Origin of the sequence: Neorhizobium sp. T6_25 (assembly GCF_002968555.1) — a bacterium.
Lineage (GTDB): Bacteria > Pseudomonadota > Alphaproteobacteria > Rhizobiales > Rhizobiaceae > Neorhizobium.
Genome location: NZ_PVBL01000029.1, coordinates 1 through 54679, shown reverse-complemented (window position 1 = coordinate 54679; position 54679 = coordinate 1). Strand labels below are relative to the sequence as shown.

Here is a 54679-nt window from a genome sequence, read left to right as displayed (position 1 = left end):
TTTCGAAGCTCGTCACGGTGGCCATCAGCACCACATCCTTTTTACGCATGGCCTGGGGCCTTTCAAGGTCTCGAAACTCATTCGTCACTGGCAAACTCGCAATCAACGCAAAACAAATCCGGAGTGCCGAACGCCGGTCAGGTGTGCCGGAAAAGCTCGCCTGGCGTTCTCATCGTACCTTGCCTGGGAAACTCCCGGTGGCGCGCCGTCCGCTCACGCAGCTGTGACAACATCTGCAGAATGGGGTCGCCTTGGTTTAACCGGATGCTAACTCTTGGAGGGTTAACGGTCTGTAAAAATGGTTCGTTTCGATACGCCGGTAATTTCTTGCAGTGCCGCTGTTTTGCCAGGAAATCGCAGGTCCGATCGACGCCTTCAAAGGCTGTGAACCAAACCCACGCTTCTGCGTTTTGGGGTCGGACAACAGACATGCACCGGTAGCAAGTGCTATATTAGCAGTAATACATTGTTAACGGTGGTCTGGCTGAATCCAGGGGTAACCGGCGTGTATTTGCCGCGTTTCAAATGCCGGATGGCCCCGCGTCCCTGGGACCTTCCCGATAACGGCCGGTTCAGGCGGAACCGGCCGTTCATATCGAAATGTCGTTGCGCTTTCGAACAAGGCGCACAGGCGAGAAAGGCGCGGATGCCCGGACTTCTGTCTCGGGAAGCGTCAGGCCCTTGGAGAGGGCAGGGTGAGATCGGTCCGTCTTCATCCGTCTCGAATTCCTTAAACGGAGACGAGCATGGCAGAGATCGTAGTATTGAACAGATGGCGCAGCGACAATCAGCGTCGGCCGCAGATCAGGATCGGCGAAAGCGAGAACGCCGGACAGGTTCTGCTGTTTACCGGCGTGCGATACGAACGTTTCGAGGATTTTGGCGACCGCAAGGCTGAAAACCACGCGGTGCGTGCCGAATAGTCGGCAAACGAAGATCAGAACCGGCTTCGGGAGCGCCATTCGAACGGCGCGCATGTGGCCTGGTTCAGGAATTGCGACACGATACCCGCAAAGCTCGGTTGCGGGACGAGACTTCTCAAGACCACATATCCCTCCTCCGCCCGTGCTTCCACCAGGATCGACTGCGAAACCGCCTGCGGCAGCGCCTTGCGCAATGCCGTCAGCTGCATCGGCGACGCGATCACCACATCCAGCACGCCGCCGGCCGACGTCCGGTCATTGATGCTGAACACCTCGTTGGACGACTGGTCGTAGACGCCGAGCGACCAGAAGGGCACGCCGCCATTGGCGGCCGTCAGCCTCACCGGCCCCTCCGAAATATCGAAGGCGCAGACCGTCGCATCGACGAACGGATCGTCCTTGGAAAGCCCGGCCCGGTCCGGCTTCTCCCCCAGCCGGTAGAAACGATAAATCTCGCCTTCCGCCAGCACCCGCGTATAGGCGTCGCGCTCGCTGAAATCCGGCAGCGCCAGCACGATGATCAGGTGCAGCAGCGCAGCGCCGACAAGCCCGGTGATCACCGCCAGCAGAACCTTCAGCGCAAAACCCCGGGAATCGGCCTTCCGGGACGCGAAGTCCCTGGACCCCGATCCCAAACCTCTCGCGCGCAGACTTCCAAACCCCAGGCGTCTAAACCCGAGCCGTCTAAATCGCGGACTTCCGAACCCAAGACTTCTAGACATTGCCGCACCCGGTCTTCTCGATGCGCGGCATGGTGAGGTCGATCAGCCCGGAGCTGCCGGCCGTCGGTGTGTCGAACAGCGTCAGCGTCAGCCGGAACACGCCGGGCGTCGAGACCGCCAGCCAGTTGCCCGGCTTGGCGGTTGCGGAAATCGCGATGTCGAAACCGCCGTCGCTGCTGCTGTTGCGCAGCACGATGCGGGAATTGAGTGCGGTCGGCAGGTCCGATTGCGCCGAGGGCGGGGCGGCGCCGGGGGCTGCGGCAAACAGCGTCCAGAAACGCGCCGGCGGCGTGTGGCCGGTGAGGCGATAGGAGCAGTTTCCGGTCAGCCGCTCCCCCGCCTGATCGACCGAGGCGATGAAGGTGAGGCCCTCGGCGCTGGCGTAGATGAGCTTGCCGGCGCTCGCCCGGTGCGATTTCGCATAAGGGTCCGCCTGCGCGGTCTGCGCGTCAGGAAAGGCTTCCCACGAGCCGAGCTTGATCGCACCGAAACCGATCGTGGCATCCAGTGCCACGAGAGTGGACCATATCCCGCCGCCGAAGGCGATGGTGAGCGCGATCGCGATGAGGAAGGGAACACGGAACACGGGTTTGCTTTGGCCCTCGGACAGCTGTGCCAGAGGGTTAGCATTGATTCTATTGCGAAGGAATGGGCCTGCCGGCGAAACCCGGGCCCGTTGCACGCTATAACGCATTGCGTTATAGTCTTCACATGATCAGGGATTTTGCGGATCGCGAAGCCGAACGGATTTGGTCCGGCAGCAAAAGCCGGAAATTGCCCGCGGATATGCAGCCGGTTGCCCTGAGAAAGCTGCGTCTTCTCAATCAGGCACGCGCGTTATCGGACTTGCGCATTCCGCCCGGAAACCGCCTTGAGGCCTTGAAAGGCAACCGTTCCGGGCAGTTCTCGATCCGCATCAACGATCAATGGCGTATTTGTTTCATCTGGACCGAAGGAGGGCCTGCCCATGTCGAAATCGTCGATTACCATGGTTGAGACCGAATGGCTCCCGAACCCGCATCCGGGAGAAATCCTGCTGGAGGACTTCCTGAAACCCATGGGGCTCAGCCAGAACGGACTGGCGCGTGCCATTGGCGTGCCGCCGCGCCGGATCAACGAGATCGTGCTCGCCAAGCGGTCGATCTCCGCCGATACCGATCTCAGGCTGGCTCGTTATTTTGGCATGTCAGAGGGCTTTTTCCTCGGCCTCCAGGCGGACTACGACCTGATGCAGCGGCGCCGCGAACTGGGTGATGCCTTGAACAGCATCGAGCCGCGCGCAGCCTGATCCCTCAAGGCCAGCATCGATTCACTTAAGCAACGGGTGGGCGTGTCTTTTCGGCACGCTCGTCCCCATGACTTCGGCACGGGGCCGAATCACTCCCTATAAATCCGCCGTAAGACGCCGGCCGCCCTTCCTCCCAACCCCGCTGGATCGACGGCGAGAAGCTCGCTGCCTGTGCCGGGATCGGTCATCCAGGGCCTTTGCGTGCCATTCTCAAACAGGAATGATCTGAGGGTTAACCCTTTGATAAGGTTATTCCGAGCGGTTCCTGTGACTAAAAACCGCCTGTTACCTTGCCCGGCTCATTCCTTGGCTACCGTGTCTGCGACGACGTTCCGGAGCAGAGACGATGAGAACATGGATGATGGCGACCGGTGCATTGATAGCCGTGGCTGCCGGATTTTCGGGTGCCTATTTCCACCTGAAACCGGTGCCGGGTCCTTCGACCCCGAAGGACATTTCCCTCGACTTCATGACGCTGACCGAAAGCCAGCCGACGGAGGCGCGCCGCGCCATCGTCGACGGCATCGAGATCTGCCTTCCCCAGCCGGCGCGGGAGGGCTGGACGAGCCCGCCGGTCAAGAACCTCGCGGTCGACAGCTATATCCGCTTTTTCGACCTGATGGGGCAGGAGGTGGGGCAGGCCGAACGCAGCGCGGAATTCCGTGGCTGGCTTTCGCAGGCCAGCGGCAACCTTTCGCAGCGCGACCGGATCGCCTTCGGCAAGCTGACCGAGGGCGGCCTGCACGAAGGCGTGACCGCGCTCTGCGTCGCCGCGACCATGCGCGGCAAACTCGGAAGCCTTGGGTTCAGGGGGTTATGGAACTGACGGCCGTCGCCTCGGCGAGCGATCCCGTCGCGGTCTTGTCGGCCACCTTGGCGGTGGCGGGTCCGAGCCGCCCGGCCTCTTTCAGCTTTCCGGCGATCTGCCGCAGCAGCCGGGTGGATTCGGCCGACAGGGAACGCGGGCGGATGAGCGCCTGCAATCCGGTATCGATGGTGCCGTCCTTCTTCTTGGCGACGGCGTTGCCCTTGTGGTCGCCGGTCGGCAGCGGGTTGTCGATGCCGGGAATGGCACGCAGCTCGATGCCCTGGTGGGCATAGTCCATCACCGTCTTGAAGGTCGCGGCCGGCAGCGAACCGCCCGTCATGTTGTCCATCGAGGTGAAGTCGTCGTTGCCGAACCAGACCGCGGTCGTGTAATTGCCGGTAAACCCGATGAACCAGGCGTCGCGATAGCTCTGCGAGGTGCCGGTCTTGCCGGCCGTGACGATGCCGCCGTCGAGCGCCGCCCTGCGGGCCGTGCCGATCACCGGGATCTGCGACAGGATGCGGTTCATCGACGATGTCGCCTGCTCGGAGAGCACGCGCTTGGCCGGTCGTTCGTCGCGGTTGAAGTCGTAGAGCACGTCGCCGCCGTAGCCGAGTACCTGCTCGATGCCGTGGCGACGCGATTCCATGCCGCCGGCCGGCATCACGGCATAACCCGTCGCCTGGTCGAGCACCGTCATTTCCGAGGTGCCGAGCGGGATGGTCTTGTCCTTCCTGAGCGGCGTTTCGACACCGAAGGCCTTGGCGGTCTTCACGATCACGTCGGTGCCCAGATAGTCCTTGGCGAGCCGGACCGGCACGGTATTGAGCGACTGCGCCATGGCCGACAGCAGCGTCACCTTGCCCTTGTAGGAGCGCGCGTAGTTCTGTGGCGACCAGCCGTTCCAGGTGATCGGCGCGTCGGAAATCGTCGATTCCGGTTTGAAGCCGTTCTCCATCGCCGCCGAGTACGTATAGAGCTTGAAGGACGAGCCCGGCTGGCGCAGCGCCTTGGCGGCGCGGTTGAACTGGCTTTCGCCGTAGTCGCGGCCGCCGACCATGGCGCGCACGGCCCCGCCGTTCTCGATCATCACCAGGGCGCCCTGCTTCACCTTGAAGCTCTCGCCATATTCGCGCAGGCTCGATTCCACCGCCGATTCCGAGGCCTGCTGCAGGCCCATGTCGATCGTCGTGCGCACCACGACCGAATGTTCGTGGAACTTGCCGGCGGAGGCCAGCCGCTGCACTTCGTCGAAGGCCCAGTCGAGGAAATAGTCCGGCGCCTTGACGTCGGCGCGATCGACGACGGTCGCCGGGCCGCGGCGGGCGGCGATCACCTGGCCTTCGGTCATCAGCCCGCTCTGCACGAGGTTGGAAAGCACTTCGTTGGCGCGGGCGCGGGCAGCCGGCAGATTGACATGCGGCGCATATTTGGCGGGCGCCTTGAACAGGCCGGCGAGCATGGCGCTCTCGGCAAGGTTCACTTCCGTGATGTTCTTGCCGAAATAGAATTGTGCCGCGGCCGCTGCCCCGAACGTGCCGCCGCCCATATAGGCGCGGTCGAGATAGAGCGACAGGATCTCCTTCTTGGAGAGGTTGGCTTCCAGCCACAGCGACAGGAAGGCTTCCTTGATCTTGCGTTCGATCGACCGTTCGTTGGTGAGGAACAGGTTCTTGGCAAGCTGCTGGGTGAGCGTCGAGCCGCCCTGCACGACGCCGCCGGCCTTGGCGTTTTCGCTCATGGCGCGGGCAAGGCCGAAGAAGTCGATGCCGAAATGGTCGAAGAAGCGGCGGTCCTCGGTCGCCAGCACCGCCTTGATCAGGTGGTCCGGCAATTCGTCGATCGGCACGGAGTCTTCATGAATGATGCCGCGATGGCCGATGATGTTGCCGTAGCGGTCGAGGAAGGTGACGGCGAAATCGCCGCGGTTGCGCCAGTCCTCGTGGGTTTCCTCGAAAGCGGGCTGGGCGAGCGCCAGGAGCACCACGAAGCCCGCGGTGCCCAGGGTCATCGCCTCGCCGGCGAGTTCGAAGCCGAGGCGTTTCCAGCCGCGCACACGAAACCGGCGGAAGAAGATGGTGATCTCCTCCCAGATTTCGCCGAGCCGGAAACCGAGATTCCAGACGGTGGAATCGATCCAGGAATCGATGCGCAGCAGCAGGTGGCGCTTGCCGCGCGGCCGGTCGCCTGATGACTTTGGCTCGTCCTGCACCTTCGGAATTCCCCGCCCTTTCGATGAGTTGTGCTTGACGCGGTCCCTTCAAGGGATCAAGAGCTCTAGCCTCTCACCGTTAATCAGCTTTAGCTGACAAATGGTTGATGCGCGATATCAAAATCGCAACAGGTAAAATGCAGATGCGCGGATTTGTTCCGCCCTGCCGCAAATGTGATATCCACGATGACCGACGAACCTTTCTGGAAGACCAAGCGGCTCGACCAGCTGAGCCAAAATGAATGGGAAAGCCTGTGCGACGGTTGCGGGCTCTGTTGTCTCAACAAGCTCGAGGACTGGGACTCGGGCGATGTCGTCTTCACCTCGGTCGCTTGCCGTCTGCTCGATGGCGAGACCTGCCGCTGCAAGGATTATCAGCACCGCCAGGCGACCGTGCCGGACTGCATCCAGCTCACCCCGACGACGGTCAACGAGATCGCCTGGCTGCCGCCGACCTGCGGTTATCGCCTCGTCCGCGACGGCGAGGACCTCTACTGGTGGCATCCGCTGGTCTCGGGCGATCCGAACACCGTGCACCAGGCCGGCATCTCCGCCCGCGGCCGCACGGTCAGCGAAAACGAGGTCGATGTGGAGGATTTCGAGGACTACGTGGTCGACTGGCCGCTGACGGTGGGCGAGGAACGCTAGGGACGCGGCGTCACTTCACTGCGATGACGACCTTGCCCTTGGCGCGACCCGTTTCGACATAGTCCAGCGCCTCGTTCGTCTTGTCGAACGGGAAGACCCGGTCCATCACCGGGCGGATGTGGCCCGCCTCGATCAGCGAGGTGATCTGTGCGAGCTGGCCGCCGTTCGCCGTCATGAAGAGGAACGAATAGCCGATCTTCCGGCGTCCCGCTTTTCTCCTGATGCCGAAGCTCAGCAGGCGCATGACCTGTTGAAGCAGCCAGCCGGAGCCGTTCTGCCGGGCGAAGTCCGGATCGGGCGGGCCGGAAATCGAGATCAGCTCGCCGCCGGGCTTCAATACATTCAAGGATTTCTCGAGCGTATCCTTGCCCAGGCTGTTCAGCACGACGTCGTAGCCCTGCAGCACCTTCTCGAAGTCGTCTTTCTTGTAATCGACGACGACGTCCGCCCCGAGGCTTTTCGCAAGGGCGACATTGGCCGTGCTCGTGGTCGTTGCCACATGGGCGCCTAGATGCTTGGCGAGCTGGATCGCGACGGTGCCGACGCCGCCGGAGCCGGCGTGGATCAGGACCTTCTGCCCCTTCTGCAGGTTGGCCCGCTCGACAAGGACCTGCCATGCCGTCAGCGCGACAAGCGGAATGGATGCGGCCTCCACCATGGTGAGATTGCCGGGTTTTCTCGCCACATCGGCCTCGTCCATGGCGATATATTCGGCAAACGTGCCGATGCGATCCTGGGCCGGACGTGCATAGACCTCGTCTCCCGGCTTGAACTTCCGGACATTCGCCCCGACCCGGACGACGACGCCCGCAACGTCATTGCCCAGCACCAGCGGAAGGCGATAGGGCAGGATAAGCTTGAATTCGCCGTCCCTGATCTTGTTGTCCAGAGCGTTCACGCCGGCGGCATGAACCTCCACCATGACGTCGTTGTCGCGCAATGCCGGCTCGGGTATTTCGCCGAACCGCAGGGCGCCGCCCTTGCGATAGCGATCGATCAGGAATGATTTCATCGGACTGACTTCCGTTTCCGTGGTGGCCGGCATCGCCGGCGGGCCTGCGATGAATGCTCAGACGGGAAGCCCGTTGAACTTCCGAAGGTTCTTGTCGACGATGGTTTCGGGCAGGAAGCGACGTATGAAGCGGACCTGTCCTGCCATTTTTCCGGCGGTGTAGCGCCGTTTGGGCAATGCCGCATTGGCGGCCTTTACGACGGCCTCGGCGACCACTTCCGGTGCATCTCCCTTCGCGACGGATTCGCGCATCAGCCGCTCCGCGTTAGCGCGAACCGTATCATAGACGGAAAGCGGGCGGTCCGCGCGGGTCAGGTTCTCCTCGAAGGCGGTGCGGGTCAAACCGGGCTCGACAAGCACGACGCGGATGCCCTGGGTCCGCACTTCATGGTCGAGAGACTCCGAATACCCTTCGACGGCGTGCTTGGTGGATGCATAGAGGGCGTTGAAAGGAGCCGGGATCAGCCCGAGTATCGAACTCAGGTTGACGATGCGGCCCTTCTGCTGGCCCCTCATCACGGGCAGGACGGCATTCGTCATCCGGATGGTGCCGAACACGTTCACCTCGAACAGGGCCTTCGCCTGTTCCGTGGTGGATTCCTCGGCACCGCCAAGCAGGCCGACCCCGGCATTGTTGACGAGAAGATCGATCCGCCCTGCGCGACGCAGAACCTCGTCCACGGCATTTTTGACGGATGCGTCGTCGGTCACGTCGCAGACCAGCATCGTCACCCCGTCCGCCGTGTCCGGCATCGGCTTCCGGCTGGTGCCGAAGACCTGATAGCCATCCCGCCGCAGCGCCTGCGCCGTCACCAGTCCTATTCCTGAGGAGGCACCCGTCACCAGGGCAACGCCACGTTTTTTCTTGCTCATCGGTTCCGCTTTCATTTTGTGATGGAACATCGTTGAGCGATCAGTTACTATCAAATCCGTATCAAGTCACTACTAAAAAGATATCGACATGAAGAATCTTTCCGACCAACCCTGCCTGATCGCCCGGAGCCTGGCGCTTGTGGGGGACGCGTGGAGCATGCTGATCATGCGCGACGCCCATGCGGGGCTGACCCGCTTCGACGAGTTTCGCAAGAGCCTCGGCATTGCGCCGACCATGCTGACCGGACGGCTTTCAGGCCTGACGGAGGAGGGGCTTTTGGAGAAACGGCGCTATTCCGACCGTCCGCCACGGGACGAATATCTGCTGACCGAAGCCGGCCGCGACTTTCTGCCGGTCCTGTTTGCGATCGGCGCATGGGGACGCAAGCATCGCGGCGGCGGCAAGGTCACCCGGTTCTTCGACACCGAGACCGGAACGGAGATCGATCCGGTCACCATCGACCGCGCCACCGGCGCTCCGGTCGGAACTCGCCCGATCCGGATCGCCGCGCCCGAATGAGCCGCAACACCGACTGAAAGCCGGGTCCTGCGTCCTGTTGCCGGCGATTGTCCGTTCCTTGCCCGATGCCGGATCGATAGCCCTCGGGGCTAAACCGGCGAGCGAGGAAGGCGCAGGAACCCGCACGAAGCACAGGTTTATTACGTGTCAATGACATAAGTTAAGGTGGGCAAGACAGGTTTTTCAGGTAATTCTACCAGTATGCCCGGGCGTGCAGAAACGCTAAGACTACGGTGACAGTCAAGATTCATTCCGAATTCATTCGATGGCACCTAGATGAATGCAGAAGGCACGCTGGCAGACCGCCTCTACGAGGCAGCCCTGGTTCCTGAGCTTTGGACGGAAACTTGCGAGAGGATAGCATTGGAGGCAGGGTCCAGCACCGCCTCGATCTTCACCATCGACGGCAGCGGCAATCATCGTTACGTCACCACCCCCAATATCGCCGACGCCTTTGCCGAGTTCGTCAAGAGCGACACCCGGCTGGACAATGTTCGCCCCGTTCGGGCCATGGAGCGTTCGCCCTTTTCGTTTGTCCGCGTAACCGATCTCCTGAGCGCGGAGGAATTTGCCAATGATGCGATCCAGCGCGACATCATCGAGCCGCACGGCATGCAGTGGGAGGCGGGCTGGGCTTTCCAGGAACCGACCGGGCACGTCATCGTCATCACCCTGATGCGCGCCAAGGGCCTGACGCATTTCTCCGACGAACAGCTGGCGCGCCTTAATCTCCTGAAGCCGGATCTCGCTCGGGCCGCCTATATGGCGTCGCGGCTTGCCTTCAACGAGGCGCGTTCGATGACCGAGACGCTGTCGCTGCTCGGATTGCCGGCGGCGGTCATCGGCGACAGCGGCCGGGCAATTGCAATGAACCCGGAGATGGAGGCCTTGAGCCCGCGCATCCGCACCGGCGCCGGCGATCGGCTGGTGCTGGAAGGGACAGGTGCCGGTGCTCTCCTCGACGGGGCGATAGAGCACTACAAGGCGCAGGCCACGCCGACCGTGCAGTCGCTGCCGATGGCGGGCCGCGATGGGGCGCCGCCGCTGATCCTGCATCTTCTGCCGATCCGCCGCGCCGCCCGCGACATCTTCTCCCGTTCGATGGCGGTGCTGGCCGTCACCCAGGTGGGGCAGGTCGGCCCGCCGGACATGCGGGTGCTCTGCGGCCTCTTCGACCTCACCCCCGCCGAAGCCCGCGTGGCACGCGGCATCGCCATGGCCCAGACGCCGGAAATGGCCGCCGCCGCGCTCGGCATCTCGCTCGAAACCGCCCGCTCGCACCTGAAGAAGATCATGCTGAAAACCGGCACCACCCGCCAGGCGGAACTGGTGCTGCTGCTTTCGGGCCTGAACGCGCCGAGCTTCGGCGGTGGCGGTCGGCCGGAGCCGTGAACGCCTCGCAAAACGCGCTCGGGTTAAATTGGCCACATTCCTTTGCTGGATGATGTGCACGCATGTGCGAAGTCGCAATTGGCTCAGGCATGAGCGAGTGCAATCGATCGATGCACTCGCTGTCGTGAATTGATGCCGCATTGGGTTGTAGAATGAAATACAGACCGGAAATCGACGGCTTGCGAGCCGTCGCTGTGGTTCCTGTCCTTATATTCCACGGTGGTCTGGGTTTCCGCGGCGGATTTGTCGGCGTCGACGTCTTCTTCGTCATCAGCGGTTATCTGATAACCTCGATCATATATCGCGAGGTTGAGGAGCGGAAATTCAGTCTCGTCCGCTTCTACGAGCGGCGCCTGCGACGCATCGCTCCGGCGCTTCTTTGCGTCTGCCTGGCTTGCCTGCCGTTTGCATGGGCATGGATGCTTCCCTATGAGCTGCGCGACTTCGGCCGCAGCCTCTATCAGGTGAATCTGTTCGTTTCGAACTTCTATTTTTGGACCAAAACCGGCTATTTCGATGCAAGCAACGACCTGAAGCCGCTTTTGCATACGTGGTCCCTCGGCGTAGAAGAACAGTTCTACATCCTATTTCCTGTTGTTCTGATGGCCTTGCGCCGGTTTCGCCGCCAGTTCGTTCTGGCCGCCATTCTCCTGTTGAGCGCAACGAGTTTCCTTGCCACCCAGCTCGTGCCGCTGTTTGATCCTGCGGCGAATTTCTACCTTCTGCCCACCCGCTTCTGGGAGCTTGGCGTCGGCGCCAGCATCAGTATGGCGAATGTCGGTGGAGAAAAAGCCCGCTACGGCGGTTTGGCGGCGGCTTGCGGCCTCGCGATGATCGTCCTGTCCTGCTTCTTGGTTGAAGGCGGACCGTCTTATCCGGGCTGGCAGACGCTGCCGGTGGTGGCCGGAACCGCGCTGGTTCTTCTATTTTCATCCTCGGAGAATCTCGCTGGACGGCTTCTTTCCGCAAGAGCCTTGGTCTTTGTAGGTCTGATCAGTTACAGCCTCTATCTCTGGCATCAGCCTGTCCTCGCCTTCGCGCGCTTGCGGCTGTTCACCAATGACTTGAGCGCTTCAACATCCGCACTACTGCTTTGCCTCACCGTGCTGCTTGCGGTCGCGAGCTACTATCTCGTCGAGCGGCCGTTCCGCGACAGGAACCGCGTTGGGACGAAGGGCTTCTTTACCCTGGCCGGGGTTGCGGCAGCGGCCAGCATCGCTTCCGGCTTCATGTTCGAAATGACTGATGGCGCTGCGTTCAGGTCGCCGGGTCTCTACGAGATGACCGAGGTGAGCAAAGGTCTGAGCGAAAACTGTAACGGCGAGATGGCGCCCGAATGCTCCACGTCCGATAATCCGGAGATCGCGGTGTGGGGAGATTCCTTCGGCGCCCATCTCGTGGAAGGTATCCTGGCGTCGGCCCCCGATGTCAAACTCGTGCAGTTCACCAAAAGCCTTTGCGGACCGTTCACCGACATTACCTACCCGGTTACCAGCGACGGTCGCAGGTCGCCCGAAGGCTGCCTGTCCTGGAACAGGGACGTCCTCGACGCCATGGCGGCAACCAGGACGCTTCGATACGTCGCGATAGGCGTCAATCTCGATATCTATGCGGAAACTGAAACGTTCGTTCGGAAGGACGGGCAGAGTGTACCGGCAGGCCGGGCGCTGCTTCTGGACAGCTTTTTAGCGTCCTTGTCCGGCCTGCGGCAAATGGGGTTGAGTCCGGTGGTTTTCGCGCAGCCTCCGCAGACGGGCACCGATGTCGGCGGTTGTGTTGCCCGTTCACGATTACTGGGCATCGCGGCAGACCACTGCGATCTGTCTGCTGACGACGTGAACCGGCGAGGTCGCGTTGCGATGGAGATCACGAATGTCGTGGCGCGGGACTATCCGGTGATCGATCTGGGCACCGGCCGGTGCAACGGCACGATCTGCCGGGTTTCCGAGGATGGCGTCTCCCTTTATGCGGATGCGGGCCACTATTCCCAGGGTGGAATACGGCTGCTGGGAAAGAAGTACCATCTGTACGATCTTATCGTGAAAGCGGCGACTGAGGGCTGCGGTGATGGCTCTGCCCCCGCTGCCCGACCCGCCGGTTTCTGCCGCCCTTGAGAATATCCACAAGCACCCCTTGACCTTCCCATCATGGGAAGCTCCACATAGGGCGGGACAGTGAGACATCCCGACAAAAAAAGGGGAGATTGCGCCCGTGAACCAGACCGTCAAGCCGATCCACAAGGCTGAGCCTTTTACCGTGCCCGTCGAGGGCATGACCTGCGCCTCCTGCGTGCGCCGCGTCGAAAACGCTGCCGCGAAAGTGCCGGGCATCGACAGGAGCGCCGTCAACTTCGCGACCAAGAAACTGACGGTGGAATCGGCAGAAGGCTTTTCGCCGGAGGAACTGACGAAGGCGATCAGGAAGATCGGTTACGAAATCCCGCCCGGCGCCATCGACCATGCGATGCGCGAGGCGGGCATGATGCCGCCTGTGACGCAGACGGCGCATGCCGGGCACGAGCACCACCACGGGCATTCCGCACCGGAAGCCCACATGGACCACGCCGCCATGGGGCACGATCAGGCGGGCCATGCCGGCGGGCATGACCATATGCAGATGCACCAGGGCGAGGAGGGCGTGCTGAAGCGCGACCTAGCGATCGCCTTCGTGCTGACCCTGCCGCTCTTCGTGCTGGAAATGGCAGGCCATGTCTATGAGCCGTTTCATCACTGGCTGATGGGTGTGATCGAGACGCAGAACCTTTATTATCTCTATTTCGCACTGGCGACGGTGGTCGTCTTCGGCCCGGGCTTCCGCTTCCTGAAGCTCGGCCTGCCGGCGCTGTTGCGCGGTGCGCCGGAGATGAATTCGCTGGTCGCGGTCGGCGTGCTGGCCGCCTATGGTTATTCGCTGGTGACGACATTTGCTCCGGACCTGCTGCCGGAGAGCGCAAGGTTCGTTTATTACGAGGCCGCGACGGTGATCGTCACGCTGATCCTGTTCGGCCGGCTGCTCGAGGCCCGTGCCACGGGCCGCACCGGCGAGGCGATCGAGAAGCTCAGCCGGCTGCAGGCGAAGACCGCCCGCGTCGAGCGCGACGGCAAGCTGCTGGACATCCCCGCCGAACAGGTGGTCGCCGGCGACGTGCTGGTGATCCGGCCGGGCGAGCGTATTCCGGTCGACGGCACGGTGATCGACGGCTCCTCGAATGTCGACGAATCGATGATTTCGGGAGAGCCGCTGCCGGTCGAAAAGGCGGCCGGCGCGACCGTGGTCGGCGGCACGATCAACAAGACCGGCGCCTTTCGTTTCCGGGCCGACAAGGTCGGCCGCGATACGATGCTGGCCCAGATCATCCGCATGGTCGAACAGGCTCAAGGGTCGAAACTGCCGATCCAGGGGCTGGTCGATCGGGTGACGGCCTGGTTCGTGCCGGCGGTGATCGCGCTGGCTGTTCTCACCTTCGCCGTCTGGTTATTCGTCGGCCCCGAACCGGCGCTCGCCCATGCGCTGGCCAATGCGGTCGCCGTGCTGATCATCGCCTGCCCCTGCGCCATGGGGCTTGCCGTGCCCACCTCGATCGTCGTCGGCGGTGGCCGGGCGGCCGAGCTCGGCGTGCTGTTCCGCAAGGGCGAGGCGCTGCAGGAACTGCGCAATGTCCAGCTGGTCGTGTTCGACAAGACCGGCACCGTCACCAAGGGCCGGCCGGAACTGACCGACCTGGTGACCGCGCAAGGTTTTGCCGGGGACGAGGTGCTGGCATTGGTCGCGAGCGTCGAGGCGCAGTCCGAACACCCGATCGCCGAGGCGATCGTCAAGGCGGCCGAGGCCAAGGGCCTGACGGTGCCGAAGGCGGAACGCTTCGCGTCGGTCACCGGTTACGGCATCGAGGCGGAAGCGGGCGGTCGCAGGATCTCGGTCGGCGCCGACCGGTTCATGGAAAAGCTGGGGCTTTCGGTCGAGGTGTTTGCGCAAGCCGCCGCCCGGCTTGGCGACGAAGGCAAGACGCCGCTTTATGCCGCCGTCGACGGCAAGCTGGCCGCCGTGATCGCGGTTGCCGATCCGCTGAAACCCTCAAGCCGCGACGCGATCAAGGCGTTGCAGGCGATGGGCATCGAAACGGTGATGGTGACCGGCGACAACCGCCGCACCGCGGAGGCGATCGCAAGACAGGTCGGCATAGACAAGGTCGTGGCCGAGGTCCTGCCGGAAGGCAAGGTGAAGGCGATCCACGAGATGCGGGCCGGCGGGAAAAAGCTTGCCTTCGTCGGCGACGGCATCAACGACGCGCCGGCGCTCGCCGAAGCCGATATCGGCATCGCCATCGGCACCGGCACGGACGTGGCGATCGAAAGCGCCGACGTGGTCCTGGTCGGCGGCGATCTGTCGGGTGCGGTTTCGGCCATCGCCATGAGCCGCGCGACCATGACCAACATCAAGCAGAACCTGTTCTGGGCCTTCGGTTACAACGTGGCGCTGGTGCCGGTCGCGGCCGGGGTGCTCTACCCCGCCTTCGGCTGGCTGCTGTCGCCGATGATCGCCGCCGGCGCCATGGCGCTGTCGAGCGTCTTCGTGCTCGGCAATGCGCTGCGGCTGAAGGCGGTGAAAGTGGGAGAGACGAGATGAATATCGGCGAAGCCTCCAGCGCGTCCGGCGTTTCGGCCAAGATGATCCGCTATTACGAGGAGATCGGGCTGATCCGGCCGATGGGCCGCACCGGTAACAATTACAGGGTCTATGGCGATGAGGAAGTGCATATCCTGCGCTTCATCAAGCGCGCCCGCAATCTCGGCTTTTCGCTCGAAGAGACCGAGACGCTGCTGAAACTCTGGCAGGACAAGAGCCGCGAAAGCGCTGCCGTCAAGGACGTCGCGACCGCCCATATCGGCGATCTCGAACGACGCATCGCCGAGATGCAGGGCATGCTGAAGACGTTGAAACACCTTGCCAACTGCTGCGGCGGCGACAACCGCCCCAACTGCCCGATCCTCGATGACCTGGCGGGGGATGGGGCGGCCGATGCACCCGTTCCGGCGGGTAGGAAAAAGACGAGGCAGGATGCCTGATGCCCGCACTCGGATGAGGCAGGACCTCGCCTCCTTCGATCTCCCCCCTTGAGGGGGAGCCGATCTTTCAGGGACGTGAGGCGGTGCGGCATCCTTAACCCTCCCCCTTGTGGGGAGGGTGGCCGGCAGGCGGGAGGGGTTTTAAATGCGGAAGGAAAGCCCCTCCCCAACCCCTCCCCACAAGGGGGAGGGGCTCCACGCACCGCCGCACGCCCTTGAAGGGAAGCATGCCGCACCGGCTCCATTCCTCTAATGTACTTGACCTTCCCTCCATGGGAAGCGGCACAACACACCTATCGAACAAGGAGATTCCGATGACTGCGATTTTCACCGTGCCGGACATGACCTGCGGCCATTGCGAAAAGACCGTGCGCGGCGCGCTGGCGGAAGCCCTGCCGGGCGCGGCGGTAGCGATCGACCTGACGGCCAAGACGGTGGCGATCGAAGGCGACGCGGCGAAGGCCGAAGAGGCGATCCGCGAGGCGGGGTATTCGCCGGAGCGGGCAGCGGTCTGAGGGGAAATTGTCTGGCCGATCGCGCCCATCGCGTTGAAAACCTTCGCGCAACCATCGCAGATCAGCTTCGCAAGGACCTCAATTTAGCACCTGCAGGAGAAGTAATGGTAAGCTAAGGAACATGCCGGCGACAAGGCCGACAAATCCAAGCGCGAGCGCGCCGTCAAGTCCGTGGTTCTGCCAGCCGAAATAGGCCCCAACGGCGGTCGCCATGGACATGATCGAAACAGTCCAGACGATCTCCAAGAGCCAGAGCAGCCTTCCGGCAAGTCTTCGTTTTTCCTGCGCCATGGCCAAGATCAACTTTCGCGAGTACCTTCTTTCCCCGATGTAAGATCGGGCTTCTCCTTTCGCCAGGGATAGTGTCGGGTCCTGACCGCAACTAAGGAGAATTGATGTGAGCAGAGCCATTCTATCGCTGCTGATCTTCGTTGCCGTGAGCACGCTTGGCCAGGCTCAGATGCAGGAAAGCCGTAAGCATAGCGACTATCCGTTCCAGTGTGGAGCAATCTTTGTGATCTTAGCCGAGGCATACGGCCAATCGGGCGAAACAGCCCAGGCTGTCGGGTATAAATCGAAATTCGATGATCTGTCGCGACGAGCCGAATCCGAGTTTGAGAAGCTCGGCCGAACGAAGGAGGAGGCCCGTGGCTACATGCAGGAGCATGTCGCCAGGCTGTCTCTTCTGGCCGAAAAGGATGCGAGCCCCGTCGCCAATTTCGCTCGGCGCTGCAACGCGCTTTTTCCGAGCTAAGCCTCGCCGGGCAGGTCCTTCGTTTCCGACAACAATTTCTCGAAGGAACAGAAGACGCAGTTCATCGCCTTCAAGGTGCTGGCACGTCCCTGATAAAGCCCGCCGCCCCTCGCGATCTTGCTCCACCTTGTCGCAAGGTGGAGCATTGAACGTATCCCGAAGCCGCGGCTTAGAACTTGACGCCGATGCCGACGTTGATCACGTGCTGGCTGAAGTCGAAATCGGCGCCTGCGAGGCTGCCGTTGCCGAAGTCGTTGTAGCGGTATTCGAGGCGGCCGAAGATATTGTCGGTGAAGGCGTAATCGACGCCGGCGCCGACCGTCCAGCCGTTGAGCATGTCGTCGTCGTCAAAACCGCCGCCGTCGATATGGGCGGTGGTGGCCGTCCAGCCGGCTGCCGCGAAGATCAGCGCCCGGTCCATGGCGTAACCGACACGGCCGCGAACCGAACCGGAGAACCCGGTGTCGACGTCGATGCCGCCGGCATAGCTGTTTTCGTTCCAGTCGTAGTTGACGTCGCCTTCGATACCGGCCACGAAACCGCTGGAGAACTGCCAGTTATAACCGACGAAGCCGCCAAGCCTCCAGCTGTCGAAATCGTCCGAACCGCCGCCGGGGGCATCACCGTCGCCCCAGGCATATCCCGTGTGGGCACCGATATAGGGGCCGTTCCAGGAGAATACGACGGGCGTTTCGACGGCTTGCGGCGCTTGCGGGATTTGTTCGACGGCGTCGGCTGCGTAAGCAACGGAAGAGGCGGTCATGGCGGCCGACGCTGCGAGAATGAAAAGAGCCTTCATGGATATTCCCTCCGATTGGTTGGCAAAAACGCAAATAGAGCGGTTTGCTTGGAAAGCTGTAGCTAAAATACAACATCGGAAAAAATCTGCAATTACGCCTTAAGATACTGAAAATGCGTAATTTTAATTTTCGGCTCATCCCTTGACCTCAATCATGGTTGAGGTTGTAGCGTCCCCGGGACTGAAAAAACGGATAAGAGGCAGGGCGTGTTGCAGGATATCAATGTGGGCTGGTCGAGGCTTCTCAGAGGCCGCGAAGGGGCGATGCTGGGGTTGATCTCGGCGGGGATCGGGCTGCATGCCTTCAACCAGTTCGCAATCGTCGCAGCACTGCCGCCGGCGGCAAGAGAGATCGGCGGCACGGGCTATTTCAGCTGGGCCTATACGCTCTATTTCCTGGGCTCGATCGCCGGCGGCACGGGAGCTGCGGCGATGCGCGACCGGTTCGGCGCGCGCTTCATTCTCCTTCTTTCGGCGCTGGTCTTTGCGGCCGGCGGGCTGCTGGCGCTGTCGGCGCCGGCCTTTTCCTGGATCATGGCCGGGCGCCTGCTGCAGGGCATTGCCGATGGATTGATCGTGGCGATCTGCTACAGCCTCATCCCGGCCAATTTTCCCTCCGCGCTGATCGCAAAGGTGTTTGCGGTGGAGGCGATCGTCTGGGCGGTGGCGGCAATTGCCGGGCCGTTGGCGGGCGGACTTCTGACCGAGGCCTATTCCTGGCGGGCGTCTTTCCTGGCCGTCTCGCCGTTCGTGGCTCTGCTGGCCGTCTTTGCGCTGACCGCGAAGGTGAGGGTGACGGAGGCGGCGCCGGTGCCGCTCTCCGCCGCCACCATTTCGCTCTGCCTTGCCGCTTCCTTCGTCCTGTCGCTGTCGTCGGTGGTGACCGGAGGGGCGATGCAGGCGGTGGCGGTGGTGGCAGGCGCGGGCCTGTTCCTGCCGGCGCTGAAGCTCGACGGGCGGATCGGGCCAAGGCTGTTTCCGGAGGGCGCTTTCCAGCTCGGTTCTGTTCTCGGGCACGGGTTCTGGGTGCTGTTCCTGATGTCGGCCAGCCACTCGGTCGGCAGCGTTTACCTGGCGCTGATGATCGACGCCGTCTTCGGTTTCCGGCCGTCCGTGGTCGGTTATCTGGTGGTGACCATGGCGCTCTCCTGGAGTGCTGTCGCGGTGGTCGCGAGCAGGATTACGGCGCTTCAGCCGCGGCATCGGTGGATGCGCGCAGGCGCATTGTTTCAACTGGCCGGTTTCCTCTGCCTCGCCGCCGCGTTCCCGAGCGGCTCGCTGGTGCTGCTGCTGGCGGGCCAGGTGGCGATCGGTACGGGCTTCGGCGTCGCCTGGGCAAGCGTCAACCAGGCGGCGATGGAAGCGGCAGCAAGGCAGGAGCGCGATCTTGCAAGTGCCTTGCTGCCGACGATTTCGACCGCCGGTTACGCGATAGGCGCGGGGATCGCCGGGATGATCGCAAGCGCGACCGGCCTGGTTTCGGCGCTGGAGAACGGCAACGCCGGCGGGCCGGCCCTGTGGCTCTACGGAACTGCTGCGGCCGGTGCGCTGCTGACATTCCTCCTCGGCTTCGGGGTGCGGCTTACCAAGGCTTGAGCGGCGCAACAAAAGCGTATTTCGCTTGTTCGGCGGGACAGATTTCCCATATTTGGAGAAAAGGTCGCCGCATCCCGGCGGCCAAAGGAGACCTTCCCGTGTTCCAGTTCGACAATTCCTATGCACGCCTGCCGGACAGGTTTTTCGCCTCCGTCTATCCCGAGCCGGTGGAGGGGCCGAAGCTGCTGAAATTCAACGCGGAACTGGCAGGGGAGCTGGGCGTCGAGGCGGACTTTTCCGATCCCGTCCGGCTGGCGGCGATCCTTGCCGGCAATGTCGTGCCGCCCGGCGCCATGCCGATCGCCATGGCCTATGCCGGCCACCAGTTCGGCAATTTCGTGCCGCAGCTCGGCGACGGGCGGGCGATATTGCTGGGCGAGGTCGTCGACCGCAACGGCAAACGCCGCGACATCCAGCTGAAGGGCGCCGGACCGACGCCCTATTCCCGCAGGGGCGACGGACGCGCGGCTTTGGGGCCGGTTTTGCGCGAATATATCGTCTCCGAGGCAATGAACGCGCTCGGCGTGCCGGCGACACGGGCCTTGGCGGCTGTCGCCACTGGCGAGCAGGTCTATCGCGAGACGGTGGAGCAGGGCGCGGTGTTCGTGCGCGTCGCGGCAAGCCATGTACGGATCGGCACCTTCCAGTTCTTTGCCGCCCGCGGCGACAATGACGGGATCAAATTGCTCGCCGACTACGTGATTGAGCGGCACTATCCGCAGCTGAAAACGGCGGAAAATCCCTATCTGGCGCTGCTGCAGGGCGTGGCGGCGCGGCAGGCGGATCTGATCGCCCGCTGGATGGGCGTCGGCTTCATCCATGGAGTGATGAACACCGACAACATGACGATTTCAGGCGAGACGATCGATTTCGGGCCTTGCGCCTTTCTCGACGAATACGACCCGATGAAGGTGTTTTCCTCGATCGACCAGGGCGGTCGTTATGCCTATCGCAACCAGCCGGGCATCGGCCAGTGGAACATCGCGCGGCTGGCGGAATGCCTGCTGCCGCTGCTGGACGAGGACGAGGAAAAGGCCGTGGAAGCGGCGAACGCCGTGCTGAAAGCGTTCGGCGAGCGGTTCCAGAAGGAGTGGATCGGCGTTTTCCGGGCGAAGATCGGCCTTGCGACCGAGGCTGACGGCGATGGCGACCTGATCCAGGCGCTGCTGGCCGCCATGCACGAGGGGCAGGCGGATTTCACCCTGGCCTTCCGGCGGCTTGCCGATGCGGCGGAGGGTGGGGAAGAGGCGTTCCTCGAGTGTTTTGCCGATCCCGACAAGGCGCAGGTCTGGCTTGCGGACTGGCGCAAGCGGTTGACCACGGAGGCACGGCCGGCCGGCGAATTGGCTGTCGCCCTGCGCTCGGTCAACCCGGCGGTCATTCCCCGCAATCACAAGGTCCGGGAAGCCCTTTCGGCCGCCAATTACGGCGACTTCAGCTTCTTCGAACGGTTGCTGGAGGCCCTGGAAAAGCCATTCGAAGAGCGGCCGGAATTCGTGAGCTACATGCAGCCGCCGAAGCCTGAGGAGCGGGTGACGCAGACGTTCTGCGGGACGTAATCCGCCCGTAAATTAATTGTTGCTAATTAGGAAAATAGTCCTTGACGACGTGACGGTTGTTTGATAGGTTCTAGGCACAGTCGAAGAATTGCGCCGGTGGATAGCCGGTGGCAAGACTTCCAGTCAAATTGGCCCGGTCCCAAAGCCGGGCCTTCTTTTTATTTCGACAATCGGCAGCGGGGACGCGCAGCGACCGGAAACGGGCGCGGCGGGATTTTCTGCGCCGAATTTTTGGCCATCATTTTGGCTCCTGTTTTGGCCCCCGGGGATATCCCAGATGGATGAATTCGAGACGTTCGATCCGGCGCTTTTCGGGCTCTGGACGGAGGCGCCGGTCTATGGCGACGCGGTCGTCATGGACGATTGCGCGCTGTCGGACGCGGTGCGCGGCGTGCTGCTGGAGATCAAGTCGGCCGAGGGTGCATTCTCTCCCGGCGAGGAACTGCGGCGGCTGTTGAACGAGATGACCGTTGAGATGCGCGACCAGTTTTCGACCTTCCGGCGAATGCGGACCTCGGCGGAGGCGGCGCTTGAGAGTGGTGACGACGCCGCCCAGAAACTGGCGCGTGCCGACGTGAAGGCCGCGACCGACGCCATGTCGCTGATCGTCCGCACGCTCGAAAAGGTCGACAGCCTGCAACGCCAGCTCGCCCGCGACCGCGACGAGGCCGCCGAGCGCGATGCGGACGAGGGCGGGTATGAGGAGGCCAAGGCCCGCTTCCTGAAAATGATCGAGGATCGCGCGAATGAAAACGCCTACCGGCTTTTCGAAGCATGGAAGCGGGATGGACCGCCGCCCCTCGTCTTGGAGAGGTTTGGACATGCGTCCTCCGAGCCAACGGACCTTGCTGCGAGCGCAGGAGAAGATCGCGGTCAAGGCCTCGAAGGGGGCGTCGGGGTTGAACCGGGGCTTGTGGACAATCACGGCTGCGCGTGAGGAATATCGCGAAGCCATTACGAAAAGCACGGCCTTGAGCAATGCGATTGGGCAAGGGTACGCCGGGCGCGGCAAACGCCCTCTGATCTCCCCCCTTGAGGGGGAGATGTCACCAAAGGTGACAGAGGGGGGTGGCGCCGCGAACTCAACTGCCGAAGAGTGTGCCGCAGCACCCCCCTCTGCCCTGCCGGGCATCTCCCCCTCAAGGGGGGAGATCGGTATGCCGCAGCAGTCCGACACCTCTCTGATCGGCTTCACGCTCGATCATGAACGCGACTGGGATATAAAGGGCCGCCGCGACCAAAAGCCGCCCGAGGGCGACTGGCGGACGTGGTTGATCATGGGTGGGCGCGGCTCGGGCAAGACGCGGGCAGGCGCGGAATGGATCCATGGGCTCGCCTCGGTCGGCAGCAGGTCGGATCTCAGGATAGCGCTGGTGGCGGAAACGCTGGGCGATGCCCGTGAGGTGATGATCGACGGGGTGTCCGGCATCTGCCGGATTGCCCGAAAGAACCGGCCGGGTTTCGAGATTTCGCGCCGGAGGCTGGTCTGGCCGAACGGGGCGATCGCGCAGATCTTTTCCTCGGAAGATCCGGAGAGCCTGCGCGGCCCACAGTTTCATTTCGCCTGGTGCGACGAGCTCGCCAAATGGCGGCATGCGGAGGAAACCTTCGACATGCTGCAGTTCGGGCTCCGGCTCGGGGCCGATCCGCGCCAGCTGGTGACGACGACGCCGCGGCCGGTGCCGATCCTGAAACGGCTGATCGCCGATCCCGGCACGCAGCTCGTCCGGATCTCGACCCAGGCCAATGCCGGCAATCTTTCTCCCGGCTTCATTTCGGCGCTGGAGGCACGTTACGGAGGAACGAGGCTCGGACGGCAGGAACTGGCCGGCGAGCTGATCGAGGACCGCGAGGACGCGCTGTGGAAACGGGCCGACCTCGAAGCCTTCACGATCCGCTTTACCGGAGCGCTCAGGCGCATCGTGGTCGCCGTCGATCCCCCTTCGGGTTCGGGCGAACATTCCTGCTGCGGCATCGTCGTGGCCGGCCTGGAGGCGAGCGGCCGGGCGGTGGTGCTGGCCGATTGTTCGGTCGAAGGCAAAACCCCGGCGGGCTGGGCGAACGCGGTGGCGCGCGCCTATGCGCGCTTCCAGGCGGACCGGGTGGTGGCCGAGGTGAACCAGGGCGGCGAGATGGTGACGGCGATGCTGAAAAGCGTCGACGCAGGCCTGCCGGTGACGATGGTACGGGCAACGCGCGGAAAATTCCTGCGCGCCGAGCCGGTGGCTGCCCTCTACGAACAGGGGCGGGTGGCGCATGCCGGCCGGTTTGCCGAACTCGAAGACCAGATGTGCGATTTCGGTCCGGACGGCCTGTCTTCAGGCCGCTCGCCCGACCGGCTCGATGCGCTGGTCTGGGCGCTGACTGCGCTGATGCTGGCAGGTCATGGAGAGCCGCGCGTGCGCGGTGTTTGAGCGCGGCTCGCGCTTCAGGTGATGATGATCAGCGCGGGGTAACCGGCTTCGGCTGGGCGCTTTCGCGCATCTGCTTCCATTCGGATTCGATCCGCTCGACGACATGCTGCGGGATCGGCTTGGAAGGGGCGGCCGGTGCGGGCTGCTGCATCATCATGATCTCCTGTTGTTTAGAAAGCGGACCTGAACGTCGTGTGGAGCCGTTGGTTCCACATCATTAGAAAAAAGTAAACTGCCGCCTAAGGGCTTAAAACGATTTAGTTTTTCTAAACCGATTGAAACCCGGTAGCGCGGTATGGGAGTAGGCTCCAGATGGCTCACAACCGGCATGCTTTCTTTGATTTGGTACGCACGAAGCTCTTTAAGGGCCGACTCGCCGCCGCCCAGGTGGAGGGGATGACGGCGATTCTCGACGCCTGGCGGGAGAGCGACGGTCAAGGGGAGGCACAGCCGCTTTCCTATGTGCTGGCCACCGCCTTTCATGAGACGGCCGCCACGATGCAGCCCGTTCGCGAGACCCTGGCGGCCAGCGACAGGTCGGCGATCGCGCGGCTGGACGAGGCTTTTGCCGCGGGCCGGCTCGGGTCGGTGAAGACGCCCTACTGGCGGCCGGACGCGGACGGAAAAAGCTGGCTCGGCCGTGGGCTGGTGCAGCTCACCCACAGGCGGAACTACGAGGCGATGTCCGCTGTGACCGGGATCGACCTGGTGGCCGATCCGGGCCGGGCGATGGAAATGCCGGTCTCGGTTGCGATCCTGATCGAGGGCATGCGGCGCGGCAGTTTCACCGGCCGCAGGCTCGGCGATTATTTCGGGCAGGGGCGAGCCGAGTGGGTGGGCGCCAGAAAAATCATCAACGGCAACGACCGGGCAGACCTGGTGGCGCGGCATGCGCGGCTGTTCGCCGAAGCGCTGCAATAGGCCGCATTGTGGCCCGTGGCAGCCCGTGATAGCGAGGCCTCCGCTTTGCTGGAGGTTCCATGATACGCCACATCGTATTTTTCACGGCGCAAACGGGCGAGATCGAACGGGTACGGGCAGGTCTTTCCCTGCTGACCGGCAACCCGCATGCGCTGACCCTGGAGATCGGCACCAACGTGAAGAGCGACCAACTCGGCAACGAGGTCGACCTGGTCGTCTACGGCGAATTCGAGGATGCGGCGGCGCTTGCCGCCTACAAGGCGCATCCGGCCTATCAGGCCTCGATCGATATCGTCCGCCCGATCCGTGAAATGCGTGTTGCGGCCGATTTCGACAGCGAAAGTGCGGTGAAATCGCCCCTGCCGCTTCCCTGAAGCGGGCCTTGGTGCCCGCGAGCGAAAAGGACAAGTCACGATGAAATCTCCATTCCGGCGCCCGTGGTTTTCCACGGGTGGGCGACAGGCCGTGCCCGAAATCCAGGGAACCGACACCCAAAGGGCCGAAACCAAGACGGCCTCCGGTTTCGCGATCGTCTCCGGCGAGGGAGCGGCGCAATGGTCGGGGCGGTCTTATGCGGCGCTGGCACGGGCAGGCTTCATGAAGAACCCGGTCGCCTATCGGGCGGTGCGGATGATCGCCGAAGCCGCCGCAGCCGTGCCCTGGCTTGCCTATGACGGTGCGACGGAGCTTGCCGAACATCCGGCGCTGGCGCTCTTGGCGCGGCCGAATGGCCGGCAGGGCGGGCCTGACTTTTTCGAGGCGCTTTACGGGCACCTGGCGCTTTCCGGCAATGCCTATGTCGAACCGCTGTCGATCGGCGGGGACTTGCGCGAACTGCATCTGCTGCGGCCCGACCGGATGAGCGTGGTCGAGGGCCGCGACGGCTGGGTGGCGGGTTACGACTATCGCGCCGGAGGCACCACACGGCGGCTGCCGGTGGAGACAGACGGCGTCGCGCTGCTGCATCTGAAACTGTTTCATCCGCTCGACGACCATTGCGGTTTCCCGCCGCTCGGCGCGGCGGGAGCGGCGCTCGACCTGCACAATGCGGCGGCGAGCTGGAACAAGGCGCTGCTCGACAATTCCGCACGACCCTCCGGCGCGCTGGTCTACCAGCCGAAGGAGGGCGGCAACTTGTCCGCCGATCAGTACGAGCGGCTGAAGGACGAGCTGGAGGCGGGCTATTCCGGCGCCGTCAATGCCGGACGGCCGCTGCTGCTCGAAGGCGGGCTCGACTGGAAGGCGATGGGCCTGTCGCCGAAGGACATGGATTTCATCGAGGCGAAGAATGGAGCTGCCCGCGACATCGCGCTCGCCTTCGGCGTGCCGCCGATGCTGATCGGCATTCCCGGCGACAACACCTATGCCAACTACCAGGAAGCCAACCGCGCCTTCTACCGCCTCACCGTACTGCCGCTGATTTCGCGGACCGCCGCGAGCTTTTCCGCCTGGCTGTCGGAGGCTTATGGCGAGCGGCTGCGGCTGGAGCCGGATCTCGACCGGATCGCCGGCCTTTCCGCCGAGCGCGAGGCGTTGTGGGCAAGGGTCGGGGCGGCGGCGTTCCTGAGCGACGAAGAGAAGCGCGAGGCGGTGGGGTATTAATCTGTAAGCAACGGGTGTAGATTGTAATACATCGTATTACAAATGGAGGCTCAGATGGCCAAGCCCGTTCTTTCAGACCCGATCACGCTGCGCCTGCCGCTCGACATCCTTGAGGACATCGAGAAGATCGCGGAGACAGCGGACAGAAGCCGGTCCTGGGTGATCGTCCGGGCGCTGAAAGCTTACCTGACCACAGAGGGAAGCGAGCTTCTGGAAATTGCCGCGGCGCGCCAGGACGTGCGCGACGGCAAGGTCATGGATATGGACGACCTTCTCGACGAACTGGACGGCTTAAATGCTGCGGATGAAAAATCCCGGACCGATGCCGCATGAAGAAAGTCCGCATCTCCACGATGGCTGCGGACTACATCAGGTCCGAGCGGACCTACCTCGGCAGGTTCAGCGCTCCGGCGGCGCGGGAACTGAACAGGAAATTGCGGAATGCCCGGTCGCTTCTGTCGCAGCATCCGGAGATCGGCAAGGTCAAGCCGGGCTCCAATGGCGTCAGGGTCCTGGTGATTGCGCCCTATCTCATCGAGTACGAAGTCGATTCCGACGGCGTGCTGATCCTGATCGTCAGGCACGGCAGGCAGGATGATCGGTCCGATGAGGACGAGGACGTCTACACGGAATAGACGGGCGGCTTGGCGTTTGCTCGACGCGTCTGTTGCCACTCACTCAACTTGCGAAGTGCCGGAATCAACTTCCCAGCAGGTAGCCTCAACCGATTCCAAAGATTCATGGAAACTGGATCCGCCGACCCTGGGTCGAGCGCGGAACGGCTGGTGCATGGCAGCAGCGTCGTTCGGTCCATATGCGTGCATCATAAACAAGAGAGATTAAAAATGGCTGATCTCGGAAACGATCCGGGCGCGCTGGCCGGCATCTGGGCCGCCAAGGCGGTGGGCGCTACGGCGGGAGCCGGCGTGTCGCTGATCTATCTCCTGCCGAAGAGCCGTCGCGAGGCGGCGAGCCGGTTTCTGACGGGTCTGAGCTGCGGGATGATCTTCGGCGGGCCGACCGGGCTTTGGCTGGTCGAGCGGCTGGGGATCGGCGGCGAGCTTTCAGGCGCGGAAGTGATGCTGACGGGGTCGGCGGCGGCCAGTCTTTGTGCCTGGTGGGCGCTCGGCGCGCTGGCGAGGATCGCCGTCAGATATGGGGGACGGGGCGGCGGGGCTTAACTTCGGTCTTCGCCCGGAGCCCCTCATCCGCCTGCCGGCACCTTCTCCCCGCATGCAGGGAGAAGGAAGTACGACGCGCCCGTTTCCCTCATCTCTGACGCCGTTGGCATGCCAGGGCGTCACCGCGTGTTCCTTCTCCCCGTGACAACGGGGAGAAGGTGCCGGAAGGCGGATGAGGGGCTGGCTCCAATTCAATCGCTAGGAGAATACCGATGCACGCTTATCGCGGGCCGCGCCCGAACGCGCGCAAATTTGCCAATCTGGAACTCGCAGGCATTACCGGCGACGGGGTGTTTTCCGGTTATGCCAGCGTCTTCGGCGAGGTCGATCTCGGGAAGGATAGGATCGAGCGCGGCGCTTTTCGCAATTGCCTCGTGGAGCGCGGGGCGATGGGGGTGCGGATGCTCTACCAGCACGACCCTGCCGAGCCGATCGGCGCCTGGCGGACGATCCGGGAGGATGCCCGCGGGCTTTACGTCGAGGGCATGCTGTCGCCGGGCGTCGCCCGCTCCCGCGAGGTGCTGGCGCTGATGAAATCGGGCGCGCTCGACGGGCTGTCGATCGGGTTCCGCACCGTCAAGGCGAGGACGGACGCCAAGACGGGCGTGCGAAAAATCCTCGAGGCGGATCTGTGGGAAATCTCGGTGGTGACCTTTCCGATGCTGCCATCGGCCCGGGTCTCCAACGTCAAGCATGCGCGGTTCTTCCGCGACAGGGAAACCGAGCTCGTCCGCCAGATGCGGCGGGCGGCGAAGATGATGATGAAATCAACCTTCAAAGGAAAAGCGATATGACCGAGCAGGCGAGAACGATGGCAAGCGTGGCGCCCGAAGTAAAAGCCGTGCCGGAAACGGTGACGGCGGCCTTCGACGAATTCATGGAGGCGTTCGAGGCCTTCAAGGAGGTCAACGACCGGCGCCTCGGCGAGATCGAGCAGAAGCTGACCGCCGACGTCGTGACCCGCGACAAGATGGACCGGATCAACCGTGCGGTCGACGACCAGAAGAAGGTGCTCGACCAGCTGGTGCTGAAGAAGGCAAGGCCGCAACTCGGCCGCGGCGGTTCGGAGCTTTCGGCAGAGGCTGTGGAGCACAAGGCCGCTTTCGACGCCTATGTGCGGCGTGGCGAGGAAAACGGTCTGCGCGAGCTGGAGACCAAGGCGTTTTCGGGCGGAACCGGTGCCGACGGCGGTTATCTCGTGCCGCCGGAAACCGATACGGAAATCGGCCGGCGGATTTCGGCGGTCTCGCCGATGCGGGCGCTCTCGACCGTGCGCACCGTATCTTCCGCCGTGCTGAAGAAGCCGTTTGCGGCGGCCGGGCTTTCGACCGGCTGGGTGGCGGTCTGCCTCGCCACATAAATCCGGATTCTTCGCGTTGATTTCACTCCACTTTTCCAAGTGGAGTCTGGCAAAATCATGGATTCCTTCCGCATAAAGGCGGATTCAACACTCCCCAGAACCCATAAAGCCGGATTCGGATATTGCCCCTCTTCAAGGGCGAATCTAGGTGAATGGTTATAGTCCTGGACCCAGTGCTGCGCGCAACAGAAAACGCGGCTCGCGAAAGCCGCGCCTCCCGTACTGAGGATTAGGTTCATCGATTCCTATTACGGAAGAATTCGTTCAGCCTTCCGAGATCAATGGTCGCTAGCTCGATATCCTCGACCGTTCGCACCTTTCCGGTAATCGTGACGAGCCTGTCGCCCCTGTGAAACGTGAGAAATCCGAGCGACTTCATAATCTCCGGCTCGTTGTCGAGAACGATTCTCCACATCCGCTGATAACCTGGCAGGAATTCCATGTGGATCTCGATACCATCGTCTTCCATGTTGGCCTTGACCGACAAGAGCCTGCTGCTTGGCCCGATGTCGAACATCCCAGCACCGGGGACCTCGGAGATCATCAGTAGCCGGCAGTTCCGGCTCCCAGACTCCACGACTGCCGGCCATAGATCAAGGATTCGCTGAGGAGGCTGATACAGCGGACCAATCTTCTCAATGAGGTGCTTTCTTTCAACCATTACGCACCCGATGTCTTCCGGTGGAAATGCGTACTTCAACCTACAGGCTTCGACCTGCTTTGCGGCCGAAAATCGGACCACCCCTTGGCTGAGGAAGTACCTTACGGGGTTGATGAACCGCTCGTGAAAAGCCTTCGCGCTCGGCCTCGAAATGCCAATGTTTGGGTGAGGCTTCAATACTCCTAGCGAGATCAGGTACCGAGCTCCTCCTTTGGGAATCCCTGTCATTGAGAAGAACTCGCTTGCCGGCATCCCCTTGTCATTGGATGGGATCTGCCTTCTGCTATTCCAGAAGCCGCGTTGTCTTCTGCGGAATCTGAGGCCTCGCAATCCGGGGATGTCAGGATCGACAAGGGCGGCCTGCCTCCCGAGGAGAACATCGGCCATCAGCCGAGTTTCCGAAACCTGATCCTTTACCGTGTGCCCCGAGAGGCCGACTGTATCCTTCCGGTCAAGATCCTTCGGGAGCGAGCGGATGGTTTCGAGAAGTTCCTCAAGTTCGCGCTTAATGAAGTGGCGGGTTACTCCCTGTTCATGGCGCACTTGAATACATCCGGTCCAACCCGATTTCGCGAGCTTAACTGCGACCATGTCGGCGTCATTCTCGGTACAGCCGAGAAGGGTTGCCGCCATCGAAAGGGGGACAGACTCCGCCACATCGATCCGAAGTTCCTCCAAAAGCCCCTTCGGGATACTTACAAGCTGTCCCGACCCTCGGCGAAGATTGAAGCCCGACCTACGCAGCAGCGAATTCGCACTGTAAATGCTGATGCCGAGAGCGTTCGGCAGATTGCTCTTCAGGATCTGGGCCTCGATTCCAGGCCCTGTTCGCAGCCTCGGATTCAGCCTGCCAAGCCGCAGGCACGCCTTCACCTGACCTCTCCAGATCGTGTCCTTCAAAGGATTCCGTTTGTGAGACAGGTTGTTCAGAAACCCGAACTGCCGCACCCCATTCTGTCTGAGCTTCTCCTTCGGATGGTGCTCGTTGAGCCAGTCGCGGAACCTGGCGATCAGATGCTTCTCGTTGCCGCCGAGCGCGTCGAAGCCGATGTTGTAGTTGATGTTCGACATCTTCGGCCTCCTGCGCGCAGGAGGATTGGCGAGGAGAGTTCCTACGAGGGAGCAACTACTCATGATCGCGTCCAGCGGTTGATTATCCAGCATCGGCCGCCTTTTGAAATATTTCACCGCACCCAGGCGTTGGAGAATATACCCCTCGATCGACTCGCGACCTCTGGCAGACAGCTCCGGCGGCACATCTACCTTGACGCTGCAGAGGCCGTAAAACGGCCATCGTCGATCATGTCTGTTTGGGTTGGGCTGAAGCGCGCAGTCGTGGACGGGGCAGATCTGGAAGCCGTTCAGATCCCACCAGACCCTGTGGTATGCTGCCTCCTTTAGGCACTCCGAGCACGATCGCGCGCCTGGCTTCGCCATCGTCATGCTGATGTTCTCGTCGCCAAGTGCCCAGCGACGATTCTCGGAGTACACAGGCGACCATTTCACGAGTCCGTGCTTCTCCTCATCGGTCAGTGGGAGGTTGAGCAAGGACTGCAGCAGGATCTGCCACCTGTTACGCGATACCCAGACGCCGGTCTTCTTCGCGAAGGTCTCCGGGAGGCAGTTCTCGCCATCGTAGACCAGGCGGGCGAAGTAGGCATTCGTTGGTTCACCAAAGCACGGGCGGATCCTCCATCTCGAGAAGATGCGTTCGGCGCGGAACTGATCATGCAGCATCACGCGTCCTCCCGAAGTAATCATGGGTGTCGCCCTTCCTCCGACGGGTCTCGACGGCTTCCCGCAAGTGCTCGATCATGATCCTGGAGGTGCCTTGATTGATCGCCTTGAAAGCGGCCGGGCGCACGAGGTTCATCACGCGACCGATCATCCCGTCGGAGTACCGGTACATCTCCTGCGCGATGTATGGATCATCAAGGCCGCTGAGGTTGGCGAATGGCAGCCGCTTGTCGATGGCGCCCAACAGCTTCTCGAACCTCTTCATGTCCGATTTGCCGGAGGTAAGGGGCCTTAGAACATGCGAATTGTAGCCGCGGTTCACAAACGCGTCGATCGAGTTGACGTAGTCGGTTACACGTTCCTCGCCGACCAGCATGACGCTCAAGGTGTTGTAGTCGACGATGGTCTTGATCAGCTTGAACATGTTCGCCGCGGTCTTGGATGATCGCTCGAAGAACAGGTACTGGGCGTCATCGACGATTAGCATCTCGGTGCGAACCTTGAGGAGCCGCAGCAGGGCGTTGTTTACGTACGCACCGACGCCACCATGCATGCGTGCGTACCTCGCCGCCGTCAGCCTATTGAGCTCGTGGCCAAACTCGACGGGCGACATGTTGATGCTGGCCGTCAGGTGGATGACGGGGAAGATCTCCCCCTCTTCGTCATAGGTCGCGGGGTGCATGGCTGAGTAGTAGCTGCAGACCGCGGTCTTTCCCGTACGGGATTCGCCCAGCATCGCACCAACGGTGCCGGTCGCATGTGTCCCACCCGCCACCGGATAATGGTTTTCGGCAATGATGCCATAACCCTCATTGAATGTCGGGTACTTCACGATCAGGTTCTTGATCATCCATTGGCGTTTCGCCACAGGAAGGCGACCTGCGGCAATCCTGCTCTCGTCGGATTCGAAAGGCTCGGTGTGGAAGCGGGGTTGCGCCAACTTGCTAGCGACTGCTGGAGTGATGAGTGATGGTTCCTTGGATGCTGTTTCGTGATTGATCTTGCTGGTCATGGCACTACTCCTCACTAAAGATCCCAGTCAGCCAGGTCCTCTGGCATGCCGTCGTCGTGGTTGTTGAAGGTTGCTGGCTTGATCGGGTCGTTGGAAACGGCGAGAGTCGCAGTCGCTTTGGGCGCGACCTCGACAGGCTGGCGTGATCCTGGCATCACGCCGATCGCGCGCGTGCTGATGCGGGGAGGGGGAGTTCGTTCCTCGGTCGCGGCGAGATCGATCCTGCCTCCGGTGTATTCCACCCGGCCCATCTCGACGATTCGCGAGCGTTCTTCCTTCTTGACGTTGCCTTCGTACCAGCGGGCGAGCTTCATAGCTGTCCCATGCTTCCTGCGGCGGGCATGGAGCTCCACAAGGGAGGCCTCCATCTCGGCGCGGGCCTCCTGCAGGCTGATGTCTCGGTCGGCCTTCTTGTCCTGCTCACGCTTGTACTTCGCGATAGCGCGGTGCACGTGCAGCTTCAGGCCGACAGCATAGCTTGCGTCGGCATCACAGACCGGAACGGTGATCCACCGCTTGGGGCGGGAGTACGGATCCTTGACCTCAATACTTTCGATATTGTCCGGATTGCGTCTCGCCTCGTACTTGCTGTTCGACTTGTGACGCGGGTTCGTAGTGAGGACGATCAGTTCCGCACACTGGTAGGTCACATGTTCCCATCTGACACCGCGGGTTCCGATGCAGACCCAGCCGACGTCCCCACCGAGCCTGGTGAAGATGTCCTTGGCGATAAGGGGAGCTTCGGGCGCGTCTGCGATCAGCTCTTCCCATCGCTCCGCCGGAACTCCCTTGAATGTCGAAAGCTCGCCGATGCCCTGGGTCGGGGTGTAGTGGTCAATCGCGGAGAAGTAGTAGTTGAGGAAGCCCAAAAACTCGGACACGGTGAGAACCGGGCGCGCCAGTTCCTGCTCCTCGTCGTACTTGTCGCGCTCGGTGGGATTGCTCTTGGTCGTTCCCGGGAGACGGTGCACCAGTTTCCGTCCCAGAATTCCGAAGAGCACTTCCAAGGCACCTTTTTCCCATGGATGCCCTGGCCTGTAAGCTACCGTCTTGAAGCCGAATTCTTTCGCCGCCGCCCGGATGTTCAAGCCGACTAGGTGTTTCGCGTTGTCCACGCCAAGCGTCACCGGGGTGCCGAACCAAGGATACGCGCATCCGTTCATGAGGTGCGGATCCTTTTCGAACATCATGTGCTTCAGTCCTGCGAGGAAGGTCTGATAGCTCGGACTGCCGAAGGCTACGGCGAAACCAGGCTTGATCGACGTACACCGATCCCGGAACACGATCAGATCCGGGCGCCCGTAGGCGATTGGGTAGACATCGTCGATTAGATCGATGTCTAACGTCGAGTGGTCGACATCCACGATGGCCAACGGCGCGGTCGGGCGGATCTGCTTGAGGGTTCTCTTGTGAATCCGCTCTGCATGCTCAGGCCCGTAGTGCAGAAAGTCGTAGACATAGCGGTTCATGTCCCCCAAGACTCGCTGCAGCTTGCGCTCTGGGATCTTGCAGACACCATTCTCGCCGAGGATGTGATCGCGGAGATGGTGGTATTCCTGACCGAGCTTCGCCCAGTTCACGAGGTTCGAGCGGATGCTGTGCCAGTCTCCATGCGATGCAACTGCGGTGTGGGCGGCGTGCTTGATGGCCTCGTTCAGCGCAGTTCCATACCGTGGACTGCGGTTCCCTTTCGCGGCGTCGTTGTCGACGAAATCGATCAGGCGGTCGAACTGATTTCCCTTCCGGGACGTCTGCATCAGCTCGTACCATTTCGACCGCTTCGGTGGATTGTCGTCTCCGATCAGGACTGCGACCTCCGCAACGATCGCCGCCTTCTGCTCGTCTGAAAGAACCCAGGTATCATGCTCGCGCATGTATTCCTCGAAGGCATCAGCATATTCCATCATGCGCAGCGCCTTCTCGCGCTTCGGTCCAGCGATCGTGAGCGACGAACCCGGCACGTTACGCGGGCTGTCACCCGGTCCCATCACAGGCCGGATCCGGCCGTCCTTCTGAAGCAGATGGAGCTGCCAGTTCGACAACAGGACGACGTCGTTCGTGCCGACGTGGATGAAGCGCGATAGGAACTCGGAATCCTTCGACGGCTGGAAGCCACCATCGAAGGCGAGGATCCCGTACCGGTTCTTCCGGATGTTCGTCACGATGAAGCTCGAACGCGCAGCGATCGTGAAGCCCTGAATAGGCGAACCTCCGTCGCGATCCAACGGCAGTTCGAGTTCGTGGTAGCTCTTGACCTTGCGCCAGATGATATCGTCATGCATGTGCAGGCTCCTTCCGCGTTACGATGGTCTTGCTTGAGAGTTTCGAACCGAGATCGACCTCGACTTCCCCTGCGATCGCGAGCTGCATGACGGCGGAGAAGGTCGGGTTGCATTCGATGACGTGCCGGGCGGCGGATGTTGGCTCGTCGCTCCAGCGCGCGAAGATCGCGTTCTGCGGCATGCATCTCATGAGGGCTTCGATTGACGCGGGGTAGGAAGCCTCCCTGAGAGCGTCGCGGAGCTGCGCCATTCCAGCCGGCTCGTGATTAGACTGCTTGTGCTTCCACATCAGGCGCAGGTTCGAGAACAGAGGTTCCAGCCGGATGGTTGTCTCGTCGAGCAGGAGATAGGTGGCGCCGAGCTTCGAGTAATGCTGCCGTAGGTCGGCACGGCGTTGCGCCATCCCGCGGATGCTTTTCCGGACGTGATATGGCATCACGTCGATAACGAAGACTGCGCCATCCATCCGAAGCACCGCGAGATCCGGGATGTGTTCCTTGACGACCTGCGTGCCGTCGGCCTTGTGCGCATCGAAGAGCTGCCTGATCGGAAACTCCGCGATGACGCGGATGGCAGGGTCGGTGTCCAGGTGAAACAGGAGGTCGCCCATCAGCGGCTCCCGGGTTCGTACTTCCCCACGGACGCATTTCTTCGTCGGAAACCAGCCCAGCAGGGTAGTGTGTCGAGTTCCGGGTTTGAGGTCGCGCTGGGGTTCGTTGTCGGGGCCGAATACAGCCTTCCAATAGGCCTCGTTCTCCAGATCTTTCTCGAAGTCGCTGTAATTTGTCGTGTCAGACATTCTGCTTTTCCTTCTTGCGACGCTCGGTCGCCACTGGGTTTGGATGACGCTTGTGCTGCGCTCGGCGATGTATTTTCTTGAACTCGGACTCGAACCATTCTTCGAGGTCCGACATCGTCATCGAGCGGGATAGGACGCGCTGCGCCTTTGGTTTCTTGCGACTGGACATGACTTCTCCGTTCACGCTGCGGATGTTTTCCGGCGGCGCGCTGGTTGGATTGGTATGACTGCATGCTGTGTCCTCCGGCCGCTGCCGATTGACGCCTATAGAGAGACACAGTTCAGCGTGCTGGTGAAGACCCCGCTGACCAGACGCGTTTTGCGAATCCTCTGAAAACGCTGCACTTATCGTTTTCAGGTGCTGCTGATGATGCCGTTCACACCCTCAGGACTCGCAAGGGAGTCCATGTCGGCAAGCCGACCGTATGTAACGCCGAAGTCCCCTTCAGATTTTCGAATTCTTCGACCAAAGCAACGCGGCAATTCTACTTGGAGATGACCACGCGCGCGGATTTGGTTGGCCACATGGCCTGCAAAGGATTCGTGAAAGGATTCATATGGGGGAGCGATATTGCACGCAGTCCGCCTCCCGGAAGGGAAGCACGCGCCGTCATCAAGGACGATCTAGTCGTATTCGCAATGCCATATCGTGGCCTCCGTCATGGAGAGATGCTGCTCGTGGGCAAGGCGCATATGTTCCTGGTTTGTTCGATATGTCAAGTGCCTACCGGTAGCATGATACCGGTCCATTGGCGCCGTCTGCGTTCCGGGATAGCGTTCGGCGAGTGATTCAGGCGGAGTGGCGGCACATGGGCGAAGGCGACAAGGGCTATGAGATAGGCGGACTCCCCGTCTGGTATCATCCCCTGAGGTACGATGTCTGGTTCCGTCTCGGAGATGTCCAGCGAGCGAACCTGCGGGAGCGTGTCCGGGCCGAAATGACGAAGGCCGGAGGAGACATCAGCGAAGTTGCCGCCGAGAAGCAATATATCAAGGCCGAGTACGCCGATCGCCGCAAGCGGGGGAACGAGGATCTTCCGGGCTTCCTCAGGCAGATACGAAACCATCACCTCGAGAACGGCGGTGTCATCCTCGACATGGCACAGATCGGGCCGCACCTCGAAGCTACATGGGCCGACGGGATCACCCTCAAGAATCTCATCCCGTGGCGAACTGGGGTTTTCTGCCATGTCGGCGAGACCCTGGAATACGACAAGGACAATCCCGCCTCGCTGATCGAGGGCTTCTACCTGACGCATACGGACAGCCCGGTTCGCGGCTGGCTGCTGACCTTCGTGACGAACTATCCGGAGTGGGATCAGCGGGAACACCACATGCCGGGTCAGACGCGGGCGAACTTCAATCGTTTCATCGCGTTCACGATCCCCGAGGATGCGGACGTCGCGAAGCTGAACTACAAGAAGCTCGACGTCATCGGCGACAAGATGCTCGCGCAAAATGCCAGTCTCTGGCACCTTGCCCGCCTGGCGACGAACGCGCTGCTGTATCTCGCCCGCGCGCGCCCTGACATCCAGGGGACGATGTCTTCGCTTCGAGTGGAGACCGCCGGAACAAAGCGGACCGAGATCTACGAGTGCGGGTGCGATGAAGTCGACACGAACATCGACTGGTCGAACACCACGCTGATCCCTGGGCGTTGGATCGTCGATGAGGTCGGCGTTGAGGGGAGGCCAATGGTGACGCGGTGGATCCCGCCGAAGGTCGTGTGGCCTGAGAATAAGGATGCCTACCTGGAGGAGGGTGGGAAGGTGCTGGAGTTCCGCCCCAGGCGCTGAAGGACTTTCAGGGGAACAAGGGTTGTTGAAAAACTTTAAGCCTCCTGACGATGTTTTCGGGTGAAGTTGAAATCTTTAAGAATCTCGAGCCTGCTATCGATGACCCACAATCTACACGTCTACGCCGACGGCTCGTTCGATGCCGCTTCCCGCTCCGGAGGCTGGGCCTTTGTGGTCATGGACGGCGACCGCCAAATCTATGTTGCCGCAGGCACCATGGTCGGCCCCTCGAACAACACCTTTGAAGTCCTGTCTGTCGTTCAGGCGGCATCCTGGCTCGAGCGCGAGGCGCTGACGGCGGCCGCGGTGGTCTGGACAGACTCCGCTCACGTGCTCGTGGGTTGCAGCAGGTGGCGGCACATCTGGCGCGGCAACGGCTGGAAGCGGGTGAGGGCGAATTCAAATGAAAGACGTCGGCTGATCCCGGATGTGGAGCTCTGGCGAGAACTCGATAGATTTCTGGAGGGGAATCCACAGGTCAGGGTTCATTTGTGCAAGGGGCACTCGGGGATCGCGGGAAACGAGATGGCCGATGAGGCGGCGAGGGCGGCCTTAGTCAATCGGAGTCCCGCGCTTGCATAGAAGACCCGAAGCTCACGTCGTTACGGTCCCAGCCTAAACCATTGCTGCTGCCGTACCACTCCTTAGGAAAGCCGAGAAGGCCTGTTCTGTCAGCGACAAGGTCGCCTTCACCTATTCAATCCACATTCTGAGCGCGTGTGCAATGTTGCCGCCCCACGCCAAATTCAAGCGGCGTTTTCACCGCCAAGTGCCTTACTGCTTCCTCGCGATAGATACCGCCTAGCGGCGAGATGTTCGTTGTTGTCATAACCTCCTCCCTATTTGCTTCGGACTCTCGGCGCGCTCAATCGCACCAAAAGATCCGTCCTTCTCGAATCCAGAAGTGGGACTTGCACCCAGACTTTCGCCATACCGACGGATGAAGCGACGGCTGCCCGGCTTCGTTGATGTTGATGTCCCACCTCGGGCGGGTGCCCTCAAGGATCATCATTTCGATCCGTTCGCCACAGCCACAGGGGCACCGCATGCCGACACTCCAGTCATCACCGTCGTCGCGGGTCAAAACAAGATCACGGGCAGGAAGAACGTCAGGCAGCGCGACTCCGTCGACGATCACCAGGCGGCGGGCAGGTCCGTACTTGTCCCAGATGCGGCGAAACCATCTCATGATATTCATGCCGCGTCCTTCCGTGGTCTGCGGAAGAGCGGCAGCCCAAGCAGCGGCTCGGCGGCGCCGCGACCGAGAAGCGCGCTGTCGCCACGTTCGAAATCGTCTTCCGAGAAAGGATCCTCGTCGCAGGCCGCCAGGCTGAACGCGACGCGCGCATAGTTGCGGTTGGCTTCCTGTCGGAACGGATAGGCCCGAGCGATGAACTCGTTCATCATGGCAGATGCCGCCCGCATGTTCAGCGTGATCACCGACGGCGCCTCCTCAAGGATTCCCTTGATGTAGCCTGCCTCAAGTTCGGCACGGAAAGCGTTGGGGTCGGTGCGCTGTAGGTATTCGGCGCGCAGGCTTTCCTGCGTGTACACACCGCGGTCGGCAAGGGTGGAGCCGCCGGGCTGCACGTAGTCGATGCGGCCGCTGACATCGGCAATGGCGACATTGCCGCCGTCGAGGCCGGGTCTCGTCATTCGTTACGCGTTCCTCTGGAGCAGCGAGGAAGATCGCGGCTCAGTGGAGGCGGGCAAGGATCGTCCCTGCGCCATAGTTGTCGCCGCCTACAACCAGGCAGGCGCGATCCAGACGATTGTGGCGCCGGTGACGCATTCGCCGCCTCATGGCGACAATCCGAAGTCCTCGCTGGAAATACCTGCTGCGGTCTGCAGAAGCCTCGGCTTCGACGAAGGCCGTCATTGGCTGCGGCTGGATGAACTCAACCGGTTCCTGTGGCCCGGCTACGACCTGAGACCGCGTCCGGACGATCCAAGCCGTTGGGACTATGGCATGCTCCCGAAGGAATTCTTCGAGCAGATACGCGGCCGCATCATCGACCTGGATCGCGAGCGGAAGAACAGGATCATGAAGCGGGACTAGGTTCCGCCGTCCGCCCATTCGCCCGCCGCACCAGCCCCACCAGCATCAGCACCAATACCAGCGAGATTGCCGAGAGCACGGCGCCGGTCACAAGCGCCGCGGTGACGCCGGCGCGGTCGAGGATGGCGGTGAAGATGACCGGGGCGGCGGCAGTGGCAAGGTTCTGCGGCAGCGACAGGCGGGCCGATTGCAGGCCGAATTCGCGCGGCGAGAAGAGCGACAGCGGCAGGAGTGCACGGGCGACTGCGAGCACGCCGGTGCCGAAGCTGTAGAGCAGCATGAAGACCACCAGCACCGGGGCAGAGGACGTGACGGTCGCGGTGAGCAGGAAACTGAACAGGATCAGGCCGGTGCCGACGAGCGATGTGAGCAGCGCATTGCCGCGTCTGCCGAGAGCCATGTCGACGAAGCGGGCCGAAACGCCGATCGCGCCCCGCGCCGAGCCGAGCTGCAGCGCAAGCGCCGGCGAGGCGCCGGCCTGTTGCAGCAGGGCCAGCAGCGAGGGCGACAGGCCGAAGCTGATGAACGAGCTGATCGCCGTCGCCGCCGCCACCAGGAAAAAGGCGCGACGGCGTTCCGGCGGCGTGAAATCGACAGGGACCGTATCCGTGGCTTGGGTCTGCTCGTTGCGGTCGATCGGTTTGGGAAGACCGAACAGATAGAGCGGCAGACAGATGAAGAGCTGCAGCAGGGCCGAGAATACGAACGTCATCCGCCAGCCGACGAGATCGTTCATCAGCGCCAGGAGCGGCCAGAAAATGGTCGCCGAAAGCCCGGTGAACAGCATCAGGATGGCGATGATGCGCTTGCCGTCCAGCCCCTCGCGCTCGACGACCGCCGTATAGGCCGGCGCCGACAGGCCGAGCGCGCCGCCGACGCCGATGACGATCCACGCAAGTCCGTAGACCAGGATCTCGTGGGCGCTCGCGAGCAGCAGCAGGCCGATCGCGAAGATGACGGATGCGCCGGCCATGACTTTTGCGGCACCATGGCTGCCGAGCAGCCGCCCGGTGGCGGGACCGGCAAGCGCGCTCACCAGCATCATGATCGACAGGCCGAAGAAGACGACCTCGTTCGGGAGGTCGAGTTCCGGCGCGACGATGCGGCCCATGACCCCGAGCATATCGAAGGTCGTGCCCCAGGAAATGATCTGGGTGACGGCGAGCACGGCGATCGTCTGCGCCGAGCGCAGCGGGAGAATTTTGGGCATGGCGGCGGGAGGCATTCGCGAAAGGGATGGTTGAGCGCCCGATGCTCTAGCACCGCTTTTTACGGTGCGGAAGCGACAAACGGATAACAGCGGAAAGGACTTCCACATGGTGGCGCAGAAGGGCAAGGACCTGCTCTTGAAGATCGACAATGACGGCGCGTTCCTGACGGTGGCGGGATTGCGCTCGAAGCGCCTCGCCTTCAATGCCGAGACCATCGACATCACCGATGCCGAAAGCGCCGGACGCTGGCGTGAGCTTCTGGGTGGCGCCGGCGTGCAGCGCGCTTCTCTGACCGGCGCCGGCATTTTCAAGGACCAGGAAAGCGATGCGCTGGTGCGGGCGGCGTTCTTTGCCGGCAGCATTCTGGCCTGGCAGATCCTGATCCCGGCCTTCGGCACGTTGACCGGACCGTTCCAGGTGACGGCGCTCGAATATTCTGGCGAGCACAACGGCGAGATCCGCTTTGAACTGGCGTTGGAATCAGGCGGCAGCCTGACCTTCGGAGTGCTGTGATGGCTGGCGCACACGCGAACCGCAGGCGCGGCGAGGTGGAGGCGGTGATCGACGGCGACCGCCGCATTCTCTGCCTGACGCTCGGCGCATTGGCGGAACTGGAAACGGCGTTTTCCGTCAGCGACCTCAACGGGCTGGCGGACCGGTTTTCTTCCGGGCGGCTGAGGGCGGCGGACATGATCCGGCTAATCGGTGCCGGCCTGAGGGGCGGGGGCAATCTGCTCTCCGCCGACGAGGTGGCGGCGATGAGTATCGAGGGCGGAATTTTAGGTTATGCGCGGATCGTCGGCGATCTGCTGACGGCGACGTTTGGGGCGCCGGGCGGGGAGGCCGCGGCAAACCCTTGAGTGCCGCAGCGGGAATCGGACCAGTCGCAGCAGGAACTTCGAGTGGGTTCTCTGCCGCGACTGCGATCGAAGAGGCGAGGCGACCGTTTCCCTGGGATGCGGTGATGCATGCCGGGCTCTGCCTGCTGCGGCTTCCGCCGAGGGATTTCTGGGCGCTGACGCCAGTCGAGTTTTTGGCCATGACCGGCGGGATGAGGGGACGTGGCGCAGGTCTGGAGAAGGCGGGGTTGGACGCGCTGATGCAGGCGTTTCCGGATAGGTGAGTTAGGGCCGCGACGACAAAACGGGAGTCCACCATGGAAGACGACAATAGTTTGGCCGGCACCCTGTCCGGCGCGGAGGCGCTGACCGGGGCGCTCAGGTCCGCGACGACAGGCGGGCGCGGGCTTGAGGACGTACTCAAGGGGCTCGGCAACCGGCTTTCGGACATCGCGCTGGCCGCTGGCCTCAAACCGCTCGAAAATATGCTGGGCAATGCGATCGGCGGGCTTGTCGGGTCGGTGACGCCGTTTGCCGACGGTGGTGTCGTGCGCTCCCCGAGCTTCTTTCCGATGGGCGGCGATATGGGCCTGATGGGCGAGGCGGGGGCGGAAGCGATCCTGCCGCTCAGGCGCGGGCCGGACGGCGCGCTCGGCGTTGCGGCGGCAGGCGGGCCCACGCCGCAGATCGTCTTCAACGTGACGGCGAGCGACGCCGCGAGCTTTCGGAAAAGCGAAGGGCAGATTTCCGCCATGCTGGCGCGCAGTGTTTCGCGCGGACGGCGCGGCCTGTGACGATGTTGCGAGGATGAGATGAGCGGTTTTCACGAGGTTCGGTTTCCGTTGCGCCTGGCGCTCGGGGCAACCGGCGGGCCGGTGCGGCACACCGATATCGTCAATCTTTCCAACGGGCGCGAGCAGCGTAACCAGCGCTGGAGGGATTCAAGGCGCAGCTATGATGCCGGCTCGGGGGTGAAGTCGCTCACCGATCTTTATGCGGTGCTGGAATTTTTCGAGGCGCGGGGCGGGCAGCTTTACGGCTTTCGGTTCCGCGATCCGATCGACTGGAAATCCTGCGCGCCGGGCGAGACGGTATCGGCGACCGATCAGGCGGTCGGCACGGGCGACGGGGAGACCGCGGCATTCCAGCTCGTCAAGACCTACGCGGATGGCGCGGGGAGCTGGACGAGGCGGATCGCCAAGCCGGTCACAGGCTCGGTCGTGGTGTCGGTGGACGGCGTCGCAGTACCGGCGGAGGTCTGGTCCGTCGATGCGGCAACGGGGATCGTTACCTTTGCCGCCGGGCATGTTCCGCCGGTCGGGGCGGCGGTGCGGGCGGGTTACGAGTTCGACGTGCCGGTGCGGTTCGACACGGACCGGATCGACGTCAACCTCGCGCATTTCGATGCCGGGCATATTCCGACCATTCCGCTGACGGAGGTTTTGGCATGAGAACGGTACCGGCTGATCTGGCCGAACATCTGGCGCGGGAGACGACGACCACCTGCCATGCATGGCGGGTGACGCGGCGTGACGGGGCGGTGCTGGGATTTACCGAACATGACCACGACCTCACATTTGACGGCACGACCTTCCTTGCGGCGAGCGGCTTTTCGGCAAGCGAGGCAGAAGCGGCAACGGGGCTTTCGGCGGGTGCCGACGAGGTGGCCGGCGGGTTTTCGAGTGCGGCGATCCGCGAGCAGGATCTGGCGACCGGCAGGTATGACGGTGCGCGGGTGGAGCTGTTTCTCGTCAACTGGGTGGCGGCGGACCAGCATGTGCTCTTGAACGTGCGGGAGATCGGCGAGGTTTCCCGCGCCGGCGGGCAGTTTCGCGCAGAGCTGCGCAGTCTGGCGCATCGGCTGAGCCAGCCGCAGGGGCGCGTCTATAATCGGCGCTGTGACGCAAGTCTTGGGGATGCCCGTTGTGGTGTGGACCTTGATCTGTGGCGCGGCGAAGGGGCGGTAATCGCGGTAAAGGATGCCAGCCGGATTGTCGTCTCGGGCCTCGGCAGTTTCGCGAGCGATTTCTTTCGGCAGGGCGTGCTGACGTTTGCGGGCGGCGTGGCGGTCGATGTCGATGCGCATGAAAAGAGCGCGGACGGTTCGGCGGAGCTGACTTTCTGGTTGCCGCTGGAGCAGCCGGTTGCGGCGGGCCATACGTTCACGGTGACCGCGGGGTGCGACAAGTCGTTTGCGACCTGCAAGAGGCGCTTTGCCAACCATCTGAATTTTCGCGGCTTCCCACATGTCCCGGGCGCCGATTTCGCCTATTCCTATGCCGACGGGGAGCGGGTCCACGACGGGGGCCCGATCTTCCAATGAGCGGGCAAAGCGAGCGCGTCGTGGCGCTGGCCGAGGGATGGATCGGCACACCCTACCGGCATCAGGGCGCAACGAAGGGCGTCGGCTGCGATTGCATCGGGCTCATCCGCGGGATCTGGCGCGAGCTTTACGGCGAGGAGCCGGAGACGGTGCCGGCCTATGCGCCCGATTGGGCGGAGCGAAGCGGCGAAGACCGGCTCGCGGACGCGGCCTTACGGCTGTTCGGGCCGGCAATGCAGATGAGTGAGGCAGAGCCTGGCGACGTCCTGCTGTTCCGCTGGCGGCCGGATTGTGCGGCGAAACACGCCGGGGTGCTGGCCGGGCCGCAGCATTTCATCCATGCCTATGAGCAATCGGCGGTGACGCGTTCGGCGCTGGTGCCATCGTGGCGGCGGCGGGTTGCGGGGGTGCACCGGTTTCCGACGCGAACTTGAAAAAATCCCGGCTTGGGTTATCTTCTGGAGTGGTGAGCGGAGTTGCTGCTCCGCTCACCGTTTTGCTTATCTGTTGAAATTGATCCGGACGGCGATTGACCAGCTCGTCCGGGTCACCTCCAAGATAGGCGTAATGCCAATCGGCCTGAGCCTCATAACATTACCTCCATTTTCGAGAGCAAGGCCCTTGCCTGGGTCGGCGTGGCCTATCCTCGCCGATACGCCGGCTGGCGCGGCGCGTGCTGCTTCTGCTCCCGAATTTTCTAACGCTATCACAATCTGAGCGAGCATCCAGTGGCAGCGCTGGGCGGCGGCGAGGTATTTCCATGGCCACTATCCTTTTCCAGGCGGCGGGTGCGGCGCTCGGCAGTGTGTTCGGTCCGGTCGGTGCGATCATCGGGCGGGCGGCGGGGGCGCTGGCCGGCAGCATGGTCGATCGGGCGCTGATCGGCGGCAGCGGCACGACCACCTCCGGGCCTCGTCTTGCGACTGCACGCATCCCGGGTGCGGACGAGGGTACGGCGATCAGCCGCATCTACGGGACGGCGCGGATCGGCGGCACGCTGATCTGGGCGACGCGTTTCGAGGAGGAGGTGACGCGCGAGCGCTCCGGCGGCAAGGCGACCACCGGGCCGCGGGTGGAGACGTTCCGCTATTTCGCAAATCTGGCGGTCGGGCTCTGCGAGGGGCCGATCGCCGGGGTGCGGCGGGTCTGGGCCGATGGACGTGAGCTCGATCTGACGGCGATCGAGATGCGGGTCTATCGTGGCGACGGGGAGCAATTGCCCGATCCGCTGATCGAGGCGAAGCAGGGCGAGGGCAATGCGCCGGCCTATCGCGGTCTGGCCTATGTCGTGTTCGAACGGCTGCCGCTTGACAGTTTCGGCAATCGCATCCCGCTCCTGCAGTTCGAGGTGCTGCGGCCGGTCGGTAGGCTCGAACGCCAGATACGCGCCGTGACAATCACGCCGGGCGCGACCGAACATGGTTATGCGACGGTGCCGGTGACGGAGAAGACCGGCGAAGGCAGCGCGCGCATTCTCAATCGCCACACGCTCGCATCCGGAACCGACTGGCAGTCGTCGCTCGACGAGCTGCAGGCGCTCTGCCCGAACCTCGAGCGGGTGGCGCTGGTGGTCTCCTGGTTCGGGACGGATCTCAGGGCGGGGCATTGCCGGATCGTGCCGGGTGTCGAAGTGCCCGAGCGGTGGGAGGAAAGCGCGCAGTGGTCCGTGGTCGGGATATCGCGCGGCGGGGCACATCTGGTGAGCCAGCTCAGCGGGCCGGCTTTCGGCGGCACGCCGAACGATGCGAGCGTGGCGCAGGCAATCGCCGACCTCAAGGCGCGTGGGCTGAAGGTCTATCTCTATCCGTTCGTGATGATGGATATTCCGCCCGGCAATGGCCGGCCGGATCCCTATGGCGGGGTGGAGCAGGCCGCCTTTCCCTGGCGCGGGCGGATCACCTGTTTCCCGTTGTCGTCGGATAGGACTGCGGCTGCGCGGGCGCAGGTGCAGGCTTTCAGCGCGGGTTCCGAGGGATACCGGCGCATGGTGCTGCATTATGCTGGCCTGGCGGCAGCCACGGGCGGGGTCGACGGTTTCATCCTCGGCTCGGAGCTGCGCGGGCTGACGCAATTGCGCGACGAGACGGGGACCTTTCCTTTCGTGCAGGAACTGGTTGGGCTTGCAGCGAATGTGCGGGCGATCGTCGGGCCGGGGACGAAGCTCACCTATGGCGCCGACTGGAGCGAATATTTCGGCTATCACCCACAGGACGGTTCGGGCGAGGTGCATTTCCACCTCGATCCGCTCTGGGCTTCGGCGGATATCGATGCGGTCGGCATCGACAACTACATGCCGCTCGGCGATTGGCGCGACGAGGATCTTGTCGCGGACTATCCGGATGGCTTTCGGCTTGCGGACGACGGCCAAGCGATGGCGGCGCAGATCGCTGCCGGCGAGGGTTTCGATTGGTATTATGCGAGCGATCAGGACCGGCGGAACCGGGTGCGGTCGCCGATAGAAGACGGGCTGGCGGGCAAGCCGTGGATCTATCGTTACAAGGATCTCTTGGGCTGGTGGTCCAACCGGCATCATGACCGTGTGGGCGGCGCAGAGAATACAACGCCCACGGCCTGGGTGCCCGGCATGAAGCCGATCTGGTTTACCGAACTCGGGTGCCCCGCGGTCGACAAGGGCGCCAATCAGCCGAACGTCTTTACCGACCCGAAATCGACCGAAAGCGCTCTGCCGTATTTTTCGAGCGGCGGGCGGTCGGACAGCATGCAGCGGCGGTTCCTGGAGGCGCATCATGGCTGGTGGCAGGGCGACACGGCGCCGACCGGCATGGTCGATCCAGGCCACGTCTTTGTCTGGACCTGGGATGCCCGGCCTGTTCCGGCTTTTCCGGGCGATCTTTCGACGTGGATCGATGGCAGCAACTGGCGCACCGGCCATTGGCTCAATGGCCGGCTGGGAGGAACCACGCTCGCCGATGCCATCGCCGCGATCCTGACCGAACATGGTTTTGAAGATTTCGACGTTTCGGAAGTGAGCGGCGGCCTGACTGGCTACGTGCAGGGCGAGGTGACCTCCGCGAGGGCGCTTCTGGAGCCACTGCTCGAGGTCTTTCAGGTGGATGTCGCCGAAGACGGCGGCAGGCTGCGCTTCAGGTCGCGGTTGACGGCGAGCCTTGCGGCGAAGGAGATCGCCGTCATTGCCGATATCGAGGATGAGCCGCTGTGGTCGGAGAACCGGGGCCATGACAGCGATTTTGCGGCGGAGGCGGTGCTGACCTCCTACAATCCGAGCCTGGACTACGAACAGGCGGGCGTGCGGTCGCGGCGGGCGCGGGCGGAAAGCCAGCGCACCCTCAGCTACGACCTGCCGGCCGTGCTGCCGGAGGAAACGTCGCTCGGTGCGGTCGAGACGCTGCTGCGCACGCACAGGGTCGCGAGGCGGTCGTTGAGTTTTGCGCTTTCGCCGGCGGATATTGCCGTCGAGCCCGGCGATGCGGTGCGGCTGGCTCTGCCGGATGCCGCTGGCCCGAAGGGGACGTTCATCGTCGAACGGATCGAAGAGGGCGCGGCGCGGCGGATCGAGGCCCGGCACCATGCGCCGCTCGCGCCGCTGAATTATGCTCTCGGCGAGGGGCACAGGAATGGCGGTAGCGCCGTCTCCGATGCCTTTGCACCTGTACTGCACTTCCTCGATCTGCCGCGGTTTACGTCCGGCGAGGCAGCGAGCTTCGCCCGCGTTGCGGGCTTCTGCCGGCCGTGGCGGCGGATGGCGTTATCCTCCTCCGTCACGACGGAAGGATATCGCACGCGCTCAGTGCTCGACCGGCCGGCAAGGGTCGGCGTTCTGGCGGCGCCGCTTTCGGGCGGCGTGATCGGGCGCTTCGATCGTGGTCCGACCATGGAGATCGAACTGTTTTTCGGCGGGTTATCGTCGGCGGACGAGCAGGCGGTGCTGAATGGCGAAAACCGTATTGCCGTGAAAGCGCAGAACGGCGCCTGGGAAGTGGTCGGATTTGCCGCAGTCGAAGAGACCAGCCCGAATCGCTGGGCGCTGTCGAACCTGTTGCGCGGGCTGGCGGGTACCGAGGATGCCATGTTGGCGGGCGCCGCGGCGGGTGCAGCCGTCGTCGTGCTCGACGAAGCCGCTGTGCCGCTGGGACTGTCGGCGGAGGAGCGTGGCCTGGCCATGAACTGGCTGGCGGAAAGCCTGGGGCAGGCGGGAGGACGTTCCGGCCCGCATGGATTTGCGGGAGGCATGCGCGCCGAGGCGCCGCTTTCGCCGGTCCATATCCGCGGCGAGCGGCAGGTCGGCGGCGATGCCCGGTTGACCTGGGTGAGGCGTGGCCGGGTCGAGGCGGACAATTGGGACGGGATAGAGATCCCTCTGGATGAGCCGGAGGAGCGCTACCGGCTCGAGGTGCTGCACGGTGCCGTCGTCAGGCGCTCGGTCGAGGTGACGGAACCCGCTTTCAACTATCCGGCGGGCGACGAGATTGCCGATTTCGGCGGTATCCAATCGAGCCTTTCGTTGCGGGTCCGGCAGATGGGCCGGGCGGTCCCGCTCGGCGTCCCCGCCGAGGCGGTCGTTGTATTCTAGGTTGAAACAAGGAGATGAAGCATGGATGGCATGAAGGTGTGGTATCAGTCGAAAACGGTCTGGGGCGGGTTGATTGCGGTCGCCGCCTCGCTTCTGCAAGTCATGGGTATCCAGCTCGGAGCGGATGTCCAGGCAGACCTCGCAGAGCTTGCGGTGACGCTGGCGGGGGCTGCCGGCGGGTTTTTCGCGATCTACGGTCGTATCGCGGCCCAGACCGGAATCAGGGGAAAATAGCCCGATGAAGGAAAGCATTACGGACCATTCATTTGCCATTCAGCCGCCTTTGGCTACATAATCCATCACATGCTTTGGACATGAATCCTGTTTGTCTTGTGAGTGGAAATTGTAACCATGGCGCGACTGCCAATCATCGCGATACTGACCGCCGGCCTTGCCGGTTTCGCCGGCTTTTTGCCGGAAAAGGTCGCTGCGCGTGATTATCTCGTCCTTGTCGCAGGGGATTGCGGCTCGGCGGCGTCTCGCGTGGTGCGGGAAACCGGCGGCCAGCTTCTTTCCGCTCAGCCCTCCTCCGATGGCCAGACCTGTGTCGTGACGGTGCTCGTCCAAGGCGATGGCAATCAAAGACCGCGCAAGGTAACCGTCAGGGTTCCGATGTAAGGCGGCTCCGGCGGCGATCAGCCGGCGGCATATCATTCGAGGGGCGGTGCATGCGCATTCTGGTGGTCGAAGACGATGTCAATCTCAACCGGCAGCTTTCCGACGCCCTGAAGGAGTCGGGTTATGTCGTCGACCAGGCCTTCGACGGCGAGGAAGGCCATTATCTGGGCGAAACCGAGCCTTATGACGCGGTGATCCTCGATATCGGCCTGCCGGTCATGGACGGCATCACCGTCGTCGAGAAATGGCGTGCCGGAGGCAAGGGCATGCCGGTTCTGATGTTGACCGCCCGCGACCGCTGGAGCGACAAGGTGGCGGGCATCGATGCCGGTGCCGACGACTATGTCGCCAAACCCTTCCATGTGGAGGAAGTGCTGGCCCGCGTACGGGCGCTGATCCGCCGGGCGGCGGGGCATTCATCCTCCGAAATCGTCTGCGGGCCCGTGCGGCTCGATACCAAGGCTTCCAAGGCGAGCGTCGAAGGCGTCGCCCTGAAGCTCACCTCGCACGAATTCAGGCTGCTGTCCTACCTGATGCATCACATGGGGCAGGTCGTTTCCCGCACCGAGCTTGTGGAGCATATGTATGATCAGGATTTCGACCGCGATTCCAATACGATCGAAGTTTTCGTGGGCCGGCTTCGCAAGAAGCTCGGTGTCGACCTCATCGAGACGGTCCGCGGGCTCGGCTACAGGATGCAAGCGCCAAACGATGCGCCCTAAATTCCGGATGATCGGACCAAGATCGCTGACTGCCCGCGTGCTGCTTCTAGCCACGTTGTGGTCGGCGCTGGCTCTGGTCGTCATTTCGATCGTCATCTCGCAGCTCTACCGGCAATCGGCAGAACGCGCCTTCACCGATCTCCTGCGCGCCCAGCTTTATAACGTCATCAACTCGATCACGATCGGTGACGACAACAAGCTCGCCGGCAGCCCTCAGCTCGGCGACCTGCGCTTCTCGCAGCCCGAGACCGGCTGGTACTGGATCATCGAGCCGCTCGGGACCTTTGCGGCGACGCCGCTGTCCTCCTCCTCGCTCGGGACCTCGAACATCAGCGTTCCGTCGATCCTGGCGGTACCCTTCAACAATCGCTACGAGCGCTTCTACCCCGCGATCGACGCCTACAAGAACCATGTCCTGGTCGCCGAGACCGAGGTCGTACTCGACGGCGAAGGCCGCGCCGCGCGCTTCCGCGTGTCGGGCAATCTCGCCGTTGTCGAAGAGGATATCCAGGCCTTTACCCGCAGTCTCTATATCGCCCTTGCCGTCTTCGGTTTCGGCAGTCTGGTCGTCAACGGTCTGGCGATCCTTTACGGGCTGCAGCCGCTCGACGGCGCGCGGCGCTCGCTCGAAAGGGTGCGGCGCGGCGAGGCGGAGCGGTTGGAAGGCGAGTTTCCGCGCGAAATCATGCCGCTTGCCAGCGACATCAACGCGCTGATCGAAAGCAACCGCCGCATCGTCGAGCGGGCACGCATGCAGGTCGGCAATCTCGCCCATTCGCTGAAGACGCCGATCGCGGTTCTGCTCAACGAATCGCGTGCCGTCGAAAAGGTGCAGTCGGACATGGTGCGGTCGCAGGCGGAGGGAATGCAGGCGCAGGTGCAATCCTACCTGAACCGCGCCCGCATCGCCGCCCAGCGCGAATCGCTGCTCGCCCGGACCGAGCTCGAGCCGGCGCTGGAACGCCTGGTCAGGGTGATGCGGCGGCTCAATCCGGAAAAGCAGTTCCACCTGTCGGTCTTTCCGCCGGGCGTGGCGCTTGCCATGGAACAGCAGGATGTCGAGGAGACGGTCGGCAACCTGCTCGAAAATGCCGCGCGCTTCTGCGAGACCGGCGTCTGGATCACCGCGACGCCCACATCCGGACCTCAATCCGGTGAAGGCGAAACCGCCCGGCGCTCCTGGGTCGAGGTCTCTGTCGAGGACGACGGCCCGGGGCTGGAGCCGGATCAGATTCGCGAGGCGATGAAACGTGGCACGCGCCTCGACGAAAGCAAGCCGGGCGCCGGGCTCGGACTGTCGATCGTGCGCGAGATCACCGGCGAGTACCAAGGTTCGGTCGAACTGACGCGCGGGGCGCGGGGTGGCCTGAGGGCGCAACTTCTGCTTCCGAGCGTCGCCAAGGAAGGTCCGTGATCGTCCGATATTCAGAACGTGGTACAGCGTAACTGTGGCGTAAGGGCAACATCGGCCCATTCCCTGCCATTGCTTTATGGACGGATGGATCGCCTGCTATATCTTTGTCGGAAGAGACATTTCTATATGTCTGCTAATATGCGGGGAGACTGAAAGATCGTCGGATTTGCGTGTTTTCCCAATGACGCCATAATGATGCCATGCCGGGACCTGACCAGTCTCGGCGAGATCTCCGAAGAAAACGAGCCGCGACCGGTTTCCGACACGATGCGATTATTGAGCCTTCGAAATACTGTTTCATCGCTTGTGGTTGCCGGCCTGCTGGCGGGCTGCGGCACGTCTTCAGGAGCGGGGACCGGCGGCACGCGCGGCCTGTTGACACCGCGGCCCTCGCCATCCACATCCTATATTTCCGCGCTGCAGGGCGGCATCGTCGGCCGCAGCGGCGCAACGCTATCGGCAAGCGACCGTTCCCGCGCCCTCGAGGCGGAATATCGCGCTTTGGAAGGGGCGGCCGGCGGCGAGGCAATCACCTGGAAGGGTGACGACGCGAACGGCCAGGTGATCGCCAACGCCCCCTATCAGGTCGGCACTCAGAACTGCCGTCAGTATCGCCATACGGTAACCATGAACGGCCGGGACATGACGGCGCGGGGCGCTGCCTGCCGCAATTCCAACGGCACCTGGACGCCGCTCACCTGATTCGCCTACCGCTTTCCTCTGCGGCCGTTTGACATGGGTCATGGCCGCCAGATCGGATCGGTCCCATATGCAGGTTTGAACTTGCGGCCAAAGGCCTCAAATTCGCGTCAACGCCGGCTGCGCTGTTGGAAAGCGCGGGCCGTTGCAGTATTGGGCCACTATGGTTTTATGGATCATCCTCGCAGCTCTGACGGCGGCCGTTGCGGCAATCCTCATCCTGCCTTTCGCCCGAGCCGCCAAAACAGCATCTGCTGACCGTGCCGGAGAGGTCGCCGTCTATCGCGACCAACTGGCCGAACTGGACCGCGACCGGGCCCAGGGCCTGATCAATGCGGAGGAAGCGGAATACGCCCGCGCCGAAATCGGCCGCCGGCTGTTGGCCGCAGCCGGCGCCGGGGAGGCCAAGGAGATCGCCGCTCCGAAGACGCGAAAATATGCGCTCGCCACCACTGTGGTCACGCTGGTTCCGCCCGTCGTCGGGCTCTGTCTTTACCTGGCGCTCGGCAATCCCGGGCTGCCGGACCAGCCGCTCGAAGCGCGGCTTGCCAATCCCGGCAACAATGTCGCGCTGCTGGTCGCCAAGGCGGAGCGGCATCTGGCCGAAAATCCCAACGACGGCGCCGGCTGGGATCTGCTTGCACCGATCTATTTCCGCTCCATGCGGCTCGGCGATGCCGAGATGGCCTATCGAAATGCGATCCGCATTCTCGGCCCCAATCCCGTCAGGCTCTCGGGGCTTGGTGAAACGCTGGTGGCATCGAATGACGGGATCGTCACCGAGGACGCGCGTTCCGCCTTCGAGCAGGCGGTGAAGCTCGATCCGGACAATCCCCGTTCACGTTTCTATGTCGGCCTCGGTTTCGAACAGGCAGGCAGGGCGGCAGAGGCGAGGGCGCAGTTCGAGACGATTGCCAAGGGTTCGCCGGCCGATGCGCCGTGGATGCAGCTCATCAACCAGCATATCGTCAAGAACGGCGGTACCATCGCGATGGGACAGGACACGGCGCAGGCGCCCGGCAATCCGAGCCAGGCAGATGTGGCGGCGGCCGCAAACATGTCGCAGGGCGATCGGCAGGCGATGATCCGCGGCATGGTCGACAGCCTTGCGGAACGGTTGAGACAGGACCCGAACAATCTCGAAGGCTGGGTGAGGCTGGTGCGCTCCTATTCCGTGCTCGGCGACAAATCCAGGGCCGAGGACGCCTTGAAGAGCGGCCTCAAGCAGTTCCCGTCTTCAGGCGAGCTGGTGGCGCTCGCCAACGAGATGGGGATCACCGTCGAAGGAGTGGCGCAATGACGCGCAAACAGAAACGGCTGGCGGTGATCGCAGGCGGCATGAGCTTCATCCTCGTCGCGGTGCTGCTCGTCATGTTCGCCTTCAGCCAGTCGGTCGCCTATTTCTTCATGCCGGCCGATCTTGCCAAGGCCGACGTCAAACCCGGCACGCGCATCCGGCTCGGCGGGCTGGTGGCCGAAGGATCGGTGAAGCGCGGCCAGGGCTCGACCGTCAGTTTTACGGTGACGGACGGAACCGGCAGCGTGCCGGTCACCTATACGGGCATCCTGCCGGACCTGTTTCGCGAAGGCCAGGGCGTGGTGACCGAAGGCGCGTTCGATGCGGCATCGCGCGGTTTCGTGGCCGACAGCGTGCTCGCCAAGCATGACGAGAATTATATGCCCAAGGAGGTGGCCGACCGGCTGAAGGCGCAGGGCGTCTGGAACGAGGGGCAAGGCAACCAGAGCCAGCCCGCTGGCGCCAAGGGGACGGCAACGAGATGATCATCGAGATCGGCCATTATGCACTTGTTCTGGCGCTCGCAACCGCGCTGATCGTCTCGGTTCTGCCGGTCGTCGGCGCTCGGCGCGGCGATGCCGCGATGATGGCGCTGGCCCCGACCGGCTCGCTGGCGCTGTTCGCGCTCGTGGCCTTTTCATTCGGCGTGCTGACCTGGGCCTATGTGGTTTCGGATTTCTCGGTTGCGAACGTCTGGGAGAATTCCCACTCGCTGATGCCTCTGATCTACAAGTTCTCGGGCGTCTGGGGCAATCACGAAGGCTCGATGCTGCTCTGGCTGCTGATCCTGGTGTTTTTCAGCGCGCTCGTCGCCGTCTTCGGCCGCAATCTGCCGGATACGCTGAGGGCCAATGTTCTGGCCGTTCAGGCTTGGATCTCGACCGCCTTCCTGTTCTTCATCCTCCTGACCTCCAATCCGTTCCTGCGCCTCGATCCGGCGCCGGCCGAGGGACAGGATCTCAATCCGGTGCTGCAGGATTTTGGCCTGGCGGTTCATCCGCCGCTTCTTTACCTCGGTTATGTGGGCTTTTCGGTCTGCTTCTCGTTCGCCGTGGCGGCGCTCGTCGAAGGCCGCATCGATGCCGCGTGGGCGCGCTGGGTGCGGCCGTGGACGCTCGCCGCCTGGACCTTCCTCACCGCCGGCATCGCCATGGGTTCCTACTGGGCCTATTACGAACTCGGCTGGGGCGGCTGGTGGTTCTGGGATCCGGTCGAGAACGCCTCCTTCATGCCCTGGCTCGCGGGCACCGCGCTCCTCCATTCGGCGCTGGTCATGGAAAAGCGCGAGGCGCTGAAGATCTGGACCGTGCTTCTGGCGATCATGACCTTTTCGCTGTCGCTGCTCGGCACCTTCCTGGTGCGCTCGGGCGTGCTGACTTCGGTGCATTCGTTTGCGACCGATCCGACCCGCGGCATCTTCATCCTCTGCATTCTCGGCATCTTCATCGGCGGCGCCTTCGCGCTGTTTGCTTGGCGGGCACCGATGCTGAAGGCCGGCGGCATTTTCGCGCCGATCTCGCGCGAGGGTGCGCTGGTGCTCAACAACCTGATCCTGACGGTGGCGACGGCAACCGTGCTGACCGGTACGCTCTATCCGCTCGTCCTCGAAACGCTGACCGGCGAAAAGATCTCGGTCGGCGCGCCATTCTTCAACATGACCTTCGGCCTGCTGATGCTGCCGCTCCTGGTCGCCGTGCCGTTCGGCCCGGTGCTTGCCTGGAAGCGCGGCGATCTTTTGGGCGCCCTGCAGCGGCTGTATGTTTTCGCCGGCCTGGCGCTGGCTGCGGGCCTTGCCTTCTTCTACATCCAGAACGGCGGGCCTGTGATGGCGATCTTCGGCCTGGTGCTCGGCTTCTGGGGCATGATCGGCGCATTCGCCGACCTCTGGTATCGCGGCAATTTTGCCAAGGTCGGGCTGTCGGTCGGCCTGAAGAGGCTGGCCGGCCTGCCGCGTTCGGTGTTCGGCACGGCGATCGCCCATTTCGGTCTCGGAGTGACGGTGCTCGGCATTTTCGCAGCGACGACCTTCGGCACCGAGACGGTGGTCGAGATGAAGCAGGGTGCTTCCGTCGACGCCGGCGGGTATTCGCTGACCTTTGACGGGCTGCGCGATGCCGTCGGGCCGAACTATACCGAGCAACGCGGACATTTCGCCGTCAGCCGCGGCGGGGTCCAGGTGGCGGATGTCTGGTCGTCGAAACGGCTCTATACGGCGCGGCGCATGCCGACGACGGAGGCCGGCATCCTCACCTTCGGGCTCAGCCAGCTCTATGTCTCGCTCGGCGACGCGATGGAAAGCGGCGGCGTGGTCGTGCGCATCTGGTGGAAGCCGTTCATCCTCTGCATCTGGGGCGGCGCTCTGGTGATGATGGTCGGCGGATTTGTCTCGCTCTCGGACCGGAGACTGCGTGTGGGCGCGCCGAGCCGGAAGGCGAAGCCGGTCAAGGCCAGGTTGGAGGCGGCGGAGTGATGAAGAGCTATGTCGATGAAGAC

General features: G+C 63.0%; 59 protein-coding genes and 1 pseudogene (1 of these 60 cut by a window edge). 43 read left to right on the top strand and 17 right to left on the bottom strand.

Annotated features, from left to right (window positions below; all coding sequences use genetic code 11):
- On the bottom strand, nt 1-88 hold the 5' portion of the coding sequence (locus C5L10_RS28030; RefSeq protein ID WP_205837103.1) for a DUF2336 domain-containing protein. It extends 953 nt beyond the left edge of the window; the window shows 88 of its 1041 coding nt (coding positions 1-88); it begins with the start codon at nt 86-88; its stop codon lies beyond the left edge, outside the window.
- A gap of 658 nt (nt 89-746) precedes the next feature.
- On the opposite strand from C5L10_RS28030, the gene C5L10_RS33900 reads away from it, so the two are divergent.
- Nucleotides 747-923, top strand: a complete 177-nt coding sequence (locus tag C5L10_RS33900; protein WP_172717222.1) for a hypothetical protein — start codon at nt 747-749, stop codon at nt 921-923.
- Between the two features lie 14 nt (nt 924-937).
- Here C5L10_RS33900 and C5L10_RS28025 read toward each other — a convergent pair whose 3' ends face one another.
- Entirely contained in the window at nt 938-1558 is a 621-nt protein-coding gene (locus C5L10_RS28025; RefSeq protein WP_245448223.1) for a DUF1254 domain-containing protein, read from the bottom strand.
- A gap of 79 nt (nt 1559-1637) precedes the next feature.
- On the bottom strand, nt 1638-2231 hold the full coding sequence (locus tag C5L10_RS28020; protein ID WP_046607708.1) for a DUF1214 domain-containing protein: 594 nt from the start codon (nt 2229-2231) through the stop codon (nt 1638-1640).
- Nucleotides 2232-2356: 125 nt separating this feature from the next.
- Here C5L10_RS28020 and C5L10_RS28015 point away from each other — a divergent pair, with 125 nt between their 5' ends.
- The 3 genes from C5L10_RS28015 to C5L10_RS28005 all read left to right on the top strand — a co-directional run bounded on the left by C5L10_RS28015 (nt 2357) and on the right by C5L10_RS28005 (nt 3759).
- Nucleotides 2357-2641, top strand: a complete 285-nt coding sequence (locus tag C5L10_RS28015; protein ID WP_105432368.1) for a type II toxin-antitoxin system RelE/ParE family toxin — start codon at nt 2357-2359, stop codon at nt 2639-2641.
- Nucleotides 2613-2933 carry a HigA family addiction module antitoxin gene (locus tag C5L10_RS28010; protein ID WP_046668498.1) on the top strand — a complete coding sequence of 107 codons (321 nt, stop codon included), beginning with the start codon at nt 2613-2615 and terminating at the stop codon, nt 2931-2933. Before C5L10_RS28015 ends, C5L10_RS28010 begins: the two co-directional genes overlap by 29 nt.
- A 346-nt stretch (nt 2934-3279) precedes the next feature.
- Nucleotides 3280-3759, top strand: a complete 480-nt coding sequence (locus C5L10_RS28005; RefSeq protein ID WP_172717221.1) for a hypothetical protein — start codon at nt 3280-3282, stop codon at nt 3757-3759.
- Here the strand turns inward: C5L10_RS28005 and C5L10_RS28000 are convergent.
- Nucleotides 3740-5953 (bottom strand): transglycosylase domain-containing protein, encoded by a 2214-nt coding sequence (locus C5L10_RS28000; RefSeq protein ID WP_172717220.1) that lies wholly within the window; start codon nt 5951-5953, stop codon nt 3740-3742. The two genes, C5L10_RS28005 and C5L10_RS28000, sit on opposite strands and share 20 nt — an antisense overlap.
- A 186-nt stretch (nt 5954-6139) precedes the next feature.
- Between C5L10_RS28000 and C5L10_RS27995 the strand changes: the two genes are divergently transcribed.
- Nucleotides 6140-6601 (top strand): YcgN family cysteine cluster protein, encoded by a 462-nt coding sequence (locus C5L10_RS27995; RefSeq protein WP_105432333.1) that lies wholly within the window; start codon nt 6140-6142, stop codon nt 6599-6601.
- A 10-nt stretch (nt 6602-6611) separates the two neighbouring features.
- Here C5L10_RS27995 and C5L10_RS27990 read toward each other — a convergent pair whose 3' ends face one another.
- Both C5L10_RS27990 and C5L10_RS27985 read right to left on the bottom strand, forming a co-directional pair.
- The gene (locus C5L10_RS27990) at nt 6612-7613 is read right to left on the bottom strand and encodes an NADP-dependent oxidoreductase (protein WP_105432367.1); all 1002 of its coding nucleotides are present in this window, start codon (nt 7611-7613) and stop codon (nt 6612-6614) included.
- Between the two features lie 57 nt (nt 7614-7670).
- Nucleotides 7671-8486 carry an oxidoreductase gene (locus C5L10_RS27985; RefSeq protein WP_105432366.1) on the bottom strand — a complete coding sequence of 272 codons (816 nt, stop codon included), beginning with the start codon at nt 8484-8486 and terminating at the stop codon, nt 7671-7673.
- A gap of 88 nt (nt 8487-8574) precedes the next feature.
- On the opposite strand from C5L10_RS27985, the gene C5L10_RS27980 reads away from it, so the two are divergent.
- The 6 genes from C5L10_RS27980 to C5L10_RS27955 all read left to right on the top strand — a co-directional run bounded on the left by C5L10_RS27980 (nt 8575) and on the right by C5L10_RS27955 (nt 15979).
- Entirely contained in the window at nt 8575-9006 is a 432-nt protein-coding gene (locus tag C5L10_RS27980; protein ID WP_105432332.1) for a helix-turn-helix domain-containing protein, read from the top strand.
- A 276-nt stretch (nt 9007-9282) separates the two neighbouring features.
- The gene (locus tag C5L10_RS27975; protein ID WP_172717219.1) at nt 9283-10398 is read left to right on the top strand and encodes a helix-turn-helix transcriptional regulator; all 1116 of its coding nucleotides are present in this window, start codon (nt 9283-9285) and stop codon (nt 10396-10398) included.
- 152 nt (nt 10399-10550) lie between these two features.
- Nucleotides 10551-12512 (top strand): acyltransferase family protein, encoded by a 1962-nt coding sequence (locus C5L10_RS27970; protein ID WP_105432330.1) that lies wholly within the window; start codon nt 10551-10553, stop codon nt 12510-12512.
- A gap of 97 nt (nt 12513-12609) precedes the next feature.
- Complete coding sequence (locus tag C5L10_RS27965; RefSeq protein WP_105432329.1) at nt 12610-15024, top strand: heavy metal translocating P-type ATPase; 2415 nt, start codon at nt 12610-12612, stop codon at nt 15022-15024.
- Nucleotides 15021-15464, top strand: a complete 444-nt coding sequence (gene cueR / locus C5L10_RS27960; protein WP_105432328.1) for a Cu(I)-responsive transcriptional regulator — start codon at nt 15021-15023, stop codon at nt 15462-15464. Before C5L10_RS27965 ends, cueR begins: the two co-directional genes overlap by 4 nt.
- Before the next feature lie 314 nt (nt 15465-15778).
- Nucleotides 15779-15979, top strand: a complete 201-nt coding sequence (locus tag C5L10_RS27955) for a heavy-metal-associated domain-containing protein (RefSeq protein WP_038541227.1) — start codon at nt 15779-15781, stop codon at nt 15977-15979.
- A 78-nt stretch (nt 15980-16057) separates the two neighbouring features.
- On the opposite strand, the gene C5L10_RS27950 is transcribed toward C5L10_RS27955, so the two are convergent.
- Nucleotides 16058-16270: a hypothetical protein gene (locus tag C5L10_RS27950; RefSeq protein ID WP_105432327.1), complete on the bottom strand. Its 213-nt coding sequence runs from the start codon at nt 16268-16270 to the stop codon at nt 16058-16060.
- 106 nt (nt 16271-16376) lie between these two features.
- Between C5L10_RS27950 and C5L10_RS27945 the strand changes: the two genes are divergently transcribed.
- Nucleotides 16377-16733, top strand: a complete 357-nt coding sequence (locus tag C5L10_RS27945) for a hypothetical protein (protein ID WP_105432326.1) — start codon at nt 16377-16379, stop codon at nt 16731-16733.
- Nucleotides 16734-16902: 169 nt separating this feature from the next.
- On the opposite strand, the gene C5L10_RS27940 is transcribed toward C5L10_RS27945, so the two are convergent.
- Nucleotides 16903-17532, bottom strand: coding sequence for an outer membrane protein (locus tag C5L10_RS27940; RefSeq protein WP_046668488.1), 630 nt, complete (start codon nt 17530-17532; stop codon nt 16903-16905).
- A 207-nt stretch (nt 17533-17739) separates the two neighbouring features.
- Between C5L10_RS27940 and C5L10_RS27935 the strand changes: the two genes are divergently transcribed.
- The 4 genes from C5L10_RS27935 to C5L10_RS27915 all read left to right on the top strand — a co-directional run bounded on the left by C5L10_RS27935 (nt 17740) and on the right by C5L10_RS27915 (nt 23101).
- Nucleotides 17740-19128, top strand: a complete 1389-nt coding sequence (locus C5L10_RS27935) for an MFS transporter (protein ID WP_172717218.1) — start codon at nt 17740-17742, stop codon at nt 19126-19128.
- A gap of 98 nt (nt 19129-19226) precedes the next feature.
- Nucleotides 19227-20687, top strand: coding sequence for a protein adenylyltransferase SelO (locus tag C5L10_RS27930; protein WP_105432324.1), 1461 nt, complete (start codon nt 19227-19229; stop codon nt 20685-20687).
- A gap of 277 nt (nt 20688-20964) precedes the next feature.
- Nucleotides 20965-21624, top strand: coding sequence for a hypothetical protein (locus tag C5L10_RS27925; RefSeq protein ID WP_205837102.1), 660 nt, complete (start codon nt 20965-20967; stop codon nt 21622-21624).
- 220 nt (nt 21625-21844) lie between these two features.
- A complete protein-coding gene (locus tag C5L10_RS27915) occupies nt 21845-23101 on the top strand; it encodes a DNA-packaging protein (RefSeq protein WP_105432323.1) in 1257 nt (418 codons plus the stop codon).
- A 28-nt stretch (nt 23102-23129) separates the two neighbouring features.
- Here C5L10_RS27915 and C5L10_RS34760 read toward each other — a convergent pair whose 3' ends face one another.
- A complete protein-coding gene (locus C5L10_RS34760) occupies nt 23130-23255 on the bottom strand; it encodes a hypothetical protein (RefSeq protein WP_256384740.1) in 126 nt (41 codons plus the stop codon).
- A gap of 158 nt (nt 23256-23413) precedes the next feature.
- On the opposite strand from C5L10_RS34760, the gene C5L10_RS27910 reads away from it, so the two are divergent.
- The 8 genes and pseudogenes from C5L10_RS27910 to C5L10_RS27875 all read left to right on the top strand — a co-directional run.
- Nucleotides 23414-24022 carry a hypothetical protein gene (locus C5L10_RS27910; RefSeq protein WP_105432322.1) on the top strand — a complete coding sequence of 203 codons (609 nt, stop codon included), beginning with the start codon at nt 23414-23416 and terminating at the stop codon, nt 24020-24022.
- A 59-nt stretch (nt 24023-24081) separates the two neighbouring features.
- A complete protein-coding gene (locus tag C5L10_RS27905; protein WP_038584976.1) occupies nt 24082-24396 on the top strand; it encodes a Dabb family protein in 315 nt (104 codons plus the stop codon).
- 40 nt (nt 24397-24436) lie between these two features.
- Complete coding sequence (locus tag C5L10_RS27900) at nt 24437-25624, top strand: phage portal protein (RefSeq protein ID WP_105432321.1); 1188 nt, start codon at nt 24437-24439, stop codon at nt 25622-25624.
- A 54-nt stretch (nt 25625-25678) separates the two neighbouring features.
- Nucleotides 25679-25957 (top strand): CopG family ribbon-helix-helix protein, encoded by a 279-nt coding sequence (locus tag C5L10_RS27895; protein WP_105405091.1) that lies wholly within the window; start codon nt 25679-25681, stop codon nt 25955-25957.
- Complete coding sequence (locus C5L10_RS27890) at nt 25954-26259, top strand: type II toxin-antitoxin system RelE/ParE family toxin (protein ID WP_105432320.1); 306 nt, start codon at nt 25954-25956, stop codon at nt 26257-26259. Before C5L10_RS27895 ends, C5L10_RS27890 begins: the two co-directional genes overlap by 4 nt.
- Nucleotides 26260-26469: 210 nt before the next feature.
- A complete protein-coding gene (locus tag C5L10_RS27885; protein WP_105432319.1) occupies nt 26470-26805 on the top strand; it encodes a DUF6107 family protein in 336 nt (111 codons plus the stop codon).
- Between the two features lie 212 nt (nt 26806-27017).
- Complete coding sequence (locus C5L10_RS27880; RefSeq protein ID WP_105432318.1) at nt 27018-27599, top strand: HK97 family phage prohead protease; 582 nt, start codon at nt 27018-27020, stop codon at nt 27597-27599.
- Nucleotides 27596-28147 (top strand): annotated as a pseudogene (locus C5L10_RS27875) (phage major capsid protein); the annotation flags it as partial. The gene C5L10_RS27880 and the pseudogene C5L10_RS27875, both read left to right, overlap by 4 nt.
- Nucleotides 28148-28400: 253 nt before the next feature.
- On the opposite strand, the gene C5L10_RS27870 reads toward C5L10_RS27875, so the two are convergent.
- The 5 genes from C5L10_RS27870 to C5L10_RS33895 are packed head-to-tail and all read right to left on the bottom strand — an operon-like array spanning nt 28401 to nt 34825.
- The gene (locus tag C5L10_RS27870; protein ID WP_172717217.1) at nt 28401-30563 is read right to left on the bottom strand and encodes a TniQ family protein; all 2163 of its coding nucleotides are present in this window, start codon (nt 30561-30563) and stop codon (nt 28401-28403) included.
- The gene (locus tag C5L10_RS27865; protein ID WP_105432315.1) at nt 30553-31575 is read right to left on the bottom strand and encodes a TniB family NTP-binding protein; all 1023 of its coding nucleotides are present in this window, start codon (nt 31573-31575) and stop codon (nt 30553-30555) included. The genes C5L10_RS27870 and C5L10_RS27865 overlap by 11 nt, the downstream gene beginning before the upstream one ends.
- 14 nt (nt 31576-31589) lie before the next feature.
- On the bottom strand, nt 31590-33857 hold the full coding sequence (locus C5L10_RS27860; protein WP_105432314.1) for a hypothetical protein: 2268 nt from the start codon (nt 33855-33857) through the stop codon (nt 31590-31592).
- Nucleotides 33850-34656 carry a hypothetical protein gene (locus C5L10_RS27855; RefSeq protein ID WP_105432313.1) on the bottom strand — a complete coding sequence of 269 codons (807 nt, stop codon included), beginning with the start codon at nt 34654-34656 and terminating at the stop codon, nt 33850-33852. Before C5L10_RS27855 ends, C5L10_RS27860 begins: the two co-directional genes overlap by 8 nt.
- Complete coding sequence (locus C5L10_RS33895) at nt 34649-34825, bottom strand: hypothetical protein (protein WP_172717216.1); 177 nt, start codon at nt 34823-34825, stop codon at nt 34649-34651. The genes C5L10_RS27855 and C5L10_RS33895 overlap by 8 nt, the downstream gene beginning before the upstream one ends.
- A gap of 640 nt (nt 34826-35465) precedes the next feature.
- On the opposite strand from C5L10_RS33895, the gene C5L10_RS27850 reads away from it, so the two are divergent.
- Nucleotides 35466-36452, top strand: coding sequence for a hypothetical protein (locus tag C5L10_RS27850; RefSeq protein WP_105432312.1), 987 nt, complete (start codon nt 35466-35468; stop codon nt 36450-36452).
- 99 nt (nt 36453-36551) lie between these two features.
- Nucleotides 36552-37034 (top strand): RNase H family protein, encoded by a 483-nt coding sequence (locus C5L10_RS27845; protein WP_105432311.1) that lies wholly within the window; start codon nt 36552-36554, stop codon nt 37032-37034.
- A 283-nt stretch (nt 37035-37317) separates the two neighbouring features.
- Here C5L10_RS27845 and C5L10_RS27840 read toward each other — a convergent pair whose 3' ends face one another.
- Complete coding sequence (locus C5L10_RS27840; protein ID WP_105432310.1) at nt 37318-37650, bottom strand: DUF6527 family protein; 333 nt, start codon at nt 37648-37650, stop codon at nt 37318-37320.
- Nucleotides 37647-38108 (bottom strand): hypothetical protein, encoded by a 462-nt coding sequence (locus tag C5L10_RS27835; RefSeq protein WP_245448220.1) that lies wholly within the window; start codon nt 38106-38108, stop codon nt 37647-37649. The genes C5L10_RS27840 and C5L10_RS27835 overlap by 4 nt, the downstream gene beginning before the upstream one ends.
- Here C5L10_RS27835 and C5L10_RS27830 point away from each other — a divergent pair.
- Nucleotides 38071-38511, top strand: coding sequence for a hypothetical protein (locus tag C5L10_RS27830; protein WP_105432309.1), 441 nt, complete (start codon nt 38071-38073; stop codon nt 38509-38511). The genes C5L10_RS27835 and C5L10_RS27830 overlap by 38 nt on opposite strands.
- On the opposite strand, the gene C5L10_RS27825 is transcribed toward C5L10_RS27830, so the two are convergent.
- Nucleotides 38495-39721 (bottom strand): MFS transporter, encoded by a 1227-nt coding sequence (locus C5L10_RS27825; RefSeq protein WP_245448218.1) that lies wholly within the window; start codon nt 39719-39721, stop codon nt 38495-38497. The genes C5L10_RS27830 and C5L10_RS27825 overlap by 17 nt on opposite strands.
- A 106-nt stretch (nt 39722-39827) precedes the next feature.
- Between C5L10_RS27825 and C5L10_RS27820 the strand changes: the two genes are divergently transcribed.
- From C5L10_RS27820 to C5L10_RS27740, 16 genes are all read left to right on the top strand, one after another.
- A complete protein-coding gene (locus C5L10_RS27820) occupies nt 39828-40235 on the top strand; it encodes a phage major tail protein, TP901-1 family (protein WP_105432307.1) in 408 nt (135 codons plus the stop codon).
- Nucleotides 40235-40582, top strand: a complete 348-nt coding sequence (locus C5L10_RS27815; protein ID WP_105432306.1) for a gene transfer agent family protein — start codon at nt 40235-40237, stop codon at nt 40580-40582. The genes C5L10_RS27820 and C5L10_RS27815 overlap by 1 nt, the downstream gene beginning before the upstream one ends.
- Before the next feature lie 65 nt (nt 40583-40647).
- Nucleotides 40648-40845 carry a rcc01693 family protein gene (locus C5L10_RS27810; RefSeq protein WP_256384741.1) on the top strand — a complete coding sequence of 66 codons (198 nt, stop codon included), beginning with the start codon at nt 40648-40650 and terminating at the stop codon, nt 40843-40845.
- A 33-nt stretch (nt 40846-40878) separates the two neighbouring features.
- Complete coding sequence (locus C5L10_RS27805) at nt 40879-41355, top strand: phage tail tape measure protein (RefSeq protein WP_105432304.1); 477 nt, start codon at nt 40879-40881, stop codon at nt 41353-41355.
- 18 nt (nt 41356-41373) lie between these two features.
- A complete protein-coding gene (locus tag C5L10_RS27800; protein ID WP_105432303.1) occupies nt 41374-42012 on the top strand; it encodes a DUF2460 domain-containing protein in 639 nt (212 codons plus the stop codon).
- A complete protein-coding gene (locus C5L10_RS27795) occupies nt 42009-42884 on the top strand; it encodes a DUF2163 domain-containing protein (protein WP_105432302.1) in 876 nt (291 codons plus the stop codon). Before C5L10_RS27800 ends, C5L10_RS27795 begins: the two co-directional genes overlap by 4 nt.
- Entirely contained in the window at nt 42881-43318 is a 438-nt protein-coding gene (locus C5L10_RS27790) for an NlpC/P60 family protein (RefSeq protein ID WP_105432301.1), read from the top strand. The genes C5L10_RS27795 and C5L10_RS27790 overlap by 4 nt, the downstream gene beginning before the upstream one ends.
- 326 nt (nt 43319-43644) lie before the next feature.
- The gene (locus tag C5L10_RS27780) at nt 43645-47436 is read left to right on the top strand and encodes a glycoside hydrolase/phage tail family protein (protein ID WP_105432299.1); all 3792 of its coding nucleotides are present in this window, start codon (nt 43645-43647) and stop codon (nt 47434-47436) included.
- Between the two features lie 21 nt (nt 47437-47457).
- On the top strand, nt 47458-47670 hold the full coding sequence (locus C5L10_RS27775; protein ID WP_105432298.1) for a hypothetical protein: 213 nt from the start codon (nt 47458-47460) through the stop codon (nt 47668-47670).
- A gap of 117 nt (nt 47671-47787) precedes the next feature.
- A complete protein-coding gene (locus tag C5L10_RS27770) occupies nt 47788-48054 on the top strand; it encodes a hypothetical protein (protein ID WP_037081003.1) in 267 nt (88 codons plus the stop codon).
- A 50-nt stretch (nt 48055-48104) separates the two neighbouring features.
- Entirely contained in the window at nt 48105-48776 is a 672-nt protein-coding gene (locus tag C5L10_RS27765) for a response regulator transcription factor (RefSeq protein WP_046628321.1), read from the top strand.
- A 7-nt stretch (nt 48777-48783) separates the two neighbouring features.
- Nucleotides 48784-50190, top strand: a complete 1407-nt coding sequence (locus C5L10_RS27760) for a HAMP domain-containing sensor histidine kinase (RefSeq protein WP_046637562.1) — start codon at nt 48784-48786, stop codon at nt 50188-50190.
- 267 nt (nt 50191-50457) lie between these two features.
- The gene (locus C5L10_RS27755; protein ID WP_046637621.1) at nt 50458-50892 is read left to right on the top strand and encodes a membrane protein; all 435 of its coding nucleotides are present in this window, start codon (nt 50458-50460) and stop codon (nt 50890-50892) included.
- Nucleotides 50893-51052: 160 nt separating this feature from the next.
- Nucleotides 51053-52189: a c-type cytochrome biogenesis protein CcmI gene (ccmI, locus tag C5L10_RS27750; protein ID WP_105432297.1), complete on the top strand. Its 1137-nt coding sequence runs from the start codon at nt 51053-51055 to the stop codon at nt 52187-52189.
- Nucleotides 52186-52671, top strand: a complete 486-nt coding sequence (gene ccmE, locus C5L10_RS27745) for a cytochrome c maturation protein CcmE (RefSeq protein WP_046637560.1) — start codon at nt 52186-52188, stop codon at nt 52669-52671. The genes ccmI and ccmE overlap by 4 nt, the downstream gene beginning before the upstream one ends.
- Nucleotides 52668-54656 carry a heme lyase CcmF/NrfE family subunit gene (locus C5L10_RS27740; RefSeq protein WP_105432296.1) on the top strand — a complete coding sequence of 663 codons (1989 nt, stop codon included), beginning with the start codon at nt 52668-52670 and terminating at the stop codon, nt 54654-54656. Before ccmE ends, C5L10_RS27740 begins: the two co-directional genes overlap by 4 nt.
- Nucleotides 54657-54679: the final 23 nt, after the last annotated feature.

Bases quoted from the DNA above. Each gene is read 5' to 3' on its own strand.
- C5L10_RS27795 (WP_105432302.1), top strand. From the start codon at position 42,009: ATGAGAACGGTACCGGCTGATCTGGCCGAACATCTGGCGCGGGAGACG.
- C5L10_RS27760 (WP_046637562.1), top strand. From the start codon at position 48,784: ATGATCGGACCAAGATCGCTGACTGCCCGCGTGCTGCTTCTAGCCACG.
- C5L10_RS27755 (WP_046637621.1), top strand. From the start codon at position 50,458: ATGCGATTATTGAGCCTTCGAAATACTGTTTCATCGCTTGTGGTTGCC.
- cueR (WP_105432328.1), top strand. From the start codon at position 15,021: ATGAATATCGGCGAAGCCTCCAGCGCGTCCGGCGTTTCGGCCAAGATG.
- C5L10_RS27865 (WP_105432315.1), bottom strand. From the start codon at position 31,575: ATGACCAGCAAGATCAATCACGAAACAGCATCCAAGGAACCATCACTC.
- C5L10_RS27830 (WP_105432309.1), top strand. From the start codon at position 38,071: ATGGCGACATTGCCGCCGTCGAGGCCGGGTCTCGTCATTCGTTACGCG.
- C5L10_RS27770 (WP_037081003.1), top strand. From the start codon at position 47,788: ATGGCGCGACTGCCAATCATCGCGATACTGACCGCCGGCCTTGCCGGT.
- C5L10_RS27890 (WP_105432320.1), top strand. From the start codon at position 25,954: ATGAAGAAAGTCCGCATCTCCACGATGGCTGCGGACTACATCAGGTCC.
- C5L10_RS27870 (WP_172717217.1), bottom strand. From the start codon at position 30,563: ATGCTGCATGATCAGTTCCGCGCCGAACGCATCTTCTCGAGATGGAGG.
- C5L10_RS34760 (WP_256384740.1), bottom strand. From the start codon at position 23,255: ATGATGCAGCAGCCCGCACCGGCCGCCCCTTCCAAGCCGATCCCGCAG.
- C5L10_RS27880 (WP_105432318.1), top strand. From the start codon at position 27,018: ATGCACGCTTATCGCGGGCCGCGCCCGAACGCGCGCAAATTTGCCAAT.
- C5L10_RS27835 (WP_245448220.1), bottom strand. From the start codon at position 38,108: ATGACGAGACCCGGCCTCGACGGCGGCAATGTCGCCATTGCCGATGTC.
- C5L10_RS27805 (WP_105432304.1), top strand. From the start codon at position 40,879: ATGGAAGACGACAATAGTTTGGCCGGCACCCTGTCCGGCGCGGAGGCG.
- C5L10_RS27970 (WP_105432330.1), top strand. From the start codon at position 10,551: ATGAAATACAGACCGGAAATCGACGGCTTGCGAGCCGTCGCTGTGGTT.
- C5L10_RS27980 (WP_105432332.1), top strand. From the start codon at position 8,575: ATGAAGAATCTTTCCGACCAACCCTGCCTGATCGCCCGGAGCCTGGCG.
- C5L10_RS27775 (WP_105432298.1), top strand. From the start codon at position 47,458: ATGGATGGCATGAAGGTGTGGTATCAGTCGAAAACGGTCTGGGGCGGG.
- C5L10_RS27885 (WP_105432319.1), top strand. From the start codon at position 26,470: ATGGCTGATCTCGGAAACGATCCGGGCGCGCTGGCCGGCATCTGGGCC.
- C5L10_RS27820 (WP_105432307.1), top strand. From the start codon at position 39,828: ATGGTGGCGCAGAAGGGCAAGGACCTGCTCTTGAAGATCGACAATGAC.
- ccmI (WP_105432297.1), top strand. From the start codon at position 51,053: ATGGTTTTATGGATCATCCTCGCAGCTCTGACGGCGGCCGTTGCGGCA.
- C5L10_RS27825 (WP_245448218.1), bottom strand. From the start codon at position 39,721: ATGCCCAAAATTCTCCCGCTGCGCTCGGCGCAGACGATCGCCGTGCTC.
- C5L10_RS27975 (WP_172717219.1), top strand. From the start codon at position 9,283: ATGAATGCAGAAGGCACGCTGGCAGACCGCCTCTACGAGGCAGCCCTG.
- C5L10_RS27845 (WP_105432311.1), top strand. From the start codon at position 36,552: ATGACCCACAATCTACACGTCTACGCCGACGGCTCGTTCGATGCCGCT.
- C5L10_RS27895 (WP_105405091.1), top strand. From the start codon at position 25,679: ATGGCCAAGCCCGTTCTTTCAGACCCGATCACGCTGCGCCTGCCGCTC.
- C5L10_RS27985 (WP_105432366.1), bottom strand. From the start codon at position 8,486: ATGAGCAAGAAAAAACGTGGCGTTGCCCTGGTGACGGGTGCCTCCTCA.
- C5L10_RS27995 (WP_105432333.1), top strand. From the start codon at position 6,140: ATGACCGACGAACCTTTCTGGAAGACCAAGCGGCTCGACCAGCTGAGC.
- C5L10_RS28010 (WP_046668498.1), top strand. From the start codon at position 2,613: ATGTCGAAATCGTCGATTACCATGGTTGAGACCGAATGGCTCCCGAAC.
- C5L10_RS27765 (WP_046628321.1), top strand. From the start codon at position 48,105: ATGCGCATTCTGGTGGTCGAAGACGATGTCAATCTCAACCGGCAGCTT.
- C5L10_RS33900 (WP_172717222.1), top strand. From the start codon at position 747: ATGGCAGAGATCGTAGTATTGAACAGATGGCGCAGCGACAATCAGCGT.
- C5L10_RS33895 (WP_172717216.1), bottom strand. From the start codon at position 34,825: ATGTCCAGTCGCAAGAAACCAAAGGCGCAGCGCGTCCTATCCCGCTCG.
- C5L10_RS27840 (WP_105432310.1), bottom strand. From the start codon at position 37,650: ATGAATATCATGAGATGGTTTCGCCGCATCTGGGACAAGTACGGACCT.
- C5L10_RS27990 (WP_105432367.1), bottom strand. From the start codon at position 7,613: ATGAAATCATTCCTGATCGATCGCTATCGCAAGGGCGGCGCCCTGCGG.
- C5L10_RS27800 (WP_105432303.1), top strand. From the start codon at position 41,374: ATGAGCGGTTTTCACGAGGTTCGGTTTCCGTTGCGCCTGGCGCTCGGG.
- C5L10_RS27850 (WP_105432312.1), top strand. From the start codon at position 35,466: ATGGGCGAAGGCGACAAGGGCTATGAGATAGGCGGACTCCCCGTCTGG.
- C5L10_RS27940 (WP_046668488.1), bottom strand. From the start codon at position 17,532: ATGAAGGCTCTTTTCATTCTCGCAGCGTCGGCCGCCATGACCGCCTCT.
- C5L10_RS27905 (WP_038584976.1), top strand. From the start codon at position 24,082: ATGATACGCCACATCGTATTTTTCACGGCGCAAACGGGCGAGATCGAA.
- ccmE (WP_046637560.1), top strand. From the start codon at position 52,186: ATGACGCGCAAACAGAAACGGCTGGCGGTGATCGCAGGCGGCATGAGC.
- C5L10_RS27925 (WP_205837102.1), top strand. From the start codon at position 20,965: ATGGATGAATTCGAGACGTTCGATCCGGCGCTTTTCGGGCTCTGGACG.
- C5L10_RS27950 (WP_105432327.1), bottom strand. From the start codon at position 16,270: ATGGCGCAGGAAAAACGAAGACTTGCCGGAAGGCTGCTCTGGCTCTTG.
- C5L10_RS27860 (WP_105432314.1), bottom strand. From the start codon at position 33,857: ATGCATGACGATATCATCTGGCGCAAGGTCAAGAGCTACCACGAACTC.
- C5L10_RS27910 (WP_105432322.1), top strand. From the start codon at position 23,414: ATGGCTCACAACCGGCATGCTTTCTTTGATTTGGTACGCACGAAGCTC.
- C5L10_RS27900 (WP_105432321.1), top strand. From the start codon at position 24,437: ATGAAATCTCCATTCCGGCGCCCGTGGTTTTCCACGGGTGGGCGACAG.
- C5L10_RS27955 (WP_038541227.1), top strand. From the start codon at position 15,779: ATGACTGCGATTTTCACCGTGCCGGACATGACCTGCGGCCATTGCGAA.
- C5L10_RS27855 (WP_105432313.1), bottom strand. From the start codon at position 34,656: ATGTCTGACACGACAAATTACAGCGACTTCGAGAAAGATCTGGAGAAC.
- C5L10_RS27780 (WP_105432299.1), top strand. From the start codon at position 43,645: ATGGCCACTATCCTTTTCCAGGCGGCGGGTGCGGCGCTCGGCAGTGTG.
- C5L10_RS28005 (WP_172717221.1), top strand. From the start codon at position 3,280: ATGAGAACATGGATGATGGCGACCGGTGCATTGATAGCCGTGGCTGCC.
- C5L10_RS27790 (WP_105432301.1), top strand. From the start codon at position 42,881: ATGAGCGGGCAAAGCGAGCGCGTCGTGGCGCTGGCCGAGGGATGGATC.
- C5L10_RS27740 (WP_105432296.1), top strand. From the start codon at position 52,668: ATGATCATCGAGATCGGCCATTATGCACTTGTTCTGGCGCTCGCAACC.
- C5L10_RS27815 (WP_105432306.1), top strand. From the start codon at position 40,235: ATGGCTGGCGCACACGCGAACCGCAGGCGCGGCGAGGTGGAGGCGGTG.
- C5L10_RS27915 (WP_105432323.1), top strand. From the start codon at position 21,845: ATGCCGCAGCAGTCCGACACCTCTCTGATCGGCTTCACGCTCGATCAT.
- C5L10_RS28015 (WP_105432368.1), top strand. From the start codon at position 2,357: ATGATCAGGGATTTTGCGGATCGCGAAGCCGAACGGATTTGGTCCGGC.